Source organism: Paenalicyclobacillus macrosporangiidus, assembly GCF_900116805.1.
Taxonomy (GTDB): Bacteria; Bacillota; Bacilli; order Alicyclobacillales; family Alicyclobacillaceae; genus Alicyclobacillus_H; species Alicyclobacillus_H macrosporangiidus.
Genome location: NZ_FPBV01000003.1, coordinates 56,997 through 114,667, shown reverse-complemented (window position 1 = coordinate 114,667; position 57,671 = coordinate 56,997). Strand labels below are relative to the sequence as shown.

General features: G+C 67.1%; 54 protein-coding genes (2 of these 54 cut by a window edge). 43 read left to right on the top strand and 11 right to left on the bottom strand.

From position 1 onward, the window contains the following. Together BM357_RS04160 and BM357_RS04155 are read right to left on the bottom strand one after the other, a co-directional pair. A protein-coding gene (locus BM357_RS04160) for a sensor histidine kinase (RefSeq protein WP_074949953.1) crosses the window boundary here: on the bottom strand, nucleotides 1-706 show its 5' portion. 527 nt of this gene lie to the left of the window's left edge; only the first 706 of its 1,233 coding nucleotides appear in the window; its start codon is at nucleotides 704-706; the stop codon falls past the left edge of the window. 9 nt (nucleotides 707-715) lie between these two features. Then, on the bottom strand, nucleotides 716-1,408 hold the full coding sequence (locus BM357_RS04155) for a response regulator transcription factor (RefSeq protein ID WP_074949951.1): 693 nt from the start codon (nucleotides 1,406-1,408) through the stop codon (nucleotides 716-718). A 204-nt stretch (nucleotides 1,409-1,612) separates the two neighbouring features. Here BM357_RS04155 and BM357_RS04150 point away from each other — a divergent pair, with 204 nt between their 5' ends. The 15 genes from BM357_RS04150 (at nucleotide 1,613) to BM357_RS04080 (ending at nucleotide 20,341) form a co-directional block, all read left to right on the top strand. Then, nucleotides 1,613-2,917, top strand: coding sequence for an MFS transporter (locus BM357_RS04150; RefSeq protein WP_074949949.1), 1,305 nt, complete (start codon nucleotides 1,613-1,615; stop codon nucleotides 2,915-2,917). A gap of 505 nt (nucleotides 2,918-3,422) precedes the next feature. Continuing rightward, nucleotides 3,423-4,388 (top strand): ABC transporter ATP-binding protein, encoded by a 966-nt coding sequence (locus BM357_RS04145; RefSeq protein WP_074949947.1) that lies wholly within the window; start codon nucleotides 3,423-3,425, stop codon nucleotides 4,386-4,388. 13 nt (nucleotides 4,389-4,401) lie between these two features. Continuing rightward, on the top strand, nucleotides 4,402-5,367 hold the full coding sequence (locus BM357_RS04140) for an ABC transporter ATP-binding protein (protein WP_074949944.1): 966 nt from the start codon (nucleotides 4,402-4,404) through the stop codon (nucleotides 5,365-5,367). 94 nt (nucleotides 5,368-5,461) lie between these two features. Continuing rightward, nucleotides 5,462-6,421 carry an ABC transporter permease gene (locus BM357_RS04135; RefSeq protein WP_074949942.1) on the top strand — a complete coding sequence of 320 codons (960 nt, stop codon included), beginning with the start codon at nucleotides 5,462-5,464 and terminating at the stop codon, nucleotides 6,419-6,421. Between the two features lie 13 nt (nucleotides 6,422-6,434). Further along, entirely contained in the window at nucleotides 6,435-7,346 is a 912-nt protein-coding gene (gene opp4C / locus BM357_RS04130) for an oligopeptide ABC transporter permease (RefSeq protein ID WP_074949940.1), read from the top strand. Nucleotides 7,347-7,570: 224 nt separating this feature from the next. Then, the gene (locus tag BM357_RS04125; protein ID WP_139234553.1) at nucleotides 7,571-8,068 is read left to right on the top strand and encodes a hypothetical protein; all 498 of its coding nucleotides are present in this window, start codon (nucleotides 7,571-7,573) and stop codon (nucleotides 8,066-8,068) included. A gap of 61 nt (nucleotides 8,069-8,129) precedes the next feature. Next, nucleotides 8,130-8,858, top strand: a complete 729-nt coding sequence (locus tag BM357_RS04120; RefSeq protein WP_074949936.1) for an HAD family hydrolase — start codon at nucleotides 8,130-8,132, stop codon at nucleotides 8,856-8,858. A 120-nt stretch (nucleotides 8,859-8,978) separates the two neighbouring features. Next, nucleotides 8,979-10,640, top strand: a complete 1,662-nt coding sequence (locus BM357_RS18905) for a Na+/H+ antiporter NhaC family protein (protein ID WP_245783828.1) — start codon at nucleotides 8,979-8,981, stop codon at nucleotides 10,638-10,640. Nucleotides 10,641-10,663: 23 nt separating this feature from the next. Further along, nucleotides 10,664-12,019, top strand: coding sequence for a glucose-6-phosphate isomerase (locus BM357_RS04110; protein ID WP_074949934.1), 1,356 nt, complete (start codon nucleotides 10,664-10,666; stop codon nucleotides 12,017-12,019). A 108-nt stretch (nucleotides 12,020-12,127) separates the two neighbouring features. Further along, nucleotides 12,128-13,876, top strand: coding sequence for an ABC transporter ATP-binding protein (locus BM357_RS04105; RefSeq protein WP_245783827.1), 1,749 nt, complete (start codon nucleotides 12,128-12,130; stop codon nucleotides 13,874-13,876). Further along, complete coding sequence (locus BM357_RS04100; RefSeq protein WP_245783826.1) at nucleotides 13,873-15,645, top strand: ABC transporter ATP-binding protein; 1,773 nt, start codon at nucleotides 13,873-13,875, stop codon at nucleotides 15,643-15,645. The genes BM357_RS04105 and BM357_RS04100 overlap by 4 nt, the downstream gene beginning before the upstream one ends. 137 nt (nucleotides 15,646-15,782) lie before the next feature. After that, nucleotides 15,783-16,214 carry a cupredoxin domain-containing protein gene (locus BM357_RS04095; RefSeq protein WP_083430162.1) on the top strand — a complete coding sequence of 144 codons (432 nt, stop codon included), beginning with the start codon at nucleotides 15,783-15,785 and terminating at the stop codon, nucleotides 16,212-16,214. 105 nt (nucleotides 16,215-16,319) lie between these two features. Continuing rightward, complete coding sequence (locus tag BM357_RS04090) at nucleotides 16,320-17,378, top strand: zinc-binding alcohol dehydrogenase family protein (RefSeq protein WP_074949927.1); 1,059 nt, start codon at nucleotides 16,320-16,322, stop codon at nucleotides 17,376-17,378. A gap of 93 nt (nucleotides 17,379-17,471) precedes the next feature. After that, complete coding sequence (locus BM357_RS04085; protein WP_074949924.1) at nucleotides 17,472-18,935, top strand: hypothetical protein; 1,464 nt, start codon at nucleotides 17,472-17,474, stop codon at nucleotides 18,933-18,935. Between the two features lie 113 nt (nucleotides 18,936-19,048). Next, on the top strand, nucleotides 19,049-20,341 hold the full coding sequence (locus BM357_RS04080; protein ID WP_074949921.1) for a glycosyl hydrolase family 18 protein: 1,293 nt from the start codon (nucleotides 19,049-19,051) through the stop codon (nucleotides 20,339-20,341). A gap of 58 nt (nucleotides 20,342-20,399) precedes the next feature. Here BM357_RS04080 and BM357_RS04075 read toward each other — a convergent pair whose 3' ends face one another. From BM357_RS04075 to aceA, 3 genes are all read right to left on the bottom strand, one after another. Beyond that, nucleotides 20,400-20,690, bottom strand: a complete 291-nt coding sequence (locus tag BM357_RS04075) for a hypothetical protein (RefSeq protein WP_139234551.1) — start codon at nucleotides 20,688-20,690, stop codon at nucleotides 20,400-20,402. Nucleotides 20,691-20,819: 129 nt separating this feature from the next. Beyond that, nucleotides 20,820-21,050, bottom strand: a complete 231-nt coding sequence (locus tag BM357_RS04070; RefSeq protein WP_074949917.1) for a hypothetical protein — start codon at nucleotides 21,048-21,050, stop codon at nucleotides 20,820-20,822. 87 nt (nucleotides 21,051-21,137) lie between these two features. Continuing rightward, nucleotides 21,138-22,427, bottom strand: coding sequence for an isocitrate lyase (gene aceA / locus BM357_RS04065; protein ID WP_175511436.1), 1,290 nt, complete (start codon nucleotides 22,425-22,427; stop codon nucleotides 21,138-21,140). 219 nt (nucleotides 22,428-22,646) lie between these two features. Between aceA and BM357_RS04060 the strand changes: the two genes are divergently transcribed. The 22 genes from BM357_RS04060 to BM357_RS03955 all read left to right on the top strand — a co-directional run bounded on the left by BM357_RS04060 (nucleotide 22,647) and on the right by BM357_RS03955 (nucleotide 45,786). Beyond that, entirely contained in the window at nucleotides 22,647-22,874 is a 228-nt protein-coding gene (locus tag BM357_RS04060; RefSeq protein WP_074949913.1) for a hypothetical protein, read from the top strand. An 85-nt stretch (nucleotides 22,875-22,959) separates the two neighbouring features. Further along, complete coding sequence (locus tag BM357_RS04055) at nucleotides 22,960-23,727, top strand: SDR family NAD(P)-dependent oxidoreductase (RefSeq protein WP_074950099.1); 768 nt, start codon at nucleotides 22,960-22,962, stop codon at nucleotides 23,725-23,727. After that, nucleotides 23,724-25,442: a long-chain-fatty-acid--CoA ligase gene (locus BM357_RS04050; RefSeq protein ID WP_074949911.1), complete on the top strand. Its 1,719-nt coding sequence runs from the start codon at nucleotides 23,724-23,726 to the stop codon at nucleotides 25,440-25,442. The genes BM357_RS04055 and BM357_RS04050 overlap by 4 nt, the downstream gene beginning before the upstream one ends. Nucleotides 25,443-25,497: 55 nt before the next feature. Further along, entirely contained in the window at nucleotides 25,498-26,079 is a 582-nt protein-coding gene (locus BM357_RS04045) for a GNAT family N-acetyltransferase (protein ID WP_074949909.1), read from the top strand. A gap of 48 nt (nucleotides 26,080-26,127) precedes the next feature. Continuing rightward, nucleotides 26,128-26,790, top strand: a complete 663-nt coding sequence (locus BM357_RS04040; protein ID WP_074949907.1) for a CoA transferase subunit A — start codon at nucleotides 26,128-26,130, stop codon at nucleotides 26,788-26,790. After that, the gene (locus BM357_RS04035; protein ID WP_074950097.1) at nucleotides 26,790-27,425 is read left to right on the top strand and encodes a 3-oxoacid CoA-transferase subunit B; all 636 of its coding nucleotides are present in this window, start codon (nucleotides 26,790-26,792) and stop codon (nucleotides 27,423-27,425) included. The genes BM357_RS04040 and BM357_RS04035 overlap by 1 nt, the downstream gene beginning before the upstream one ends. A 76-nt stretch (nucleotides 27,426-27,501) precedes the next feature. Then, nucleotides 27,502-28,194 carry a cyclase family protein gene (locus tag BM357_RS04030; RefSeq protein WP_074949905.1) on the top strand — a complete coding sequence of 231 codons (693 nt, stop codon included), beginning with the start codon at nucleotides 27,502-27,504 and terminating at the stop codon, nucleotides 28,192-28,194. Nucleotides 28,195-28,473: 279 nt separating this feature from the next. Beyond that, on the top strand, nucleotides 28,474-29,673 hold the full coding sequence (locus BM357_RS04025) for a thiolase family protein (RefSeq protein WP_074949903.1): 1,200 nt from the start codon (nucleotides 28,474-28,476) through the stop codon (nucleotides 29,671-29,673). Between the two features lie 455 nt (nucleotides 29,674-30,128). After that, complete coding sequence (locus BM357_RS04020; protein WP_281245564.1) at nucleotides 30,129-31,442, top strand: ammonium transporter; 1,314 nt, start codon at nucleotides 30,129-30,131, stop codon at nucleotides 31,440-31,442. A gap of 147 nt (nucleotides 31,443-31,589) precedes the next feature. Beyond that, the gene (locus BM357_RS04015) at nucleotides 31,590-33,290 is read left to right on the top strand and encodes a S8 family serine peptidase (protein ID WP_083430160.1); all 1,701 of its coding nucleotides are present in this window, start codon (nucleotides 31,590-31,592) and stop codon (nucleotides 33,288-33,290) included. Between the two features lie 242 nt (nucleotides 33,291-33,532). Continuing rightward, entirely contained in the window at nucleotides 33,533-34,699 is a 1,167-nt protein-coding gene (locus BM357_RS04010; RefSeq protein ID WP_074949899.1) for a pyridoxal-phosphate-dependent aminotransferase family protein, read from the top strand. A 7-nt stretch (nucleotides 34,700-34,706) separates the two neighbouring features. After that, the gene (locus BM357_RS04005; RefSeq protein ID WP_342741594.1) at nucleotides 34,707-35,204 is read left to right on the top strand and encodes a CHY zinc finger protein; all 498 of its coding nucleotides are present in this window, start codon (nucleotides 34,707-34,709) and stop codon (nucleotides 35,202-35,204) included. Between the two features lie 34 nt (nucleotides 35,205-35,238). Next, nucleotides 35,239-35,691, top strand: coding sequence for an SRPBCC family protein (locus tag BM357_RS04000; protein WP_074949897.1), 453 nt, complete (start codon nucleotides 35,239-35,241; stop codon nucleotides 35,689-35,691). Further along, nucleotides 35,688-36,557 (top strand): AAA family ATPase, encoded by an 870-nt coding sequence (locus BM357_RS03995; protein WP_083430159.1) that lies wholly within the window; start codon nucleotides 35,688-35,690, stop codon nucleotides 36,555-36,557. Before BM357_RS04000 ends, BM357_RS03995 begins: the two co-directional genes overlap by 4 nt. Before the next feature lie 33 nt (nucleotides 36,558-36,590). Further along, nucleotides 36,591-37,433, top strand: coding sequence for a VWA domain-containing protein (locus tag BM357_RS03990; RefSeq protein ID WP_074949895.1), 843 nt, complete (start codon nucleotides 36,591-36,593; stop codon nucleotides 37,431-37,433). A gap of 40 nt (nucleotides 37,434-37,473) precedes the next feature. Beyond that, nucleotides 37,474-38,289 carry an FAD binding domain-containing protein gene (locus BM357_RS03985; protein ID WP_074949892.1) on the top strand — a complete coding sequence of 272 codons (816 nt, stop codon included), beginning with the start codon at nucleotides 37,474-37,476 and terminating at the stop codon, nucleotides 38,287-38,289. Continuing rightward, complete coding sequence (locus BM357_RS03980) at nucleotides 38,289-38,780, top strand: (2Fe-2S)-binding protein (RefSeq protein ID WP_074949891.1); 492 nt, start codon at nucleotides 38,289-38,291, stop codon at nucleotides 38,778-38,780. The genes BM357_RS03985 and BM357_RS03980 overlap by 1 nt, the downstream gene beginning before the upstream one ends. Further along, nucleotides 38,777-41,095: a xanthine dehydrogenase family protein molybdopterin-binding subunit gene (locus BM357_RS03975; RefSeq protein ID WP_074949889.1), complete on the top strand. Its 2,319-nt coding sequence runs from the start codon at nucleotides 38,777-38,779 to the stop codon at nucleotides 41,093-41,095. Before BM357_RS03980 ends, BM357_RS03975 begins: the two co-directional genes overlap by 4 nt. Nucleotides 41,096-41,406: 311 nt before the next feature. Beyond that, nucleotides 41,407-41,670, top strand: a complete 264-nt coding sequence (gene acpP / locus BM357_RS03970) for an acyl carrier protein (RefSeq protein ID WP_342741593.1) — start codon at nucleotides 41,407-41,409, stop codon at nucleotides 41,668-41,670. A gap of 12 nt (nucleotides 41,671-41,682) precedes the next feature. After that, nucleotides 41,683-43,341 (top strand): class I adenylate-forming enzyme family protein, encoded by a 1,659-nt coding sequence (locus tag BM357_RS03965; protein ID WP_139234550.1) that lies wholly within the window; start codon nucleotides 41,683-41,685, stop codon nucleotides 43,339-43,341. Next, nucleotides 43,319-44,083: an enoyl-[acyl-carrier-protein] reductase FabL gene (gene fabL / locus BM357_RS03960; protein WP_074949887.1), complete on the top strand. Its 765-nt coding sequence runs from the start codon at nucleotides 43,319-43,321 to the stop codon at nucleotides 44,081-44,083. Before BM357_RS03965 ends, fabL begins: the two co-directional genes overlap by 23 nt. Before the next feature lie 41 nt (nucleotides 44,084-44,124). Next, nucleotides 44,125-45,786, top strand: coding sequence for an AMP-binding protein (locus tag BM357_RS03955; RefSeq protein ID WP_074949885.1), 1,662 nt, complete (start codon nucleotides 44,125-44,127; stop codon nucleotides 45,784-45,786). Nucleotides 45,787-46,273: 487 nt separating this feature from the next. On the opposite strand, the gene BM357_RS03950 is transcribed toward BM357_RS03955, so the two are convergent. From BM357_RS03950 to BM357_RS03925, 6 genes are all read right to left on the bottom strand, one after another. Continuing rightward, entirely contained in the window at nucleotides 46,274-47,554 is a 1,281-nt protein-coding gene (locus BM357_RS03950) for a beta-ketoacyl-[acyl-carrier-protein] synthase family protein (protein WP_074949883.1), read from the bottom strand. Between the two features lie 65 nt (nucleotides 47,555-47,619). Further along, nucleotides 47,620-48,111 carry a CBS domain-containing protein gene (locus BM357_RS03945; RefSeq protein ID WP_083430158.1) on the bottom strand — a complete coding sequence of 164 codons (492 nt, stop codon included), beginning with the start codon at nucleotides 48,109-48,111 and terminating at the stop codon, nucleotides 47,620-47,622. Nucleotides 48,112-48,236: 125 nt separating this feature from the next. Beyond that, nucleotides 48,237-48,812: a GNAT family N-acetyltransferase gene (locus BM357_RS03940; RefSeq protein WP_074949881.1), complete on the bottom strand. Its 576-nt coding sequence runs from the start codon at nucleotides 48,810-48,812 to the stop codon at nucleotides 48,237-48,239. Between the two features lie 40 nt (nucleotides 48,813-48,852). Next, nucleotides 48,853-49,815 (bottom strand): permease prefix domain 1-containing protein, encoded by a 963-nt coding sequence (locus BM357_RS03935; protein ID WP_074949879.1) that lies wholly within the window; start codon nucleotides 49,813-49,815, stop codon nucleotides 48,853-48,855. Continuing rightward, nucleotides 49,812-50,141 carry a PadR family transcriptional regulator gene (locus BM357_RS03930; RefSeq protein ID WP_083430157.1) on the bottom strand — a complete coding sequence of 110 codons (330 nt, stop codon included), beginning with the start codon at nucleotides 50,139-50,141 and terminating at the stop codon, nucleotides 49,812-49,814. Before BM357_RS03930 ends, BM357_RS03935 begins: the two co-directional genes overlap by 4 nt. Nucleotides 50,142-50,277: 136 nt before the next feature. Further along, on the bottom strand, nucleotides 50,278-51,927 hold the full coding sequence (locus BM357_RS03925) for a DHA2 family efflux MFS transporter permease subunit (protein WP_074949875.1): 1,650 nt from the start codon (nucleotides 51,925-51,927) through the stop codon (nucleotides 50,278-50,280). A gap of 273 nt (nucleotides 51,928-52,200) precedes the next feature. Between BM357_RS03925 and BM357_RS03920 the strand changes: the two genes are divergently transcribed. From BM357_RS03920 to BM357_RS03895, 6 genes are all read left to right on the top strand, one after another. Further along, the gene (locus tag BM357_RS03920) at nucleotides 52,201-53,652 is read left to right on the top strand and encodes an aldehyde dehydrogenase family protein (RefSeq protein ID WP_074949873.1); all 1,452 of its coding nucleotides are present in this window, start codon (nucleotides 52,201-52,203) and stop codon (nucleotides 53,650-53,652) included. Between the two features lie 47 nt (nucleotides 53,653-53,699). Continuing rightward, entirely contained in the window at nucleotides 53,700-54,458 is a 759-nt protein-coding gene (locus BM357_RS03915; RefSeq protein WP_074949871.1) for a glucose 1-dehydrogenase, read from the top strand. Further along, a complete protein-coding gene (locus tag BM357_RS03910) occupies nucleotides 54,455-55,315 on the top strand; it encodes an energy-coupling factor transporter ATPase (RefSeq protein ID WP_074949869.1) in 861 nt (286 codons plus the stop codon). Before BM357_RS03915 ends, BM357_RS03910 begins: the two co-directional genes overlap by 4 nt. 4 nt (nucleotides 55,316-55,319) lie before the next feature. Beyond that, entirely contained in the window at nucleotides 55,320-56,210 is an 891-nt protein-coding gene (locus BM357_RS03905; RefSeq protein WP_074949867.1) for an energy-coupling factor transporter ATPase, read from the top strand. Between the two features lie 13 nt (nucleotides 56,211-56,223). Beyond that, nucleotides 56,224-57,030: an energy-coupling factor transporter transmembrane component T family protein gene (locus tag BM357_RS03900; RefSeq protein WP_245783834.1), complete on the top strand. Its 807-nt coding sequence runs from the start codon at nucleotides 56,224-56,226 to the stop codon at nucleotides 57,028-57,030. Nucleotides 57,031-57,114: 84 nt separating this feature from the next. After that, nucleotides 57,115-57,671, top strand: the 5' portion of a protein-coding gene (locus tag BM357_RS03895; protein WP_074949863.1) for an ECF transporter S component. Its footprint extends 19 nt past the window's final position; the window shows 557 of its 576 coding nt (coding positions 1-557); its start codon is at nucleotides 57,115-57,117; its stop codon lies beyond the right edge, outside the window.

Below are 57,671 nucleotides of genomic sequence, written 5' to 3'. Positions count from 1 at the left end.
GGCGGCGCGCTTCACTGTGGGCGTTGTGGATCCACTCCAGGTTGTCGGCGACCGATTCGTGGGTGTGCTCCAGGACGACGCCGAGATTCGACTGGATGACCGCGAGCGGGGTGCGCAGCTCGTGCGAGGCGTCGGCGACAAACTCCAATTGGCGCCGCCAGGCTTCGCGGATGGGACGCAGGACGCGCTCGGCCAGGTAGAAGCCGGCGATCCCGCCGGCAATCAGTCCCCCGACGCCGACGAGCAACAGGACGTCGCGGAGCCGCTCGAGGACCTCCATCTCGCGCTCGATGTCGATGGCGATGACGACGTAGCCGGCGTCGCGCCTCGGATCGCGCGGGCCCAATGGCAGGTACAGGACGCGCAGAATCGTCCCGGCCTGCGGGCGCCAGGTCGCTTGCCACGCGCGGTTCGAAGGGTGGCGGGCCACCCACTGGTCGAGCGCGGTTTCGAGGTCGGGGGTGAGGTTGGTGACATCGCCCAAGGCGGTGTGGACCTCCATCCACGTCCCCTGCGGCAAGGTGGTCACGATGCGGCCGGCGTTGCCCGGGCCGGCGGCGTGGACGGTGGACAGCAGGCGGGCGTCCACGTTGCGCAGGACCGCCTGACGGACGATGCTGTACACCGCGATGGAAGAGACGGCGTACAGACACACCACGATGGCGAGCGTGAGCAGGGTGATGCGGATGCGGACGCGGCGGAACAAGGGGGCGGGTCACCTCTCCTCCTGGCTGTCCCGGACGCGGAACACGTAGCCGACGCCGCGGACCGTCTCGATGTAGGACGGCCGCCCGGGGACGTCGATCTTCTTGCGCAGGAAATGGACATAATTCTCGACGGCGTTGCCGATGACCTCGGCGTCCGGGCCCCATACGCGATCGAGGATCAGTTCCTTGGACATCACCTTGCCGTGGTTCCGCATCAACAGCTCCAGCAGTTGAAATTCCTTCGCGGTCAGGGACAATGGCTGTCCGTCGCGAAAGATGGTCCGCTCGGCGAGGTGCATGGAGAACGGCCCCACGGTCAGGGTGTCCGGGCCGCTGACGTTGCCGGTGCGGCGGGTGAGCGCCCGGATGCGCGCCAGGAGTTCCTTGGTGGCGAACGGTTTGACCAAGTAGTCGTCGGCGCCCGCGTCGAGGCCGGTGACCCGGTCGTCGACCGTGTCCTTGGCCGTCAGCAGGAGGATGGGCACGTCGAGCCCTGCCTGCCGAACCTGCCGGACGATGTCCAGGCCGCTTTGGCCCGGCAGCATGACGTCGAGGACCAGGAGATCGTAACAGTCCGTCAGGGCGAGATCGAGCCCCGTGTTGCCGTCGTGCGCGACGTCGACCGCATACTGGCGCTCCTTGAGCAGTTGCGCCAGCGCCGCGGCCAGCCGCTGTTCGTCTTCCACGATGAGGATCCGCACCTCGTTCTCCCTCCTGCTCCCATTGTACACCACCGGTGGAGAACACCGACGTGCGAACCCGAGATGCAGGGCCAGTCTATCCGCCGGTCCCTGAATCTCCCTTGAAAGTCCGGTCAGCGGATGTGTACATTGAATGAAGCGGTCGCCAAACGGCCCGGGAGCCGGGGGGAGCGACTCGCATCGTGGTGGAATGGAGAGAGTGGTATGGGCACTGTCTGGGCGCGCGGACGGACCTGGGTGAAGGCCGTCCCGTCGCTGGTGTGGCTCCTGATGACCTGCAGCTTTCTCAACATCACGGGCCTGTCGCTGCTGTGGCCGGTCAATGCCATCTACATCCACGAGGTCCTGGGCCAGCCGATGACCATCGCCGGGACGGTGCTCCTGGTGTATTCGGCCGCGGGGTTGGCGGGCAGCTTTCTGGCCGGCGCAGGTTATGACCGGTTTGGCGCCCTGCCGGTGCTCACCGCCGGGTTCGCGGTGTGCGCGGCGAGTATCCTCGTCCCCCTCCGGATCGGCGGGTGGGTGCCATACATGGGAGTCATGGCCGTGTTCGGGCTCGCGTGCGCGGTCCCGTTTCCTGTCTTCAACGCCCTCGTCGGCCACGCCTGGCCGGATGGCGGACGGCGGGCGTACAACTTCATGTACGTGGCCAACAACATCGGCGTCGCCGCGGGCACCGCGCTCGGAGGCGTGATGGCACAGCGCTCGTTCGCGTCGGTGTTCTGGGGCATCGCCCTGGTCAACGCGATCCTGCTGATCCTCCTGTGGACGGTCCTCCGGACCGCGCTCCGGCAGTTGCGCAGCGGCAGGGCCCAGCAGGCGCGGCGGACGCAGGAGGCGCCCGACCGTGCATCGGCGCCCGACCGGCGGGCGGCGGCACCGTCAGCGGCGGCACCGGGGACCGTGGCATCAGGGGGCGTGCCGTGGCGGCCCGTCACGCTCGTCCTCGTCGGTTTTACCGCGGGATGGGCCATTTACGTGCAGTGGCAGACCGCCATCTCCGTCTACATGCAGGACCTGGGCTACCCGCTCGCCGCCTACAGCGCGTTGTGGACGCTGAACGGGGTGCTCATCTTCGTGCTCCAGCCGGCGGTGGCCGCCGTCGTCCGGCGCGTGCCCTACCTCGCCTGGCACATGGCCATGGGCATGGTCCTGTACGCGGCCGCATACGCGCTGGTCGCCCTTTGGCACACCTACCCAGCCTTCGTGGCGGCCATGACGGTGATGACCTTGGGCGAGGTCCTGGCGTGGCCCAGCGTACCGGCCGCCATCGGGCAGTTGGCCCCGCTTCACCGGTTGGGCTACCTCCAAGGGCTGGTGGGCAGCACCGCCACACTCGGCCGGATGGTGGGTCCCATCGCGGGGGGATGGCTGTTCGATCACGCGGGCGTCCAGGCGCTCCTGTGGAGCGCGTCCGCTGCGTGCGTGCTGCCGGCCCTGTGTTTCACCGGGTTTCACGCCGCGCAGCGGCGAAACGCGCCCGAGACCGGTCGTTCGTCGGCCTTCTGACAGAGAGGCGAATGGAGAGGCGAGCGTGCCTGCCGGGGGGCGAAGGGGACTGCCGTTGGTGGGTGCCTGCGTGAAATGCCAATGGTCACCGATTGTGAACCGGCCATAAATTTCATAGAATAGGTGTACCGACAGGTGCGACAAATCCCGTGACGCACCTGTCATGGGCGTCGATCAGCCGGGAGACTGAATATTTCGCCTACAATCAAGACCGTGAAAACCGTTGTCTCCAGGCCGTCGCATGGCGGCGTCGGCGTGTAAACTGACAACACTACCAATTCTCTCAGTCTGCTTTACAACTTGCGAGGCACAACGCTACAATGAGAGCCGTATGTCACGTGTCGAATCAGGTCGACGGTCGACGACGGTTCGGCCCCGCGGATCTGCTGGAGATTCGCCATCGATAGATTGGAGACGGCACTTTTCGTGTACGCCGGGCAGTGCGTCGCGAGTCCCGACGGCCGAAACGGAGAGCGGAAACTTGTGAGTAGGGGGAGGTTTTGCGGTGGCTGAACCACTCTTGGCCATTAAAAACCTAAAGACGTATTTCATCAGCAAGGACGCTGAGGTCCGGGCCGTTGACGGCATCGACATCGAGGTGCAACCGCGGCAGGTCGTGTGCATTGTGGGCGAATCCGGATGCGGCAAGAGCATGACGTCGCTGTCCATCATGCGCCTGGTGCCGAAGCCGAAAGGCAAGATCGTGGACGGCGAGATCTGGTTCAACGGCCGGGACTTGCTCAAGCTCTCCGAGGACGAGATGACGGACGTGCGCGGCAATGAGATCTCGATGATCTTCCAGGAGCCGATGACGGCGCTCAACCCGGTGCTGACCATCGGCGAACAGATCACCGAGGTGCTGTTGCGCCACCGCAAGTTGACGAAGCGACAGGCGCTCGCGAAAGCCATCGAGATGCTGCAGTTCGTCGGGGTGCCGCGGGCCAGCGAGATCGTCCATGAGTATCCTCACCAACTGTCCGGCGGCATGCGGCAGCGCGTGATGATCGCGATGGCGATGGTGTGCGAGCCGAAGCTGTTGATTGCGGACGAGCCCACCACCGCCTTGGACGTGACCATCCAGGCGCAGGTGTTGGAATTGATGAAGAAGATGCGGGAGGATTTCGACACGTCCATCATCCTCATCACCCACGACCTCGGGGTGGTGGCGGACATGGCGGACCACGTGGTGGTGATGTACGCCGGCCAGGTGGTGGAATCCACCGACGCGGACAGCCTGTTCGCGGAACCGACGCATCCGTACACGAAGGGGCTGTTGGCGTCCATCCCGTCGCTGGAGGAGGAGAAGGACGTGTTGTACTCCATCCCCGGCACGGTCCCGGACGCGGCCGCGTTCCCGCAGGGGTGCCGGTTTGCGGATCGCTGTCCGATTGCGCAACCGAGCTGCCGGGAGAAGATGCCGGAGCTGCGCGAAGTGAAACCCGGTCACTTCGTCCGCTGCGATCTCGTATGAAGGGACGGTTGAGATGAGCGAGAACTTGCTGGAAGTGCGCAACCTGAAGAAATACTTCCCCATCACGGCGGGACTGTTGCGCCGGACGGTTGGCCATGTGAAGGCGGTCGACGACGTCTCCTTCACGGTCAAGGCGGGCGAGACGCTCGGCATCGTGGGCGAGTCGGGATGCGGCAAGTCGACCACAGGGCGCATGATCATGCGGGTGCTTGAGCCCACCTCCGGCCAGATTGTGTTCGACGGTCAGGACATCACGAAGCTGCACGGCAAAGAGCTGCGGGCGGTGCGGCCGAAGTTCCAGATGGTGTTCCAGGACCCGTACGCGTCGCTCAACCCGAAGATGGGGATTGAGGAGATCATCGCGGAGCCGCTCATTGTCAACGGGGTGAGCCGCAAGCAGGCCACCGAGCGGGTCGTCCACCTGCTCGAGCGCGTGGGCCTGCGGGCGGAGGACCGCCACCGCTATCCGCACGAGTTTTCCGGGGGCCAGCGCCAGCGCATCGGGATCGCGCGCGCTCTGGCGTTGAACCCGAAGCTGATTGTGGCCGACGAGGCCGTGTCGGCGTTGGACGTGTCCATCCAGTCCCAGATCTTGAATCTGATGATGGACCTGAAGAAGGAATTCAATCTCTCCTATATCTTTATCTCCCACAACCTGGCGGTGGTCCGCCACATCAGCGATCGCGTCGGTGTCATGTACCTCGGACACATGGTCGAGCTGGCGGACAAACGTTCACTGTACGCGAATCCCCGGCATCCGTACACGGAGGCGCTGCTGTCGGCAGCGCCGGAACCGAAGCGGCAAGGGCGGCGTGAGCGCATCATCCTGCAGGGGGATGTGCCGAGCCCGGCCAATCCGCCGAAGGGTTGCCCGTTCCACACGCGCTGCCCGAAGGTGATGGACGTGTGCAAGGTGGAGCGGCCGGCGCTCAAAGAGGTGGCGCCGAACCATTTGGTGGCCTGCCACCTGTATTCGTGATCCCGGACAGACACACACCCCGCAGGGGGAGTCGGACACCATGCGCGCCCGGGGCGGCCGGCAGGCCGCCCTGGCATCAAGAGGAGGGGGTTTCATGGGGACCTACGTTGTCCGCCGCGTGCTCGGCATGATTCCGATGGTGTTTCTCATCACGGTCTTCGTGTTCCTCATCATGCACGCGGCGCCAGGAAACGCGTTTGACGCGATTATGAATCCGGCCATCAAGGACATCGAGCAGTTGAAAGAGCAACTTGAACACAATGCCGGCTTGGATCAGCCGTTGTGGTGGCAATATGTGCATTGGCTCGGGCTGTTCGTGACGGGCAACTGGGGGTTCAGCTTCACCCACCACGTGCCGGTGACGGATCTGGTCGGTCCGGCCATCCGCAACACCTTGATCCTCGGGATTCTCGCCGAGGTGCTGACCATCGCGGTCGGCGTGCCGTTTGGCATCCTGCAGGCGCGCAACCCGTACGGGAAGTTCGACTACACGTCGAACATCGTGCTGTTCTGCCTTTACTCGGTGCCGTTTTTCGTGTTCGCGATCTTCATGATCTACTTCTTCGCCATCGACCTGCAGTGGTTTCCGGCGCAGGGTTCCACCGGGACGGGCCCGAATGCGGGGACCTTGGGCGACCACCTGTACCACGCCCTGTTGCCCGCCCTGTCCTTGGCCGTCGTGAACAGCACGGTGTACAGCCGGTACACCCGCGGATCCATGCTCGACGTCGCGCGCAAGGACTACGTCCGCACCGCCCGCGCCAAGGGCTTGGAGGAAGGGCGCGTGTTCACGAAGCACGTGTTCCGCAACGGCATGATCCCGATTGTGACGCAGTTCGGCCTGGATTTTGGCAACATGGTCGGCGGCCTCATCATCACCGAAGGCATCTTCCAGTACCAGGGGATGGGGCAGTTGGTGATTGACGCCGTCAACGGCCGCGACTACAACGTGATCATGGCGACGACGGTGCTCATCGCCATCGGCGTCCTGATTGGCAACCTGCTGGCAGACATCCTGTATGCCGTGGTCGACCCACGCATCCGTTACGACTGAGGGAGGTGATCCGATGTCTGCGAGCCCTGCAACCGCTCCGGAGAAGACGCAGGCCCAGCCGCGCGGCCGGGTCAGCAAGAGCCCGACGCGCCTGGCTTTCGAACGGTTCATGTACAACAAGGCGGCGGTCGTCAGCGTGATCGTGCTGCTGGTGATCATCTTCATCTCCATCGGCGCGCCGCTGTTCACGCATCTGGATCCCACCCATCAGTACTTGACGGAGACGGATGCGCCGCCGGGCGGCGTCCATGTGCTCGGCACGGACAAGAACGGGTTCGACCTGTTCTCCCGCGACCTGTACGGGGGCCGCAACGACCTGTTGATTGGCTTTGTGGACACCCTGATTGTGATGGGGATCGGCATCCTGCTGGGGGGCCTGGCAGGCTATTACGGCGGATGGGTGGACAGCGTGATCATGCGCTTCTGCGACTTCATGCTGAACTTCCCGTTCTTGCTCTTGATCATCGTGCTGACGTCGATCTTCAATTCATCCGGCGTGTGGCTGCTGATTGGCGTAATCGCCATCGTGTTCTGGCCGCCGACCACTCGCATGGTGCGCGGGCTGTTCCTGAACCTGCGCGAGGCGGAGTTCGTGTTGGCCGCCAAGATGGCCGGGGCGGGCCCGTGGCGCATCATGTTCCGGCACATGCTGCCGAACATCATGGGCACCATCGTGGTGAACGCGACGTTCACGATGGCCAACCTGATTGCGGCCGAGGCGGCGTTGGCCGTCATCGGGTTCGGTGTGCAACCGCCCAATCCGTCGTGGGGGAATGTCCTGTACGACGCGCTCGACTACTTCACCCTGAAGGGTGAGCCGTGGGTGTGGTTGCCGCCGGCTGGTTTGCTGACCATCACCATCCTGTGCATCAACTTCATCGGCGACGGTCTGCGCGACGCATTCGACCCGAGCTTCGAGAAATGAGTGTCGGGTGTGCACCCGGACCCGTGCGGCCGGCGTGGCACACCGGCGGCTCCAGTCGGGGGAACTCCGTTTCGGGGTTCCCCCTTTGATTTGCCGTGCACCGGGTCGCCCTGGTTCCCTTTTGACGATTGGAAGAAGCTTCGGTAACGTAGGAGACACCGGGGACGGTCCAATCGCTGCCAGATGTCCGCCCCGCCCCTGGCTCCGGAAGTGAGGTGAACCATGTGTCAGATACGGGACCATTGCCCGCCCCCGCCGCGCGTGTGCGCCGCAACCGCCTCTGGTTCCTGTTCGGCGCCGCTGTCGTGTTGGCGCTCGCCGGCTTGTTCGCCCACCTGACGCTCCGGGCGTTGACGGTGCGCGCCACGACCAGCACGGAGTTCGGGCAGTACGTATCGGATCACGGCATCGGACAGGTGGAGCTCATGCACGACGCCTCCGGCTTCGACGAAGATTTCATGGTGCTGCACCTGAATCAAGCGGTTCCCGAGGATCGCCTGCAGAGCCAAGTGACCGAATGGATGCAGACCTACTACCAGCTCGACGGGGGAACGACCCTGACCATCGACTATGCCGATCCCGCCACAGGCCGGCGCGTCGTGCAGGCGGACGCGGTGCTGGATCCGGCGAGACACATTCTCACGCTGACGCTGAACCAGGGCGGGGAGCGCCGGGTGGTGCGCACGTCGGTCTCGTGGCAGCGGGGCGCCGGCGGAAGCTGACAGGCGTGGCTTGTTCGCATGGAGAGCGGCCCGGCGGGATCATGAGACGCGAGGTGTCGGCATGCGCGCATATGACGTGATTTTCTTCGATCTCGATCACACCCTGGTGGACACGCGCCAACAGTACCATCTCGGTGTCCCGAAGGCGATGCGGGCCCTGTACGGCGACGCGTGGCCGGACACGTTCCTGGAGCGGTTCTTGCACCACCATGAACAGCTCTGGCCCCACTACGACCGGCGGACGATGACGATGGAAGAGTTGCGGCGGGAGCGGTTTCTGCGGGCTTGGCGGGACTTCGGGATCGAAAAGGATGAGGAAGAAGCCCGACGGTTCCACGAGGCGTACATGGCCGCCTTTCCGGAGACCCTTCGTCCCTATCCGGAGACCCGCCGGTTGCTCGAGGCGTTGTCTCCGGGACACCGGTTGGCCATCATCACGAACGGATCGCCCGACATGCAGTGGGCGAAGGTGTGCCTATGCGGGCTCGACCGGTACTTCTCGGAGGATGCGCTGTTCATCTCGGAGCGCATCGGGCGCGCGAAGCCCCATCCGAGCGTCTACCAGGCGGCCATGGCGGGCATGGGTGTGACGGCGCGCGATGCCTTGATGATTGGGGATAACTACCAGGCCGACATCGAGGGCGCGCGGGCCTGCGGCATGGACGCGGTGTGGTACGTGCCGGATCCGGAGGGATTCCGGGCACTGTGCGCGCAAGCGCCCGATTCACCGCTGCACCGGGCGGATGACGTGGTCGCGCGGGTGCGGGCGCTGGAAGCGGCGCGGGCGTAACACAGGGCGCACAGGGCGGCGCAAGGGTTGCATGACGGAACGGCGCCCGGTGACATCCTAGGACCGGCAGCGGTTGCCTGGGGATCTCTTCCCAGGCGTGACGCGCCGGGAGGTGAGCGCGTGAGCGCAGGGATTTGGTCGCTGGTTCCGTTCTTGGTGGTGATTCCGATTGCGATGTGGACGCGCCAGGTGCTGCCGGGCCTGTTGGCGGGGCTGCTGGTGGGGGCGTACATGCAAAATCCGACGCCGCTCGGCGGGATTGACGGGGCCTTGGCGTACATCGCGAAGGAGTTGGCCATCCCGGACAACCTGCGGCTGGTCGTATTCCTGTACGGATTCGGCGCGTTTGTCGGGCTCGTGCGCGTGACGGGTGGCGTGTCCGGGTTCGCGCACTGGATGGCGGACCGCGTCAAGTCGGTGCGCGGGGCGTTCGCTGTCACCTGGGTGTCGTCGCTCGTGACTTTCATGGCGCCCGACTTTCGCATCATCACGGTGGCGCCGGTGATGCGCCGCATCTTCGAGCGCTTGCGTGTTCCGGCCGAGCGGGTGGCGTTCACCATCGATGCCACCTCGACCCCGGTGTGCGCCCTGGTGCCGGTTGGAACGGCGTTCGTCGGATACATGGTGGGGCTCATCGCCACTTCGGCTCGCCATCAGACTTTGCCCGGATCGCCCTATCACCTGTACCTGATGAGCATTCCCCTCAATTTTTTCTCCTGGATCATCCTGGCGTACACCCTGGTCCTCTCGTTTCGCGCCTCGCCGAGCGCGGAACGCCGGGAGGCCGCGCAGCGACGGGCCGAGGACGAGCGGCGCGCCGCCGACCGAGGCACCGTGCGAGGGGTTCCCCGGCCTGCCCGGTTGAACGCAGAGACGCGCCTCAAAATGGCCTCCCAGTTCGCGCGGGCGGAGTTCGGGGCGGAACTGCCGCCCGACCTGCCTCCTCGCGGGCGTCCCGCCAACGTGGGACCGTCCGGGACGACAGCCGTCGCGCGGACTGCGACCAGCGGCGGCCAATCCGAGCGACGGCACACCGCGGGGCCTGCGGCGGCCGACGGGTTGAATCCGCCCGATCCGGTGGAGTTCGTGTCGGAACGCATCCCGCCGCGGCTGGTGAACCTCGCGGTGCCGCTCCTGCTTCTGCTCGGGTTGACGCTGTTTCTCACCTGGTGGGACGGGCGCGGCAAGGCGCCCACCGTCTGGGGGGCGCTGGCGCAGGCGAACGCGGCCAAGGCCATGCTGGAGGCGCTGCTCATCACCCTGCTGGCGACGTTCGCGTGGTACACGGTGCAGCGGGTTCCTGTGGAGCGCACCGTGTTCGGCATTTTGGCCGGCGGCAACGAGATGATGGGGGTCATCGTGTTGCTGGCGTTGGTCTGGGCCGTGTCGGCCGTGTCCACGGACCTGGGGTTCGCGGACTACGTCGAGAGCACCATCGGGCGAACGGTCCCGGCGGCCTTTGTGGCCCCGGCCCTGTTTCTCTTCGGGTGTGCCATCTCCTATGTGATCGGCTCATCCTTCGGCACCTGGGGCATGCTCCTGCCGCTCGGCTTCTCCCTGGCGGCGAGCACCCACACGCCGCTGCCGCTCATCGCCGGGGCTGTGTTCGCGAGCGGCACCTTCGGCGGCTTTGCCTCTCCGCTCAGCGACAACACCGTGGCGATGGCGACGGTCATGAAACTCCCGGTCATGGACTACGCCCGCCACAAGCTCAAACCCGCGCTGTGGGCGGCGGGAGGCAGCGCGTTGCTGTACGCGGCCGCGGGTTGGGTGGTATCCTAGGCCGTGGAAACGGAGGGGTCGAGATGGTCGAATTGGATCTGCGTTTTGCCGAAGGGGCCGTGAGCGAATCGGAATGGCGCCAATTGCAGCCGTTTGTCTCCGACATCCACCGCCGCCTGCACGCCGGAGACGTGCCAGGGGCGGATTTTCTCGGGTGGCTGCATCTGCCGAGTGAGACGTTGCGCGACGGGATAGAACCGCTGCTCACCGCGGCGACCGCCATCCAGGAGCAGGCGGACGCGCTGGTGGTGGTGGGCATCGGGGGATCGTACCTGGGCGCCCGCGCGGCCCTGGAGTGGTGTCTGCCGGAGTATTTCAATCAACTGCCGCGCGCGGTGCGGGGCGGGCCGGAGGTGTACTTCGCGGGCAACCACCTGAGCGCTCCGGCCCTCGCCGATCTGCTACGGGTCCTCGCGGGCAAACGCGTCTGCATCAACGTGATCTCGAAGTCGGGCACCACCACGGAGCCGGCCGTGGCGTTCCGCGTCCTGCGGGCTTGGCTGGAAGAGCAGGTGGGCCCGGAGGAGGCGCGCCGCCGCATCTATGTCACGACGGACCGGGTGCGCGGGGCCCTGCGCCGGTTCGCGGAGGCGGAGGGGCTGAAGACGTTCGTCATCCCAGACGACGTGGGCGGCCGCTACTCGGTCCTGACGCCCGTCGGCCTGCTGCCGCTCGCGGCAGCCGGGGTGCCGGTTGCGGAACTGTTGGAGGGGGCCCGAGCGGCGGAGGAGGCCCTCGCGACGGACCGGCTGGACGACAACCCGGCGTACCGCTACGCGGCCGTCCGCAACGCCCTGCACCGCAAGGGCAAAGCGCTGGAGGTGCTGGCCTTTTACGAGCCGGCGCTGCGCAGCTTTGCGGAATGGTGGAAACAGTTGTTCGGCGAGAGCGAGGGCAAGGACCACAAGGGCCTGTTCCCGGCCTCGGTGGCGTACACCACGGACCTGCACTCGCTCGGCCAGTTCATCCAGGAAGGCGCGCGGAACCTGTTCGAGACGGTGATCACGCTGGATCATCCGGGAGAATCCGTCTCCCTCCCCGCCGTGGCGGGTGTGGAAGATGGCCTGGCGTACCTGGCAGGCAGGGACCTGTCGTGGATCAATGATCAGGCGCGCATCGCCACGCAATTGGCGCACGCCGACGGCGGGGTGCCGAACCTGCGCATCCGGGTCGCCGACCGCAGCGCGCGGTCGCTGGGCGAGCTCTTCTATTTCTTCGAGTTGGCGTGCGCGGTGAGCGGGCTCTTGCTGGGCGTCAACCCGTTCGATCAGCCGGGGGTGGAGGCCTACAAGACCAACATGTTCGCCCTGCTCGGCAAGCCGGGGTACGAGTCGGCGCAGGCGGCGCTGCGGGCGCGGTTGGAAGAGGGCGTTCGGTGACCGCCCCCTTCCTTTCGCCTTTCCCGGAGATGTTTCCGCTGTTAAAATACATAGGGTGACGAAATGCCGTCCCGAACGCCCGTGGCGGCGCAGGGAGGGGGCATCCGATTGGACAACCCGCGTCAACTCCTCAAACAGTATTTGGTTCGGCATCGCTGGGCGTACCTCGTCTCCATCCTGTCCATCATCCTGTCCGAAATCGTGATGGTGCAGTTTCCGCATCTGCTGGGCGAGTTTACGGATGCGCTTCAGGCCGGGCGCGTGGACGGCCGCACGCTGTGGCACGACACCGCCCTGTTGGCCGTCGTCGGGATTGGCTACGTGGTCCTGTACGGATTCGGGCAGATGCGAAACGGCATGCTCGGGCGGCAGTTCGAGTACGAGCTGCGCCGAAAGCTGTTCCTGCACTGGGAGACCCTGTCGACGGCCTACTTCCGGCAGCGCAGCATCGGTGATCTCCTCAACCACGCCTTGAACGACGTCCGATCCGTCCGGGACGCCCTCTCGGGCGGCCTGAACATCCTGACGAATGCCGTCTTCCTGTTGGCGTCGACGCTGGTGATGACGTTTCGTACGGTGAGCGTCAAGCTGACGCTGGTGAGCATGATCCCGATTGTGTTCGTGCCGTTCCTCGTCGGGTGGCTCGGGCCGCGCATCCGCAACGCGACGCGGCAGGCCCAGGAGGCGCTGTCCGACATGGCCGACCTGACGGAGGAGAGCCTGACCGCCATTCGCCTCATCAAGGCCACCGCCAACGAGGAGGTGGAGCAGCGGCGGTTCACGGAGCGCGTCGACGCCATCGTCCGCCGCCAGATGGGCGTCTTCCGGCGCAGCGCCTTGATGCAGTCGCTCATCCCGTTCATGGGGTCGCTCGCGTTCGTGATCGCCCTGTTGTACGGGGGCTTCCTGACGATCACCCGGGAAATCCCGCTCGGGTCGTTCGTCGCGTTCACCCTGTACCTGGCGATGCTCATCACGCCCCTGCAGGAGATGGGCTATGTCTTCAACTATTTTCAGCGGGCCTCCGCGTCGCTGCAGCGTTTGGAGGTGCTGCTGACCGAGGTGCCGGACATCCGCGACGAACCCGGGGCCGCGCCGTTGGGGCGGGTGCAGGGAGAGGTGGTGATCCATCTCGATGCGTTCACCTACCCGGACGGCACCCACCCGGCCCTGCACGACGTGCGGATCCGGGTGCGTCCCGGACAGACGCTCGGCATCGTCGGGCGGACCGCTTCCGGCAAGACCACCCTGGTCAACCTGTTGCCGCGCATCTTCGATCCCCCGCCGGGATCGGTGTTCATCGACGGACACGACGTGCGGACCGTCACCCTGCGGAGCCTGCGCGAGGCCATCTCGTACGTGCCGCAGGACGGCTTCCTGTTCTCGACGACCATCGGCGAGAACATCGCCTTTTCGAAAGCGGACGCCACCCGGGAGGAGATCCTGGAGGCGGTGCGGAACGCCGCCTTCACGGAGGTGCTGGAGACGTTCCCGGACGGGCTCGACACCCTCGTCGGCGAGCGGGGCGTGACCCTCTCCGGCGGACAGCGCCAGCGGGCGGCCATCGCCCGGGCCTTGCTGAAGGACGCCCCAATTCTCATCCTCGACGACAGCCTGTCCGCCGTGGACATGAACACGGAGAAGCAGATCATCGCCAACATCCGGCGGGTGCGCCGCGGCAGGACGACCCTCATCATCGCGCATCGGCTCTCGGCGGTGCGCCATGCGGACTGGATTGTCGTCCTGGAGGGCGGGACCGTCGCCGAGCAGGGGACCCATGAGGACCTGCTGCGCCAAGGCGGCATCTATGCGGACATGTACCGTCTGCAGGAGACGGAACAGGGGGTGACCGCGTGAACAGCCTGATGCGCCTCTTGCCCTACGCCCGGGGATATGTGTGGCACTTCGTCGGCGTCATCCTGCTTGTCCTGGTGTACAACGGAACGTCGGTGCTGCAGCCGTATCTGGTGAAGATCGCCATCGATCAGGACATCACCGGTCCCGCCCCGAACCTGCACGGGTTGATGGACATCGCGGGGCTGTACCTGTTGGTGGCGGTGGCGGGCCTGGCGGCCAACTACACCCAGGTGCAATTGCTGCAGTACGCGGGGCAGAGCGTGGTCCGCAAGATTCGCATCGCCCTGTTCTCGCACATCGAGCGGCAGTCGATGCGCTTTTTCGACACCAACGCCGTCGGCCGGCTGGTGACCAACGTGTCGAGCGACACGGAGACGGTGAGCCAGTTTTTCACCAACTTCTTCTTGAGCATGGTGCGTGACGGCCTGTCCCTGGTGTTGATTGTCGTAGCCATGTACCAGCTCGACGTGCGCATCGCCACCTACTGCATGGGGCTCATCCCCGTTCTGTTCGCCATCTCGCTGGCGTTTCGCCGCCGTCTGCGCGAACGCTATCAGACCACCCGCACCCGGCTGTCGAACATCATCGCCTTTCTCGCCGAAAACCTGGCCGGGATGCGGATCATCCAGATCTTCCACCAGGAGGAGCGGCAGGCGGGCGCCTTCGCACAGCTCAACGGGCTGCATCGCCGCGCGAGCATCGCCGAGTACCGGCTGTCGGTGCTGTTCAACCGCACCTTCGAGCTGCTCGGCAACGTGGCGGTGGCCGCGGTGGTGTGGGTCGGGGGATGGGCCGTGCTTCAGCACGCCATCCCCTTCGGCACCCTGTATGCGTTCATCACCTACATCCGGCAGTTCTTCCAACCCATCAACAGCATCACGCAGCAGTGGAACACTCTGCAGTCGACCATCGTCGCGGCGGATCGTATCGGCAAGGTGCTGGCCGTCCAGCCGGACGTGGCGGAGCCCGTCCATCCCGTCGCGCTGGAGGCGTTGCCGCCCATCCGCGGCGAGGTCCGCTTCGAGGACATCACCTTCGCCTACACGCCCGGACGGCCCGTGCTGCACGGCGTGTCCTTCACCGTACCGGCCGGGGCGTTCGTCGGCTTCGTCGGGGCCACCGGCGCCGGCAAGAGTTCCCTGATGAGCCTCTTGACGCGGTTTTACGATCCGCAGGAAGGGCGCATCACCATCGACGGGATCGACATCCGCCGTCTGCGGCTGGCGGATTTGCACCGCATCGTCGGCCTGGTGCAGCAGGAGGTGCATCTGTTCACCGGCACGGTTGCGGACAACATCCGCCTGTTCCGCTCGGACATCTCCGATGAGGCGGTGGTGGCGGCCGCCAAGGCGGTCGGGGCACACGAGGTGATTGAACGGCTGCCCGACGGCTACCAGACGCGCCTGTTCGCCAAAGGGGCCAACCTGTCGATGGGCGAGCGGCAGTTGATCTCCTTCGCCCGCATCGTCGCGCTCAATCCGCCCATCCTCATCCTCGACGAAGCGACGGCCAACCTGGACAGTCAGACGGAGGCCCTGGTTCAGACGGGGCTGGAGGCGGTCGCGAAGAACCGCACCACGCTCGTCATCGCGCACCGGCTGTCGACCATCCGGCACGCGGACCGCATCGTCGTCCTCCATCAGGGCCGCATCGTGGAAGAAGGCACCCACGAGGCGCTCCTGGCCCGGGGTGGCCTGTACGCCGAACTGCATCGGAAATCCGCCGTCGACGCGGTGGGGACGGGGGCCGCGGGCGGCGCCGCCCGCTGAACCCGGGCCGCGCTCACCGATGGCGGCGCATCCCGCCGTGCATGGAATCGATCTGGAAAGTGCATCCTGTACAGGAAGGGCCCCGACCGGGGCGACCAAACCCGCTCCTCGCGGGCGGGACAGGGTGAGGGATGCACATGTTTCAACGGCAAGCCAGAACGTGGCCGCGCCTCGCCGCGGCCGCTGCCGCCGTCTGGTTGGGCGCCGCGATGGCCCCCCAGGCCGCCGCGCATGCCGCGACCGTGTCCTACCGGGTGGTGACCAACGAGATCACGGCGAAGCAGGCCGACGGATCGGAAAAACAGGTGTACCGGTTCGATCCTGCGGTGTACGTGGCCACCGAAGGGGACGACGTCGAGTTGCACCTGTTCGGCCTCAAGGGTCACGATCACCCGTTTGTCCTGGAAGGCTACAACCTGAAGGGCGTCGTCCATCGGAACGAGGAGACGGTGCTGCGCTTCCAGGCGGACAAGCCGGGCTTCTTCCGCCTGCTGTGCACCGCTCACGCGGACGCGGCCCACGAGGGGCCGATGGAGGCGTATCTCGTCGTGGTGCCGAAGCGAGGGTGAGGGGAGCCCGTACGGGGTTCCCCGGCTCCTGCTTCTTTCTTTCATCCCCGCCAACGTTGTCGAATGGGTTAGAATGTTCGACAGAGACGGAGAGGGGGATGGATCATGAAGCGCATCACATGCCAAGCACCCGGGCGTTTCGTCGCCGACGATGTACCGGAACCGGCGCGACGGACGGGCGAGGTCCTCGTCCGCATCCGCCGCGTCGGCATCTGCGGGACGGACATCCACGCGTTTCACGGCCGGCAGCCGTACTTCACGTACCCGCGCGTGCTGGGGCACGAGTTGGCCGGGACCATCGCCGACATCGGCGATGCGGAAGCCCGCGCCACCGGGCTGCGGACCGGGGATGCGGTGTCGGTGATCCCGTATCTGCACTGCGGCGAGTGCGCGGCCTGCCGGAGCGGCCGGACGAACTGCTGCGCGCGGTTGCAGGTGCTCGGTGTGCACACCGACGGCGGGATGGTGGAGGTCCTGGCGGTGCCCGCGACGCACGTGTTTCCGGCGGCGGGGTTGACGCTCGACCAGGCGGCGGTGCTCGAGCCCCTCGCCATCGGCGCCCACGCCGTCCGCCGATCCGGCATCGGGTCTGGGCAGACCGCCCTCGTCGTCGGTGCGGGGCCCATCGGCCTCGGCGTGATGGCGTTCGCCAAGCGGCGGGGCGCCCGCGTGATCGCGATGGACATCAGCGGCGACCGATTGGCCGCCGCGCGGACGTTTGCCCACGCCGACGAGACGGTGGACGCGGGCGCGCTGACGAATAGGGCCGGGGGTGGCTCGCAGACGGCCGGCGTCCAGGCGGCGCTGGCGGACCTCACGGAAGGGGCCTTCCCGGAGGTGGTCTTCGATGCCACCGGCAATGCCCGATCCATGGCGGACGCCGTACAATATGCCGCCCACGGCGGGACCCTGGTGTACGTGGGCCTGGTCAACGGCGACGTGCCGCTGTCCGATCCCGAGTTTCACAAGCGGGAGCTGACGATCCTGAGCAGCCGCAACGCCACCCGGGAGGACTTCGAGACCGTGCACGGCGCCGTCCGGGACGGCTTCGTCGACGTGTCCCGGTACGTGACGCATCACATCGCCTTCGACGACGTGCCCGAGGCCTTTCCGGCCATCACCCGGCCGGAGGCGGGGGCCATCAAGGCGTTGATTGAGGTGTGAGGCGGCCCCGCCGCCCGCGCCGTATGGTATGATGATCCTGCTTTGTCCTCATCCGCACTCCGGCGGGGTGCGCACTGGCTGAGGGGGATGATCATGCGACGCGGGCAGCGTTGGTTCGCCACCGAGCGCCTCGCGCTGTGGATGTGGCTCGTCGGTTTCGCCGTCTACCAGATGCATCCGTACAACGATCCCGATACCCCATGGCACCTGGGCGCGGGGCGCTACATGCTGCAGCATCACGTGGTGCCGACCACCGATCCGTTCTCCTGGACGGCCCATGGCCAGCCGTGGGTGACCCAGGAGTGGCTGTTCGAGGTCGTCTTCGCCTGGCTCGCGAATCATTTCGGATTCGCGGGCCCGTGGGTAATGCAGGTGGCCATTCATACCGTCACCGTGCTGGTGTTGTACCGCATCGGCACCCGGGTGAGCCACGGCCACCGGGTGATGGCGGCCCTCGCGGCCATCGCCGCCACCCTCGTGCCGCTCATCTTCTGGACGATGCGTCCGCAGATGGTCTCCTACATGATGTTCTCTGTCTTCCTGTGGATCCTGCAGCGGGTGCGCGAGGGCGCGACGCGGGTGCTGTGGCTGGTGCCGCCCCTGATGCTCGTGTGGGCGAATGCGCACGGGTCGTCGAGCATCGGGATCGTCATGCTTCTCCTCGAGGTCCTGCTCAGCTTCCTCCCGCCCATTGGCCGCTTCACCGGATTCACCCTGCCGCGCGGTGCGCGCTGGAAGCTGCTGCTCGCGGCCGCCGCAGGCCTGTTGGCCGGACTCATCAACCCCAACGGGATCAAGGCGTACACGTACGCCCTGTTGTCCACCAACACCCTGATGACCGACAACATCATGGAGTGGCACTCCCCGAACTTCCACATCGATTCGTTCAAATACGGTGTTCTGCCGTTTCTCATCGTGTGCTTCCTGATCCTGCTCGGCCGATCCCGCACCATCCCCTGGCGAGAGACCCTGTACTTCGGGGGCTGCTTCGCGGTGGCGCTGGTGTACCAGCGGTTCATCCCGTACCTGTGCATCTCCGCCGCTCCCCTGATGGCGCGGCTCCTCGCCGACTGGTGGCGCGTGCTGCTCAACCCGTCACGGTGGCTGCGGGCCTTCAACGGGATCGTCATGGCGGGCACCCTGGGCTATCTCCTCTGGTTCCTGCCCGACGTGCGGGGCGACGTCGACCAACACATGGACGCGGGCGCCTATCCGGTGGCGGCGGTCAATTGGATGCTCGAGCACGGCCTGAACGGCAAGCTGGTGAATGGCTACGAGTACGGCGGCTACCTGATCTACCGCGGTGTGCCGACCTTCGTCGACGGGCGCACCGACATTTACCTGCAGAACTCGGTGTTCTCCGATTACCTGGCCATCCGTAACGTGTGGTGGAACTGTCCCGACCTGCTGAACCAGTACGGATTCCAGGTGGCCCTCTTCCCGAGCGGATTCCCCATTGTGACCTACCTGGAGCACGATCCCGATTGGCACGTCGCGTTCCGCGGAGACGGCGCAGAGGTCCTGGTGCGGAACGACTTCCGGCCGGCAGGCGGCTGAGGACTGTCACCCTCCGCCCCCGGCGCGCGTACCCTAGCGCAGGTACAAATGCCACGGGTCCGCGCATCGCCCTGTGCCGTGCGCGACCGGCCTGCGGCGAAGGGGGGATCCGCATGCGCGTATACACCGTGGTGGCGGGCGACGAACTGCGCGGGATCGCCGACCGGGTCGAAACCACCACGCGCGATCTCATTCGCTGGAACGAGCTCTCTGGGGAAGACGTGTTGGTGCCGGGGTTGCACCTGTTGGTGCCGGGACCGGCGACCCTGGCGCAGACCTACCGGGTCCGCCGCGGCGAGGGCCTCGAGCAGGCCGCGCGGCGCCTCGGCGTGACGCTAGAGGAGTTGGAAAGTTACAGCCAGTTTCGCCCGGCGGGGCCCCAGTGGCAGGCGGGGCAGACGGTGCTCGTGCCGCGCCGCGTCACGCGGAAGCGGACCATCGAGGTCAATGGATACCTGCTTCCGGAGGGCACGCCGACGGACGCCGGTATCCTGCAGGATGTGGGCCGCTGGCTGAGCTATCTGAGCATCTTCAGTTACCAGGCGCGCGCCGACGGAACGTTGGCGGAAGCCAAGGACGACATCGCCCTCGAGGTGGCCAAGCGGTACGGCATCGCGCCCTTGATGACGGTGACCAACTTCGACGGCAACACGTTCAACACCGAACTGGCGCACACCATTCTGGCCAACGGCAGCATCCGGCGCCGCCTGTTGGATCACATCATGCGCCTCGCGCGATCGCAGGGGTTCCGCGGGATCAACGTGGACTTCGAGCACATGCGGCCGTCCGACCGTCCCCTGTACAACCAGTTCATCCGCGAACTGGGCCGCATCGTCCGGCCCGCCGGGATGTCGTTGTCCATCGCCCTCGGCCCCAAGACCCGTGACGAGCCGACGGCCCAGTGGATGGGCGCCTTCGACTACCGGACGCTCGGCGCCGAGGTGGACTTCCTGATGCTGATGACGTACGAGTGGGGCTGGGTCGGAGGACCTCCGATGGCGGTGGCGCCGCTCGACCAGGTGCGGGCGGTGCTCGACTACGCGACGTCCGTCATCCCGCCGCAGAAGATCCTGATGGGCATCTCCCTCTACGGGTACGACTGGCCATTGCCGTATCCGGCCGGCGGGCGCGCCTCCGGGATCGCCAACAACACCGCGCAGAACCTGGCCATCCGTGAGCAGGTGCCGATCCAGTGGCATCACCCGTCCGCGTCGCCCTTCTTTCGTTACCGCACGCGTGCTCTGGAGGAGCGGGTGGTGTGGTTCGACGACGCATTGAGCGTCTCGGCAAAGCTGAACCTCGTCTACGAATATAACCTGCGCGGGGTGAGCTACTGGGTGCTGGGGAACTCTTTTCCTCAGAATTGGTACCTACTGGATGATAGCTTCGAGGTCCGGAAAGTGTGAAAGATGGGGCACGCCACGCTTCCACGGATTCTCGGCGGCAGGGGGCGTGGTGGCACCTTTACAACTGGTCGGCCTGGCGCTTGAGCGCCGCCAACAACTCGGCAACGCCTTGCTCGGGCTTCGCTTCTTGCTCCAAATAGGTGAAGTCGATGTCGTTCCAGCGCGTCTTGAGCAGCAGCAGGGCCCACTCCTCGTCGGATGTGGACTTCCAATGGACCGCGGCGCGCAATCGGTCCAGGATGAGGTCCTCGATGCCGATGACGTACAGGTGATACCCGTCCCCGACGTCGACCCGCAGGACGCGCTCCAGCGATCCGTCCAACCAGCTATCGGGGATCTCGATGGGCAACTGCAGTCCCGGATGGTACCAGTGGCGGGTACCCAGCGGTTTGGGTTCGCCTTCAGACTCCGGGTCAGCCCGTCGGACGAGTCCCGCTCCAGCGCAGCCAGTAGATCCCGAACCTTCTGAATGTCCGCTTCAGAGATGGAGCTTCCAATGCCGGCCATGGCGTTCCGTGATCCCTTCCTCGTCCCATTGTTTGATCCGGTCGGAAATCGCCTGCGCGAGCAGCGAGAGCTCCGCTTGGCTTCGCCGGCGGCGGATGCGCCGCTTCATGCCCGGCGACTCCGCGCGAATCCGCAGTTGGATCTCCCGATTCTGCCGGCGGCGTTCGGGATTGAGGAACTCGTCCAGCGATTTGCCGGTCACACCTTTCGCCTCCGTCCGTTTTGCGTCGTCCCTTTCATTATAGTCCGAGGGCGGGCCGCCGAGACAGGGAGGCGGCCCGCCCACCGCTCACAGAAACTGCGCGGCCTCCGTCGAGTCCTCCAACGCCGTGGTCGACGACAGTCCGCCTGAGACCACCCGCGACACCTCGTCGAAGTAGCCCGTGCCGACCTCGCGCTGGTGCTTGGTCGCGGTGTAGCCGTCCCGCTCGCTGGCGAACTCCGCCTCCTGAAGTTCCGCGTAGGCGGCCATGCCGCGTTCCCGGTACTCCCGGGCGAGGGTGAACATGCTGTGGTTCAGGGTGTGGAAACCGGCCAGGGTGACGAACTGGAACCGGTAGCCCATGTCCGCCAACTCCTCTTGGAACCGGGCGATGGTCCGTTCGTCGAGTTTGCGCTTCCAGTTGAAGGAGGGCGAGCAGTTGTATGCGAGCGGTTTACCGGGGTACGCGGCGTGGATGGCCTCCGCGAACGCGCGCGCCTGATCCAGGTCCGGTTCCGACGTCTCGCACCAGATGAGGTCGGCGTAAGGGGCATACGCGAGGCCGCGCGCGATGGCCATGTCCAGCCCGCCGCGGATGCGGAAGAACCCTTCCACCGTGCGTTCGCCGGTGAGGAAAGGTCGATCGCGATTGTCCACATCGCTCGTCAACAACTTGGCGGAAAGGGCGTCGGTGCGGGCGATGAGGACGGTCGGCACTCCGCACACGTCCGCCGCCAGACGGGCGGCGACCAGGTGGCGCACGGCGTGCGACGCGGGAATGAGCACCTTCCCGCCCATATGGCCGCACTTTTTCTCCGACGACAACTGGTCCTCCAGATGGACTCCGCTGGCTCCGGCCTCAATCATCCACCGTGTCACCTCGAAGACGTTGAGCGGCCCGCCGAACCCCGCCTCCGCGTCCGCGACGATGGGTACGAACCAGTCGATTCCGCCCCCGCCTTCGCTCGACTGGATCTGATCCGCCCGCCGCAGGGCGCGATTGATGCGCGCCACCACGTCCGGGACGCTGTTGGACGGGTACAGGCTCTGGTCGGGATACATGCTGCCGGCCAGGTTGGCGTCCGCCGCCACCTGCCAGCCGCTCACGTAGATGGCCTTCAGTCCCGCTTTGACCTGCTGCACAGCCTGGTTCCCCGTCAGGGCGCCGAGGGCCCGGACGAACGGCTCCTCCTGAAGGAGGCGCCACAGTTTCTCCGCCCCCTGCCGCGCGAGGGTGTGCTCCACGTGCAGCGACCCGCGCAGCCGCAGCACGTCCTCCGGGCTGTACGGGCGCTCGATCCCGCGCCAACGCGCATCCTCCCGCCACGACCGCGCCATCTGTTCCGCTTCTGCTTGCATCCGCCCTGTCGCCGTCATGTCCATCATCCTCTCCACAGAATGGAATTGAAGGTTGACGCACGCTCGATGCTTGGACCCGGTGTTTCACCGCGTGCTCTGTATGTATATTCTGATATAGCACGATGTGTTATATAACACAAGAGAAAAATTTATCTCTGTTGTGTTGACGCAGAACGAGATGGACAGTACATTGTTGTATAACAATCCGCGGCATGGCGGGAGAGGAGGACGAGGCCGATGTCGACGTGGCGCCTGACGAACCTGGGGACGGAGACGGCGGAGACGTGTGCGGACGGGTGCATCAGCCGACGGATGGAGAACGGCGGTGAAAGTGACAACCAGGTCTGGACGGACGCGCGGCGGGGCGAATGGTCCTCCCGGTGCGTCGAGTGCGGGGCGGACATTCGGACGCAGCGGCCGGGGGCGGTGTACACCTGTGACCGTTGCCATGGACAGTCCGAGTGAAACAGGGGTTTTCCTGCGCCCATGAATCCGCTACCATGGAAGGAGAATTTCGAATGTTGCCATGAGTTTGATGCGGGGTGGGCGAATGTCGGAGTTTCCAACGTTCTCTCTGGACGGCCGGCTGGCGCTGGTGACAGGAGGGACGCGCGGCATCGGGTTGGCGATGGCGCGCGGCCTGGCGCACGCCGGGAGCGATGTGGCGGTGCTCGGGCGCGATCCGGAGAGCGGCCGGCTGGCGGTCGCGGAGATTGAGCGCCTGGGCCGGCGGGGCGTGTTCGTGCAGGCGGATGTGACGAAGGAAGACCAGGTGGTGGAGGCCGTCGAGCGGATCGAACGCGAGGTGGGACCGATTGACATCCTCGTCAACAACGCGGGCAAGAACATCCGCAAGCCGCTGACCGAGTACGGAGCGGATGACTGGGACGATGTGCTTGACACCAACCTGCGCGGCATCTTCCTCGTCGGGCGCGAGGTCATCCGGCGCATGGCCGGGCGCGGGCGCGGCAAGGTGATCAACATCGCGTCCATCTTCGGCGGGGTCGGAATGCCGTACCAGACCGCGTACGCGGCGTCCAAGGGCGGCATCGTGCAATTGACGAAGGTGTGGGCGACCGAGTACGCGAGCAGCGGGATCAACGTCAACTGCCTGGCGCCAGCGTACATCCGCACGCCGATGACGGCCGCTTGGCTGGAGGATCCGGAACGCCTGCGGGACATTCTGTCGCGCACGCCGGCGGGGCGGCTGGGCGAGCCGAAGGACGTGATGGGGGCGGCGGTATTCCTGGCGTCGGACGCGTCGGATTTCATCCACGGCCACGTGCTGTACGTCGACGGGGGGTGGCTGGCGCAATGACCGGGGAGCGGCCGTGGACGGCGCTGTACACCGCGGGGATCGGGGCGGACTTGGGCGTCGGGGAGGAGAGCGTGATCGATCTCTTTGAAGACACCGCCCGCCGCATGCCGGACGCCCCCGCGGTGCTGTATTTCGATCAGGCGATTTCCTTTGGCGAGCTGAACGCGTGGGCGGATCGGCTGGCGGCGCGGTTTGCGGCGTGGGGGGTCGGTCCCGGTGAGCGGGTGGGGCTGTACCTGCAGAACGATCCGGAGTTCCTCGCGGCCCAGTACGCGGCCTGGAAGCGCGGGGCCATCGTGGTGCCGCTCAATCCGATGTTCAAGGAAAAGGAACTGGCCTACCACCTTCAGGACGCGGGCGTGCGGGTGCTGGTGAGCTTGGCCTCCCTCTACACCGACGCGGCGCACCGGGTGGCGGCGGAGGCCGGGGTGCAGCAGGTGGTGCTGGCGAAGGGGCGTGTCGCTCCGCTTCTGCGCTCACGCGAGCCGCTTCGCGACACGCCCACCCCCAGCTTGGGGACCGGGGCGTCCGACACGGTGGCCCGGGACTCGGCCGCTGGGGAGCCTGGCGGTGCGGGGCCGGTGGTGGTGTGGCTGCGCGACGTGCTGCGGGAGGAGGAGCCGCGGCCGGACGTGCGGGTGCACGTCCGGCCGGACGACGTGGCGTACCTCATCTACACCTCGGGCACCACGGGACAGCCCAAGGGCGCCATGAACCTGCACAGGAACGTCGCGTACAACGCGCGCGTGTACCAGGCGTGGATGGAGATGGGGAGTGGCGACGTGATCCTCGGGATCGCGCCCTTGTTTCACGTGACGGGCATCGTGGGGCACATCGCGCTGTCCGCTTGTACGGGGGCGCCGTTGGTCCTCTTTCACCGGTTCGATCCGGGGGTCGCCCTCGACATGATGCGCCGTTGGCGGCCGACGATGACGGTTGGCGCCATCACGGCGTACATCGCGCTGCTCAACCACCCGGACAGCCGCCGCCAGGATTTCGCGTCGCTGCGCCGGTGCTACAGCGGCGGGGCGCCCATCCCAGAGCGCGTGGTGGCGCAGTTTGAGGAGGCCTTCGGGGTGTACATCCACAACATCTACGGGCTGACGGAGACCAACTCACCGACGCACGCGGTCCCGTACGGACGGCGCGCCCCTGTGGACGGCGAGAGCGGCGCCCTCGCCATCGGGGTGCCGGTGCCGGGCTGCGACGCGCGGGTGGTGTCCCTGGACGATCCGCGCGTGGAACTGCCTCCGGGTGAGCTGGGGGAGTTGGCCGTGCGCGGGCCGATGGTGTTCTCCGGGTACTGGGGGCGTCCGGAGGCGACCACCCAGGCGTTCTGCGACGGGTACTTCCTGACGGGCGACGTCGTCCGGCGCGACGAGGACGGGTGGTTCTACGTGGTCGACCGGAAGAAGGACGTCATCATCGCGTCCGGGTTCAAGGTCTGGCCGCGCGAGGTGGAGGACGTGCTGTACCAGCACCCGGCGGTGCGGGAGGCGGCGGTGGTGGGTGTCCCGGACGCGTACCGGGGCGAGACGGTCAAGGCTTTCGTCGCCCTGAAAGCGGAGTACGAGGGACGGGTGTCGCCGGACGAGTTGGTGGCATTCTGCCGCCATCGGATGGCGGCGTACAAGTACCCGCGGCAGGTGGAGATTTTGCCGGAGCTGCCGAAGACGGCGACAGGGAAGTTCTTGCGGCGGGCGCTGCGGGGGTAGGAGCGCGGCACGGCAGGCTGGTTCAAGTGGAGGGATGATGGGGGGAGGGGTGGTCATGGATCTCACTATCAAGCCGCTGACGCCCGCGCTCGTCGACGATTATTTACGTTTCTTCGATCACGACGCATTCCCGAAAGGAGACGAGTGGGCCGGCTGCTACTGCGATTATTACCATTGCGTTGTTTCCGACAGCGAGTGGGCCGGCCGCTCCGGAGACGTGAACCGCCGAGCGGTCACGGAACGGATCCTCAGTGGCCGACACCATGGCTTTCTCGCCTATGACTCGGACAGCGTGGTCGGCTGGTGTCATGCAGCGCCTCGTCATACGCTTCCCCGACTGGTGGAGATGCTGAACGCCCGCGATGACACCGATACGATGCTGGGGAGCATTGTGTGTTTTTTGGTCGCGCCGGCGTATCGTGGACGAGGAATTGCGCGGCAGCTTTTGACGGCGTGCTGTGAATTCATGGGCCATCAGGGCATGACCGTGGTGGAAGCTTATCCGCCGAAGCACCACCCGCGGACGGCTCACTACCACGGCTCACAATCCATGTACCTGCACGCGGGCTTCACGCCCGTCGCAGAACTGGAACATTACGTCGTGGTTCAAAAGCGCTTGCGGACGGGTTCGCGCTGACGGAGGGTACTTCGATCGTGGCTTGAGGAGGAGTGTGGGGAAGGCGGCATGAAGCAGAAGATCCTCTCAAAGTCGGACGCCATCGCTCGCATCCGCGACGGCATGTCCATCATGGTCGGCGGGTTCGGCCTGGTGGGGGCGCCGCTGGAGCTGATCGACGAACTGTACCGCCAGGGGCAGAAGGACCTGACGGTCATCAGCAACAACGTCGGGGAGCCTGGCAAGGGCCTGAGCCGACTGCTGGAGGCGGGGCGGATCCGGAAGGCCATCGGATCTTACTTCACCAGCAACCCGGTGGTCGGGGAGCACGTACTCGCCGGAAAACTCGAAGTGGAGTTGATGCCGCAGGGGACATTCGTCGAGGCCATCCGCGCGGGCGGCGCTGGAATCGGCGGCTTTTACACGCGTGCCTCGGCCGGGACCCTGCTCGCTGAGGGCAAGGAGACGAGGGTCATCGGCGGCCAGACGTACGTGTTGGAGTACGCCCTCACCGCCGACGTGGCCTTGATTCGGGCGCACAAAGCGGATCGGCTGGGCAATCTGGTCTACCGCAAGACCGCGCGCAACTTCAACCCGGTGATGGCGACCGCAGCAAAGCTGGTGATCGCCGAGGTGGATGAGATTGTCGAGGTGGGCCAGATGGATCCTGAGGTCATCGTGACCCCCCACCTGTACGTCGACATCATCGTGCAGCGGGAGGGAGCCACGTGATGGACAGGAAACACCGCATCGCCGCGCGAGCGGCCCAGGAGCTCCGGGATGGCGACGTGGTCAACCTCGGCGTCGGGATTCCGACACGGGTGGCCGATCATCTGCCACCTGGAGTGGACGTGTACTTGCACACCGAGAACGGGCTGCTCGGGGTCGGGCCGGCCCCGAAACCGGGCGAGGTGGATCCCGACGTGGTCAACGCCAGCAAACTGCCCGTCACCCAGACCCCCGGCTGCAGCTTTTTCGCGAGCGACCTGTCGTTTTCGATGATCCGCGGCGGACATGTGGACGTGGCCATCCTCGGGGCGCTGCAGGTGGACGCCCAAGGGAGGGTGGCGAACTGGTCGGTGCCGGGCGCCACGGTGCTCGGCGTGGGCGGTGCGATGGACCTGTTGGTCGGGGCGGGCCGCGTGATCGTCACGATGAGCCACACCACCCGCGACGGGCAGCCGAAGATTGTACAGAACGCCTCGTTGCCATTGACCGCCGACCGCCCCGTGGACCTGGTGATCACCGAGTTGGCCGTCTTTCAGGTGACGGAGACGGGGCTGGTGCTGACGGAGCTGATGCCGGGCGCGACGTTGGAGGAAGTCCGGCGCCGGACGGCAGCCGAGTTCAGGGTGCAGCTGGCCTGAGGCCCGGCCTGTGCCGGTCTCGGCTAACGGGCCACGCGATGACATCGGATACAGATGGTGAAAGGAGACGGGTGAGATGGAGATCATCGATCTGACGCTTCAGCTGCAGGACGGGCTCAAAACGTTCGCGTCCCATCCCAGATTCAACCTGCTCGACCAGGTGACCTACGAGTTCTCGGCGCCTCGGTATCAACCGCCGTGCGAGGGGTTCGCGTCGAAGCTGCTGATCGCGTCCGATCACGGCGGCACCCACGTCGATGCCCCGTCCCACTTCATCAAGGGCGGGAAGGACATCCACGAGGTCCCGCTCCAGCAGTTGATGGGGCCGGCCGTGTGCATCGACGTGTCGGACAAGGCGCCGGATGCGGTCATCGACAGCGCCATGCTGGCGCGCCGGTGCGAGGAGCGCGCCATCGAGATCCGGCCGGGGGACATCGTGCTGTTGCGGGCGTTTCCCGGGCGATGGGGTGACCCGGGTTTCTACGAGTGGCAGGGGATCAACGACGACGGCGCGGCGTGGCTGCAAGAGAAGGGCATCAAGGCACTGGGCATGGACCTCGCCATGGTCGATGAGGTCGGCAATCCGAAACGGCCTGTCCACATGCGGATGCTCGGGGCCGACATCCTCCTGATTGAAAACCTCGTCCACCTGGATCGGATAGCTAACCGGCGGTTCCTCTTCATCGGGCTGCCGCTCAACGTCAAGGGGGCGACCGCATCGCCCATCCGCGCCATCGCCATCCCGGGGAAGGAGAACGCCCTTTCATGAACCACCCGACGGTCGAGCACCCATTCGATGGGACGGACCAGAACGGGATCATCGCAGACGGCGGGGCGGACATCTGAGAGGGTAGAGGCGAACCATGAAGGACCACGCGCTCAGCAAGGAAGGGTGCAAGGTGGTGTTGAAACCCTGAGAGGGGATGGCGGAGCTGCACCCGGGCGGCGCTCGAGATCAACCCGATGAAGAATATCCTGATGCGGGTGGAGTTTACTTTTGTGACGGACCTGGTGAAGGCACCGTGGCGGCAGGAAAGGAGAGAGGCGGATGGCAGAGAACGTGTGGCTGGTGGCGTACGTGCGCACGCCCATCGGGCGGCAGGGGGGCGCGCTCAAGCGGGTGCGGCCGGATGATCTGGCGGCGCACGTGATTCGCGGCGTGATAGAACGGGCAGGCGTCGACGCGGCCGAGGTGGAGGACGTGTTCATGGGCTGCGCAAACCAGGCGGGCGAGGACAACCGCAACGTGGCCCGGATGGGGCTTCTGTTGGCCGGGCTGCCGGAGCACGTGCCGGGTGTGACGGTCAACCGACTGTGCGCGTCGGGGCTGGAGGCGGTGAACCAGGCGGCGAGGGCCATCGCGCTCGGGGAGATGGAGATGGCGGTGGCGGGCGGCGTGGAGAGCATGACGCGGGCGCCGCTGGTGCTGCCGAAACCGGAGATGGAGTACGTGCGCGGCAACCAGACCTTGTGGGACACGACGCTGGGGTGGCGGATGCCGAACCCGAACTTCCCGTATCCCATCGAGAGCATGGGCGAGACAGCGGAGAACGTCGCCGAGCAGTACGACATCTCGCGCGAAGACCAAGACATGTTCGCGCTGATGAGCCAGCGGAAAGCGGCACGGGCGAAGGCGGAAGGGGTGTTGGCGGAGGAGATTTTGCCGGTGACGGTGCGGGATCGAACGGGCGAGACGGTGGTCTCGGAAGACGAGCATCCGCGGCCCGAGACGACGCTGGAGGGGTTGGCCAAGCTCAAGCCGGTCTTCCGCGCGGGCGGGACGGTGACCGCGGGCAACTCGTCGGGAATCAACGACGGCGCGGCGGCGCTGTTGTTGGTGTCGGAACGGAAGGGGCGCGCCCTGGGGCTGCGGCCGCTGGCGCGCTGGGTGGCGTCGGCGGCGGCCGGGGTGAACCCGCGTGTGATGGGCATCGGGCCCGTATACGCGACGCGCAAGGTCCTGGAGAAGACGGGGCTGACGGTGGCGGACATCGACTGGGTGGAGCTGAACGAGGCGTTCGCGGCACAGTCGTTGGCGTGCATCCGGGAACTGGGCCTCGATCCGGCGCGGGTCAACCCGAACGGCGGTGCGATCGCCCTTGGCCATCCCCTGGGCTGCTCGGGTGCGCGTTTGGCGGGGACGCTGGCGCTGCAGTTGCGGCGCACGGGCGCCCGGTACGGCCTGGCGACGCTGTGCATCGGCGTCGGCCAGGGGTTGGCGACGATTCTGGAGCGGGTGGAGGCGTAGTTCGGGCGTCAGGAGGGCGCGGGCGTGGCGCGGGGGCCCCGCCCGGTGCGTTCAGGCGGCACGCCCGGGATGAGAAGTGGTAAACAAAGAATGTTCGTTATGCACACGCGACGTGGTGACGATACACGCAGTTTTGGGGTTACCCCGTTTCAGGCTACGGCCCGTCAGGAGCGATTTGATTACATGTCATGTTAGATATATTTACATAAACCATTGATCCCTTCCGTCGGACTTTGTATGTTGAGATCAACACGACACGGGAGGGAGTGGAGACGACCATGTTGGAGGAGACATGGGATGCGCGGGAACCGCAGAATGCGGGGCGTGCGCAGGCCCCGGTGAGGACGCCCGATCCACGGCGTGCGCGAATTGCGCGCGGCAGGTCGCTGGCCGCGCTGACGGCCGGGTTGTCGATGGTGCTGGTCCCTGGAGTTACGTTTGCTGACACTGGTGCGGTGGACCCGGGGGATACCTCCTGGATCCTGGTGGCCACGGCGCTGGTTCTGCTCATGACGCCGGGGGTGGCCCTCTTCTACGGGGGGCTGGTGCGCAAGAAAAATGTCATCACGACCATGTTCCAAGTGTTCGCGGTGATGCTGATTGTCTCCGTGCAGTGGGTGCTGTTCGGATACAGCCTTGCCTTCGGGCCGGATGTGCATCATCTCATCGGCGGGCTGCAGTGGAGCCTGTTCCACGGCGTCGACGGCGATCCGAACCCGGACTACGCCGGCACCATTCCGGCCATGCTGTTCGCCCTGTTCCAGATGATGTTCGCCATCATCACGCCGGCGCTGTTGATTGGCGGGCTGGCGGAGCGCGTGAAATTTTCTTCCTTCCTCGTCTTCATCACCCTGTGGGCGACGTTGATCTACGATCCGCTGGCGCACTGGGTCTGGGGAATCGACGGCTGGCTGCGCAACCTCGGGGTGTTGGACTTTGCGGGCGGCACGGTGGTGCACATCAGCTCCGGGGTGGCCGGATTGGTCGCCGCCATCTACCTCGGGAAGCGGGCGGAACTCGGATCGAAGCGGATCCAGGCGCACAACGTCCCGTTCGTGCTCCTCGGGACGTCGCTGCTGTGGTTCGGCTGGTTCGGCTTCAACGCAGGCAGCGCCCTCGCGGCCAACGGGCTGTCTGCCGAGGCGTTCCTGACGACCAACACCGCCACCGCGGCGGCGGCGCTGGGGTGGATGCTGGTGGAGCGCCTGCGCACTGGCCACGTGACCCTCGTCGGCGCCTGCGCGGGGGCCGTCGCCGGACTTGTGGCCATCACGCCGGCGGCAGGGTTTGTGACGCCGGCGGGATCGATCCTCATCGGCTTCATCGGCGGCATCCTGTGCTACCTGGCCTCCACCTTCATGAAAGGCAAGCTCGGCTACGACGACGCGCTCGACGCGTTCGGCGGACACGGCATCGGCGGCACGTGGGGCGCGCTGGCCACGGGGCTGTTCGCCACCACGGTGGTCAACCCCGCGGGTGCCGACGGGGTGATCCACGGGAATCCGCATCAGCTCCTGGTGCAACTGGCGGGGGTGGCGGCGACGTGGGTGTTCTCCGGACTGGGTACGCTCATTCTCATCAAGGTCGTGGACGCGGTCATGGGCTTCCGCGTGACGCGCGAGGAGGAACTGCTCGGCCTGGACGCCGTCCTGCACAATGAGAGCGCGTATCCAGAGCAGTTGTCGGCCGACGAATTGGAACGCCTGGTGGGACCAGGGATGAGTTTGGCCGCGGCGCGAAGCGAGATCGGCGCCTCCGGAGATCGTTGACGGGGGACGCGCATATGGGGCCCTGGGCGGGGATCGCCCGGGGCCCTTTGAAGTTGTGGACGGATTTGGACATGACAGAGAGATATCGGAGTAGTATGAATACAGATAAGGAGTCCGCGAGATGGACCCAACGAGGAGGCGAGCCAGGTGCGCACAAGACGAGTGGTGTTCGCGACCGGCCACGTGACCCCGAACCATGGGCAGGGATACTTTCCCGAGGACATTCGCCGGTTGTACCATTTTCCGGCCGATCTCGACGGGACCGGCCAGACCATCGGGCTGCTCGAGTTCTCCAACGGGTACAACCTCCGCGACGCGCGGCAGTTCTGGACGTCGCATGGCATCACTCCGCCGCGGGTGACGTTCGTGTCGGTGGACGGGACGCCGAACGACGGGGGGCGCAGTCCGGACGACGAGGAGGCCACGTTGGACCTCCAGTGGGCGGGGGCCTTGGCGCCCGGCGCGGATATCGTGGTGTACGAGGCGAATGCGGGCGACACGTATGCGTCGTTTGCGCAATCCATGACGAGGACGCTGCAATACATCCTGCACGACACCCAGCACCGCCCGACGGTGCTGTCGATCTCTTACGGGGACGGGGAGATCTCCTTCGATCCCGCTGACCTCCGCCAATGGGCGGATCTCATCCGGCAGTTGGACGCGCGCGGCATCACGGTGTGCATCGCTTCGGGCGATCAGGGGGCGTACGGCCTGCATGATCCCAACGGCCCGAAGGCCCGCCACGCCGACGCCCCGGCGTCGGCGCCCTTCGCCGTCGCGGTGGGCGGCACGTCACTGCAGCCCGACGGGACGGAGACGGCCTGGACCTACCGGGGGCCGGAAAACGGCGGCGCCACGGGCGGCGGATTCAGCGCGGTGTTCGCAAAGCCGTCCTACCAGAGCGCGATTCACGGGACCGGCCGTGGCGTGCCGGATGTCGCGTGCAACGCGGACCCGGCGACGGGGTATCAGATCATCTTCCAGGGCCAGTCCGCGGTGGTGGGGGGCACGTCGGTGTCCTGTCCGGTGTTCGCGGCGGCGGTGGCCCTGGCCAACCAACGGCGGGCGCAGCGCGGGCTGCCGCCGTTGTCGGGGCTGGCGGCGCTGTTGTACGGCGCACAGATGACCGGTGTTTACCGGGACATCACGGCGGGGGACAACACGTACGATGGCGTGGCCGGGTATGCGGCCGGTCCGGGCTGGGACGCGTGCACCGGCTTCGGATCCTTTGACGTGTCCGCGTTGGTGGAGCGGTTGAGCCAGGCCGAATCGACCGCCTCTGAGGCGGCGGTACTCGAGCTGGCGCCTGCGGCGCATGCACCTGAGCCGGCGGCTGATGCGGAACCGGTGTCGCACCCGACGCCTGAACGTGAACCGGTGCCGGTGCCCGAGTCGGCGTCTCCAGCGCCCGAGGCTGAGCCGGTGCCCGACCCGACGCCAGTGCCTGAACCCCAGCCGGTGTTTCGGCGTCAGCCATCGCTGCCGCGGACGGACCACGAGTTCATCGTCCGGGTGAAGGCACGCATCCGCAGCGTGGAGCCGGACGCGCAGGCGCACGGGGCGCATCACCACCGGCTGCTGGTGGACGGCATCCAGGTCCTCAAGGTCTGGCACGGATTTTCGGACGAGGTCGAGGATCGCGCATTGGTCGCCATCCGGTACGGCGACGCCTTGGGGCTTCCGGGTCCCATTCCCGGGTTGGCGGCGGGGCGCGAGATCGAACTGCAGGGCCGGTACATCCCTGCCGCGCTGGCGCGCTCGGGAGACGACGGCGCGTCGGAGGCGGTGTTGGACGAGACGCATCATCCGTTCGGGTTCGTGGTGTACGAGGGGCGCCTGTACCGCTGACCGGCAGGTGTCCGGGCAGAGGGCGGTCCTTCCGCGACAAATCGGATGATTTGACCTTGGCCTGTGCCCCGCCCCCCAGTGGGCGGGGATTTTTGCCAGGTCAGGGCGGTTGTGAACGAATCGTGCTTATCCGAACAGGCTCGGCAGGGGATAGGAACGACAGCCCAGTGTCCATAGACGGCCTCCGGCGGGTGCGCGATAATGAGAAGGGTTGGACTTGTCGCAAAGGGGGCCTGTTTACGTTGCGGAACAAGGAGATGCTGCTCATCCCAGGGCCGACGCCGGTGGCAGACGAGATCTACGACGCCTTGGCGAGCGAGACCTGGGCCCACACCGACCCGCGCTTCGTCAAAATCTTTGAGCGCGGCATCGCGCTGACCAAGGAGATGTTCCACACCGACGGCGAGGTGTACATCTTTGCCGGGTCCGGGACGCTGGCGATGGAGATGGCCGTCGTGAACACCGTTGCGCCCGGAGAGAAGCTGCTGGTGGTCAGCCACGGCTACTTCGGCGACCGGTTCACGCAGCTCGGGCGCGCGTACGGAATTCAGGTGGAGACGGTGCAGGCGGAGTGGGGCCGCCATGTCGATCCCGATGCCGTCCGCCACGCCCTCGCCCAGGGCGGATTCAAGGCCGTCACCGTCACGCACGTGGACACGTCCACCGGTGTCGCCGCCAATTTGGACGCACTCGTCCCAGTGGTCAAGGAGGCGGGAGCGCTCTTCATCCTCGACGGCGTGTGCGCCACGGCGGCTCTGGAGGAGGACATGCAGAAGACGTACGGGGCGCCCGGATACACCATCGACGTGGTGCTGACCGGATCGCAGAAGGCCATCGGCGTGCCGCCGGGGCTCGGCATCGTCGCCTTCGGGCCGCGAGCCCTCAAGGCGCGGGCGGAGATGGCGCGCGTGCCCGCCTACTTCCTCGACATCGACAACTGGCGGCCCGTCATGGAGAATCCTGGCCGCTACTTCGCGACGCCGCCGGTCAACATGATCTACGCCTACCGCCAGGGCATGGAGATGGTGATGGCCGAGGGCTTGCCTGCGCGCTACCGGCGCCACGAGGCGTTGGGCAGGGCGGTCCGGGCCGGCCTCGCCGTGTACGGGATGCGGGCGCTTGCGGGAGAGGACGTCGCCGCGCCGACCCTGTCCTGCATCCTCTATCCCGACGGTGTGGACGATGCCGCGTTCCGCGCGAAACTCGCGAGCAAGGGCGTGGTCGTCGCGGGCGCGCTCGCGCACCTGGCCGGCAAGGCCTTCCGCATCGGGCACATGGGCAACGTGACCGGGGCCATGTTCGCGGAGGCGATCCGCCGGATCGGCGAGACCTTGCAGGAGCTCGGCCACCCCGTGGACGTGTCCTCCGCCGTCGCTCGCTTCGAAGCCGTCTACGGCGAGGGGCGGTGAAGGGGCCGTGGCGCATCCGGACCATCCGGAACCCGTCCGCCCGCCAACGGTGAGCGCCGGTGGTGCAGCAGGCACGGCCCCGGGCGGGGCGGGATCGCACGAATCCCGGAACCCGGTGGTGACCGTCCTGGTGCATGGGGTCCCCGTCCGTGGCGTCGGGGTGGACCCGCAGACGCGGTGTGCGCATTATGCCACCGAGGTTGACGTAATTGCCCTCCGTTTTGCTTGCTGCGACACCTACTACCCGTGCCACCTGTGCCACGACGCGGCGGCCGAACACGCGCCGCGTCGCTGGCCCCGCCGCCGCTTCGGCGAGCCCGCGGTGCTGTGCGGCGTGTGCGGGCACCAGATGACGGTCCCCGAGTACCTCACCTGCGCGTATCGCTGTCCGCGCTGCGGCGCGGCGTTCAATCCCGGTTGCAAACAAACACCAGCATCTCTACTTCGAGCCCTCGTCCTGAGGGCTCGTCCAGCAGGATTTTTCGTATTTCGTGAGGAATTATGAATAGGATGTTGGAGTGTGGTGAGGAGGTGGCCCAGTGCAGATCGCGGGGACGAAGGACTTCCCGACCGGTCCCATCCAGACATTTCAGCTGCTGACCAATCCCGACGTCATCGTCAAGGCGATGCCCGGGATGAAATCGCTGCAGGCGAAGTCGGACAGCCTCTACGAGGCGGAGATGGAAGTCGGCGTCGCCGGCATCAAAGGCAGCTACCAGGGGACGCTGGAGATGCTCGATGTGGTGCCGGGCGAGCGGTACCGGCTGAAGGTCAACGGGGAGGGTGCCATGGGTTTCATGGAAGCCGACGTGACGGTCCGTTTGAACGAGCTGCCGACGGGCGGCACACAGGTGGCGTATGACGGCGAGGCGAAGGTGGGCGGCGTCGTCGCGGGCGTCGGGCAACGCGTGCTCTCGGGCGTGGCGCGCTTTCTCATCAACCAATTTTTCAACGGGCTCGTGAAAGAGTCGCAGCGGGTCGTGGGCGGATGACCGAGCGGGTGCAGACGGCGGCGCCGCCGGACGGCCGCCCATGGGCCGAGCGCCTGGAGGCGCTGCGCTACGTGGCGGGGCCGGAGCTGTGCACCATGGTGGAGTTGGCCCTCGCCTTGGAGCGGCCCCTGTTGCTGGAAGGGCCCGCGGGCTCCGGCAAGACCTCCCTCGCCCGCGCCTTGGCGGAGGCGCTTGGGCGGGAACTGGTGCGCCTGCAGTGCTTCGAGGGGATGGATGCCTCCCACGCCCTGTACGACTGGAACTACCACAAGCAGTTGGCCGAACTCACCCGGCGCGAGGACGCCGACGTGTTCAGCGAACCGTATCTCCTGCCGCGCCCCTTGATGCGGGCGCTGCAATCGGAGGCCGGGGCGGTGCTGCTCATCGACGAGGTGGACCGGGCGGACGAGGCGTTTGAGGCGCTGTTGCTCGAGTTTTTGGCAGAGTACCAAATCACGGTGCCCGAGTGGGGGACCGTCCGGGCGGCGCGGCCGCCGCTGGTCGTGCTGACCTCCAACCGGACGCGGCCGCTCGGGGACGCGCTGCGCCGGAGATGCTTGTATTGCCATGTGGACTGGCCGGAGCTTGAGGAGGAGCTGCGCATTGTCTCGCTGCACGTCCCGGACCTGCCCGCCGAACGGGCGGAGCCGCTGGTGCGGGCGGTGCGGACCCTGCGCACCTGGGGGCTGATGAAACCTCCGGGTGTCGCGGAGACCATCGACTGGGCGCGGGCGTTCGCGCGCTCGCCCGGCGCCGAGTGGGGCGAGGCGTGGGCCGGCCGGACCCTCGGCTGCGTCGTCAAGGACGCGTACGATCTCGAAACCGTGCGGCGGCGGTTGTCCGACTTGGTAAGCGGATCGACTTGACTGACCAGGGAGGAGGCGGCCGGGGTCTCCCGGGTGGAGGCCCGCTGGCGGCCGAACGCCAGGGCGGCGGACGGCGCGCCGGAGGACGGGCCCGCGGACCGGCGCACGCGCGAGCGGGGCATGGCGGCGAGCCGAAAGCCCGGCCAGCGGTTGGACGAGGCATTCGGCCTGGGCGCGGCGGAATGGGCGGGGCAGGTGAAGGGCCGGTTGGCGTTCGTGCCGTGGGTGCCGAGCCGCCGGCCCATCCAGCCGCTGGGCACCGGGGGCTTGGACGCCCGGCGTACCGCCCGCCTGTGGGCGCGCTGGGGCCGGCCGGGCCCGCGCTTTGCGGCCCGGCCGAGGTTCGTGCAACCCGGCCGTCTGGTGGTGCTGTGGGACGTATCGGGATCGATGTCCGCGTATGTGCCGCTGTATCTGCCCTGGCTGCACCGCCTGGTGCAGTCCTCGACGCGGACCGGGGTATTCCCGTTCGGGACGGAACTGTTGGACGCGACGCCGGTGCTTCGTCAACCCCTGCCACGAGCGCTGCAGGCCCTGGCGGGGCTGGAGGGCCCCTGGGCGGGGGGCACGAGCATCGGGGAAGCCCTGCACCAGTGGCTGAAGGTGTACGGTCCCCGGTGGCTCGGCGGGGGTACGACCGTGATGGTCATCAGCGACGGCTGGGACAGCGGCCAGCCGGAGGCGGTGGCCGAAGGGCTGCGCCGGATGCGGCAGAGCGGGGCTGTCGTGTACTGGGTGAATCCGCTCGCGGCCACGCCTGGATTCGAGCCGCGCACGCGCGCCCTGCGCGCCGCGCTGCCATATGTGGAGCGCCTGGTGGCGGGCGATTCGCCGGAGGCCCTCCTGCGCTTCGCGCGGGAAGGCGCGGCCCGCTAGCGCGCATCCCAAGAAACGCGTGATGGAAAGAGGGGGAGCCATGAAACCCGTTGCCTTTGCGTATCACCGGCCGCGAACCCTGCAGGAGGCGCTGGAGCGTTTGCACAGCGAGCCGGACTGCAAGGTCCTGGCGGGCGGGCAGAGCCTCGTCCCGCTGATGAACTTTCGCTTGAGCCGGCCAGGGGCGTTGGTGGACATCAATGATGTCGAAGGGTTGGACCGGGTGGAGACGACGGATGCCGGTATCCGCATCGGCGCCCTGGTGCGGCACCAGGTGCTGAGCGATCATCCCCTGATCCGCGAGGTCCACCCGGTGCTGGCGGAGGCGGCGAGCCACGTGGGGCACTGGGCCATCCGCAACCGCGGCACCCTCGGCGGATCGCTCGCACACGCCGATCCGGCGGCCGAGCTGCCGGCGGCGATGGTCGCCCTCGACGCCACTTTCGAGTTGGCGAGCGTGCACGGGGTGCGGGAGGTCCCGGCGCGATCCTTCTTCCTCGGCTACCTGATGACCGACCTGCAGCCGGACGAGCTGCTGGTGGCCGTGCACGTGCCGAGAAGCGAAGGACGGGCGTTCGGATTCGCCGAGTTCGCCCGGAGGCGGGGGGATTTCGCGCTGGCCGGCGCCTTCGCCGAGGTGAGCGAGGGCGGGGCGGGCGCCGTCACTTGGTTTGGCGTCAGCGGCGGCCCGGAGCGTTGCGAGCTGACCTTCCCGGAGGACGCCGCGGCGCGCGAGGCGGCCTTCACGGCCCTGGTCGAAGCGTTCGATCCCGGTGAGGACGCCCCCTACCGCAGGCACCTGGCGGTCCTGGCGGCGGAGCGGGCGTATCAACAGGCTGTGGGGAGGCGGGGATGATGAGCGAGGTGCAGACGAAGACGACGGTGCGCGTGCGGTTGAACGTCAACGGCGCGGTGCACGAGCTGGACGTGGAGCCGCGGTGGCTGCTCTCGGACGTGCTGCGCCACCAGTTGGGGTTGACCGGCACCCACGTGGGCTGCGAGCAGGGGGTGTGCGGCGCCTGCACCGTGCTCGTCGACGGCAAACCGGAGCGCAGCTGCCTGATGTTCGCGGTGCAGGCCGAAGGGCATGAGGTGACCACCATCGAGGGATTGACCCCGGCGGACGGGCTGAGCCCGCTGCAGGAAGCGTTCCAGGAACATCACGCCCTGCAGTGCGGGTTCTGCACGCCGGGCATGGTGGTGACGGCGGCGGCGCTGTTGCGGGATCGCCCGAATCCGACGGAAGAAGAGGTGCGCGAGGCCCTCTCCGGGAACGTGTGCCGCTGCACCGGGTACCAGTTCATCGTCGACGCGGTCCTGGCGGCCGCGAAGGAGGGACGGTCATGACGGCGGAGATGCTCAAACCGAGGTTCACCGGGGCGCGCGTCACGCGCATCGAGGACGCCCGGCTGCTGCGCGGGCAGGCGCGGTATCTCGATGACATCGCGGCTCCCGGCATGCTCGAGATGGCGTTCGTCCGGTCCAACCGGGCGGCGGCGCGGATTCTCTCCATCGACACCTCGGCGGCCCTGCGGGTGCCGGGCGTCAAGGCGGTGTGGACGTTCGCGGATATTCCCATCACCCTCGTCAATTCGGCGTATCCGGTGCAGCAGCCGGTCCTTGCCAGGGACGAGGTGCGCCACGTCGGGGAGCTGGTGGTGGCCGTTATCGCCGAGGACCGGTACACCGCGGAGGACGCGGCCGAGCTCGTCCAGGTGAAGTACGATCCGCTGCCGCCCGTCCTCGACACGCGCGCCGCGATGACGGACGAGCCACGGCGGGTGCACGCCGATCGGCCCAACCGGTTCTACCACAAGGTGCAGGAGACGGACGGTTTTCAGCAGGCGTTTGCGGGTGCGCCGCGCAAGTTGAAGTTGACCTTCACCACCCACCGCCAGACGGGCGTGCCGCTCGAAACCCGCGGGTGCGCCGCCATGCCGGATCCGGCCTCGGGGCGCCTGACGGTGTACGCCACGCACCAGTCCCCACACAACTTCCGCGCGCAACTGGCCCGGGTGCTCGGCCTGCCGGAGAACCTTGTGCGCGTCGTCGTGCCGGAGGTGGGCGGCGGATTCGGCATCAAGGCGATGTTCTATCCGGAGTACGTCGTCGTCGCGGAGGCGGCCCGGAGGCTGGGACGGCCCGTGAAGTGGGTCAGCGACCGGACGGAGTGCCTGCTGACGGACGCCCATGCGCGCGACGCGGTGCATGAGGTCGAGGTGGCGTTCACGGAGGACGGGCGCATCGTAGCCCTGCGCGATCACGTCCTCGGCGACACCGGTGCGTACCCGTTCCTCGGCTTCGCGGGGGCGGTCGGCGAGGCCGGCTGGGCCACGGACATGTTGACCGGCCCGTATAAGATCCCGTATGTGTCCATCACCATCGACTGCGTGTTTTCCAACAAGGCGCCCACCGGTCCGTACCGGGGCGTCGGGGGGCCCATCGGGGCGCAGGTGCACGAGGGCGTCGTCGACGCCATCGCGCGCGAGCTGCAGATGGACCCGGCGGACGTGCGGCGGGTGAACTTCATTGGCCCGGATGACTTCCCGTACGAGACGCCGACCGGCAACGTGTACGATCCGGGATCGTACCGGGAATCTCTGGAACGTGCGTTGGCCCTGGTCGACTACGAGCGCTTGCGGCGCCAGCAAGCCGAGTGGCGCAAGCAGGGCCGCTACGTGGGCATCGGGTTGTGCAGCTTTGTCGAACCCTCCGCCTTCGCCGAGTCGGAGGCCGGGTCCATCCCGTACGAGGCGGCGAGCGTCCGCATCGAGCCCAACGGCACGGTGACCGCGTCGTTCGGCCTAGGGCCCACTGGGCAGGGCCACGAGACTACGATGGCGCAGTTGATTGCCGATCAACTGGGCGTCGACGTCAAGGACGTGGTGGTGCTGCACGGGGATACGGACAGCGCGCCCTTTGGCGGGGGCACCGGCGGCAGCCGGTCGGGCACCATCGGCGGCGGTGCCGCCGTGCGCGCCGGGCAGGAGCTGCGGACGAAGCTGGTCAAGCTGGCGGCGCATCTGCTCGAGGCGTCGGAGGAGGACATCGAGCTCACGGAGGGGAAGGCACAGGTGGCCGGCGTGCCGGCGAGGGGGCTGTCCATCCGCGAATTGGCGCGCATCGCCTACACGGATGTCGGGCGGCTGCCGGAGGGGATGACCCCCGGGCTCGAGGTGTTGGTGCGCTACCGCCCGCCGATGGCGGCGACCTACTCCAACGGAATCCACCTGGCGGTGGTCGAGGTGGACGTGAAGACGGGCTTCGTCCGCGTCCTCGACTACGTCGTGGTCAACGACTGCGGCAAGCTCATCAACCCGATGATTGTCGAAGGGCAGATCCACGGCGGCGTCGCCCAGGGCATCGGCAGCGCCCTGTTGGAGGAACTGCGTTACGACGGGAACGGCCAATTGGTCACCACCTCTCTGATGGACTATCTCCTGCCGTCGAGCACGGACGTCCCGCGCATGCGGATTGAGCACCTGGAGACGCCGTCGGCCGCCGAGGGCGGGTTCAAGGGGATGGGCGAGGGCTCGCTCATCGGCGCGCCGGGCGCCATCGCCAACGCGGTTTCGGACGCCTTGGCGCCCTTTGGGGTGTTCGTGACGGACCTGCCCATCCGGCCGGAGCAGATTGTGCGCTGGGTCCGGCAGGGGGCCTGACCCGTTGCAGCGGCCCCGCCGGGCAAGCCGCTTCCGGAGGGCTGGCGTGTACGCCAGGTCGTGCGCAGGGGTACGCGAGGTCGTGTGCAGGGGGGGCGCCAGAGCGTGCGCAGGGGTGCGCGTCAACCGCTGTGTGGCCCGCTCCGTAACGGGGGCGGGCCACTGCACGTCGGTGTCCACCTCCATCCAGGCCGCAGCAGAAGGCATTCCTCGATGTTTCGGGAGTCGGAATCTTTGCTTCCTCATAGGACACCGTGATAATCTTTTGTCCGGGAGGCACAGACTTCAGAGAGAAGAGAGGAGAGACAACCGTGGGCAATCTGCCGACCCTCGACGAATCCGAAATTCTGAATCGTGTCTACAAACTGGTGGCCGACCAGTTGCCCGAGCACTGGGACAAGCTCTCTCCGGATGCCCGGTTCGCCGAGGATCTCGGCGCGGACTCGCTGGACATCACGGAGCTGGTGGTCGCGTTCGAGGACGAGTTCGGCGTGGAGATCCCGGACGAGGAACTGGCAGGGTTGACGACCATCCGCGCCGTCGTGGACTACATCGTGCGGGCGACCCGCGGCTGAGGGGGGAGGACGGTGCAACGGTTTCCGGGCATGGTGCTGACGCCCGAACGGGCCCAGGCGTACCTGGACCAGGGGATCTGGAGGCAGGAAGCCTTTCCCGACGTCCTGGAGCGGCAGGCTGAGCTTCAGCCGGACCTGGTGCACCGGGACGATCGGCGCCGGGCCACGCAGGTGCAATTGTGGCAGGAGGCGGAGTCGGTCGCAGCGGGTCTGCGGGCGCTCGGCGTCGGCAAGGGGGACGTGGTCGCCCTGCAGATGGGCAGCTCCCTCGACTACCTCGTGGCACTGTGGGGCATCACCCGCATCGGGGCCGTCGCGGCGCTGCTGCAGGCCGATCTCGGACGCGAAGCGCTCCGCCAGAGCCTCCTGCAGGCGGGCGCGTCGGTGTGGCTGGTGGCGGCAACCCACCTGGGCCAGCCGCTGGCGGAGACGGCGGTGGCGTTGCGGCGCGAACTGCCGGACCTGCAGCACGTGGTGGTGTCCGCGGAAGACCCCGCTGCCGTCCCCGCCGGCTGCGCGTCGTTTGCCGCGCTGCGGGACGCGGGGGGCCGGCTCGGCGAGGAGGCGCAGGCGCTTCGGCCGGGGCCGCTCGATCCGTTCATCATGGTGTTCTCGGCTGGCACGACGGGGGCCCCGCGCGGCATTGTCCACCTGCACGCCAACTACTTGTGGGCGGTGCGCACCTACGCGGAGCTGTTCGGCCTTCGTCCGGGCGACGGCATGCTGACGCTGGCGCCGGTGTACCACCAGACCGGGATGCTCCTCGGGGTGGTGATGCCGCTGGTCAGCGGCGGCCGCGTCCTCCTCATGGACCGCTTTTCGGCCGCCCGGGCGTTGCGCTGGGTGGCGGAGGAGCGGCCCCGTTTTCTCGTCGGGGCGCCGCCGCATCTGGTGCACGTCGCCCAAGCTCCTGGCCTGCGGGATGCCGACATCTCTTCGGTGGCGATGTTCTTCTACGCGGGTGCGCCCGTGTCGAACGATATCTTGCGCCAACTGCAGCAGGACACCGGGTGGAAGGTCGGTGCCCTGTTCGGCTGGAGCGAGGGGCTCTTGGCGTGCGCGACGCGGCCGGACGATCCGATTGAAGCCGCCAGCACCACGGTCGGCCGCGTCATCCCGGGGATCGAGGTGGTTTTGGTCGACGAGGACGGTCGGCCGGTCCAACCGGGAGAGGTCGGCGAAATGTGGAGCCGGGGGCCGAGCTTCTGCGCCGGCTACTACCGCCAGCCGGAAGTGGCCGCCGAGCGTTGGGACGCACAGGGGTGGTTCCACTCGGGGGACCTTTTTCGCCAGGACGCCGAGGGCCGGTTCGTCTACTGCGGCCGGGCGGACGACATCATCAACCGGGGCGGGACCAAGATCGATCCGAAGGTCGTCGAATCCGCCCTCTTGCAGCACCCGGCGGTCGTGGAGGCGGGGGTCGTCGGGATTCCGGACCGCGTCCTCGGCCGGCGCACGGTGGCGTGCGTGGTGACGCGTGAAGGGGCGTCCCTGTCCCTGGCGGAACTGCGCGACTTTCTGGCGAATCAGGGGCTCGCCAAGTATGAACTGCCCGACGGCCTGCGGTTGTTTGAGGCGCTGCCGAAGACGGCGGCGGGGACCGTCAAGCGGCGGGAACTGAGTGCTTGGTGCGAGAGGGGGGACGGCGATGAACCGGAACCGGCGGTATGAGGGCAAGGTGGTGCTCGTCACCGGCAGTTCCCGCGGCATCGGGCGGCAGATGGCGCTGCGCTTCGCGGAGGAAGGCGCGGACGTGGTGATCCACTACTTCCGCAACGGCGAACAGGCGCGGGAGACGGCGCAGGCGGCGCGCGCCCTGGGGGCGGACGCGCTGGTCGTCAAGGCGAATCTGGCCGAGGCGGAGAAGGTGCACCAGCTCTTCGACGAGATTGAACAGCATTTCGGCCGCCTGGACGTGTACGTCCACAACGCCGCATCGGGCCGCAACCGGAAGGCCATGGATCTGGACCTCAAGGGTTGGGAGTGGACGGTCAACGTCAACGCCCGCGCCTTCCTGCTGGGCGCGCAGCGCGCCGCCCGCCTGATGCCGGAGGGCGGTGCGATGCTGGCATTGTCCTCCCTCGGCGCCGACCGGGTGTTCCCCTACTATACCTCGGTCGGTGCGACCAAGGCGGCCATCGAGTCGATGGTCCGCTACTTCGCGGTGGAACTGGCGCCGCAGCGCATCAACGTCAACGCCATCTCGGCGGGCGGCGTACAGACCGGGGCGTTGGAGCACTTTCCGGAGATCGACAAGACGTGGCGGCAGATGGAGGAGCGCCTTCCGTACCACCGGATGGTGACGGCGGATGACGTCGCGAATCTGGCGCTGTTCCTGTGCTCTCCCGAGGCCGAGATGATCCGCGGCCAGACCATCCGGGTGGATGGCGGGTTGACGCTGATCACCCCCTGACCGAGGGCGCGCGCCACACATTGGGAAGGAGGTCGATGGACATGGGTTTGGAGACGATGCTGACGCCGGAGTACGTGGAGAAGTACCGCGACGTTTGGCCGAACAAGACCATCCTCGACTATCTCCGGGCGTGTGTGGACAGGGTGCCGGACAAGGTGGCGATTGAGGACCGAAAGGGGCGCTACACGTTTCGGGAGCTGGCGGCGGCGGTGGACCGCGTCGCCCTCGGCCTGATGGCGTACGGCGTCGGGCCGGGGGATGTGGTGTCGTTCCAGCTGCCCAACTGGAACGAGTTCGTGATTCTGCACTTCGCGGTCACCCGGCTCGGGGCCATCAGCAACCCGCTGATCCCCATCTACCGGGATCGCGAGATTGCGTACATGGTCCGCATGGCGGAGGCGAAGGTGCTCGTGATCCCGGACGAATTCGCGGGCTTCGACTACCCGGCGATGGTGGAGCGGCTGCGGCCCGAGTGGCCGGCGCTGGAGACGGTGTTCGTCGTCGGCGACCGCGTGCCTGCGGGCATGCGGCCCTTCGCGGAGTTGCTCGGGAAGCCGTGGGAACAGATGCGGGATCCGAGGGTTTTGGACGACATCGTGATCGATCCGAACGACGTCACGGAAATCGTCTTCACCTCGGGCACCACGGGCGAACCGAAGGGGGTCATGCACACGCACAACTCGCTCTGCACCTCGACGGAGTACTTCGTTGAGCGGCTGAAGATGACGCCGGACGACGTGGTGTTCATGGCGTCGACGTTTGCCCACCAGACGGGCTTTCTGTACGGTGCCCGCATCCAGGTGCACGTGGGCTGCACGGCCATCTACCAGGACGTCTGGAACCCGATAGAGTTCCTCGACGCCATCGAGCACAAAGGGGTATCCATCACGATGGCCGCCACCCCCTACCTGTACGACGCCGTGCACGTGGAGGGAATGGAAAAGCGGGATCTCAGCGCCTTCCGGGCGTTCGTCACGGCGGGCGCGCCGGTGCCCCCGGCGCTCGTCAAGGAGGCGGCAGGGCGGCTGCCGGGCAGCATTTTGGCCGGCTGGGGCCAGTCGGAGAACGGGCTGGTGACGCTGACGTCCTTGAACGACACGGAGGAGAAGCTGACGCAGACCTCCGGCTACCCGTTCCCGGGGATGGAGTTGTTGGTGGTGGACGACGCGGGGCGGCCGTGCCCGCCGGGGGTCGAGGGCGATCTGTGGTGCCGCGGGCCGGCGATGTTCGTCGGCTACCTGAAGAACATCGACATGACGCGCAACCAGTTTGTCGGCGACTGGTTCAAGACGGGGGATCGCGCCATTCTCGACGAGGACGGCTACATCAAGCTGGCCGGCCGCAGCAGCGACATCATCCGCCGGCGCGGCGAGCAGGTGCCGGTGACGCTGCTGGAGGACGTGCTGCACGAGCATCCGGACATCGCGGTGGCCCAGGTGGTGGCGATGCCCTCTCCCGATCCGGACGAGGGCGAGCGCGGTTGCGCCTTCGTCAGCCTGCGGCCGGGGGCGAAGCCGTTCACCATCGACCGGATGCGCGAATTCCTGCGCGAACGGGGGATCCGCCAGCAGGACTGGCCGGAGCGCCTGGAGGTGGTGCGGGAGTTCCCGCGTACCCCGAGCGGCAAGATCCAGAAGTACGTGCTGCGGCGGATGATTCAGGAGAAGCTGGCGGCGGAGGGCGTGCTGCCGCAAAAGCGGTGATGCGGCCCGCCGCGGTACGGCGCCGCCCGGTGCGCCGGGGTGCGGGGGCGTGCGGCGGACGGAGCGGGGGCCGTGCGGTGCGTGGGACGTGCGGTCCGGTGCGGTGGGCTGTGCGGTCCGGTGCGGTGGGCTGTGCGGTGATAACGACAAATTTTATCGTATCGCATGGTCGGCACAGGACCATACAAATCATTTCGGCCTTAACTTGAACGAGGCCGATGGATTAGGGTAAAAAACTTGATTTATCAAGGCCGCCGGAGGTCAACGGCGGCCTTGATCTGCCTTGATAAATCAAAAACCGTCGCTACAATGGCACGGCGTCAAAGGCATAAATACAAACCTGTCGCTATCCGTTCATGAGTCCGGCGGCAGAAGAACAATTTGTTCGTTATCGCAAGGATGCCGGACCGGGACCGGGCCTGAGCACCAGAGCACCCGGGCATCGGATGGCCGTCCACCCAGGCGTCCAGCCTGGGTGGATTCCGCCTCACTCTGCCTCCGCAGCCTGCCACACCAACACCCCGTTCTGGCCGCCGAAGCCGAAGGAGTTGCTGAGGACGCGCCTCACGCGCTGCGCGCGGGCGTGGTTGGGGATGACGTCGGGCGGCGCGACCGGATCGCGCTCGTCGCAGTTCAACGTCGGCGGCAGCCAGCCGGTCCGCAGCGCTTCGATGCAGGCGATGCTCTCGATGGCCCCCGCGGTGCCGAGCAGGTGGCCGACCGCGCCTTTGATGGAGCTGACCGGGATGCGGTCCAGGTGCTCGCCGAACACCTCCCGCAAGGCGCGCGACTCCGCGGCGTCCCCCGCGACGGTGGCCGTGGCGTGGGCGTTGATGTAGTCGATGTCCGTGGGCGCCAGCCCGGCCGATCGCAGCGCGCGCCGCATCGCCAGGGCGGCGCCGCTGCCCTCCGGGTGCGGCGCGGTCTCGTGGTAGGCGTCGTTGGACGCCCCGTAGCCGATGAGCTCCGCCAGGATGGGCGCGTTGCGGCGGACGGCGTGATCGCGCGTCTCGAGCACGAGGAAGGCAGCGCCTTCGCCCATCACCATGCCGGCTCGGTTGACGTCGAACGGGCGGGACCAGGCGGCTGGATCGTCCGGACCGGTGGTCGCGACCGCTCCGGCGGCGCGCAGTCCGGCGACCAGGGTCGGGGTGAACAGGCACTCGGTGCCGCCGGCGATCACGACGTCGCACTCGCCCAACTGCAGCCAATGCCATGCCTCGCCGATGGCGTTGGCGGACGAGGCGCAGGCGGTGACGTACGTCATGACGGGGCCACGCACCCCGTAGCGCATGGCGATGGCGGCCGCCGCCGCGTTCGGAATCGACTTCGGGACCACGCGCGGACTGAGGCGGGTGGCGCCGGAGGCCAGGCGCCGGGCGCCCTGTTCCAGCGATTGCACCCCGCCGAAGGCGGTGCCGACCGCGATACCGGTGCGATCACGGTCCAATCCCGGCCACAGTCCGCCGCCCTCACCGCCTGGGCCGGCGCCTTCCAGGCCAGCGTGCCGGAGGGCTTCCGCGACGGCCACCAGGGCCAGTTGGGTGAATCGATCGGTGTCGTTGACGAGCTTCTTCGGGAGATGGTCGGCGGGGTTGAACTCCCGCACCATGGCCGCGACGGGCAGCCACTGGCGGAGGGTTTCGTCCTCGGTCGTCCGGACGGCGGACCGGCCGTCCATCAGCGCCTTCCAAAACGGTTCGACGCCGGCGCCAAACGGCGTGACGGCGCCGTAGCCGGTGACGACAACGGGGGTTCTGACGGTCATCTAGGGGCTCTCCATCCTTTCTGCGGTAAGAGGAGGTTGGGTCCGGCCGGGTTTCCGCACGCGCTTCAGTGCTCCATGAAGCGATGCACGACCTGGCGGATCACGTCGCCTCGGCTGATGATGCCGACGAGCGTGCCGTCGCGGATCACCGGCACCTTTTTGATCTTTCGCTCGCTCAAAATCCTCGCCACGGTCTCGAGCCCGTCGTCTTCCTGGACGCAGATGGCTTTGCGCACCCCGGCATCGATGGCCTTCTTGCGGCAGAACTCCTGGAAGTGCGCCCGGAAGTCGGCGTCTTCCTCGTCGCTCTCCGCCTCGATCCCGACGAAAAACGAGACGACGTAATACCCGGTGTCGATAGTGCGGAAGCGGCTGTAATGGCGGCTAAAGGCGCGCATCACGTCGCCGTCGCTGATGTAGCCGACGACACGGTTGGCGTCGTCGACAATCGGCATCCCACCGATGCCGTGCTCGACAAACTTGCGCAGGACCGACTTCACGTCATCGTCGACGTGCGCCTTGATGACGGAGTGGATCATGATGTCCCTGGCCTTCACAGGATACGCCTTCTTTCGCAAGCGCTTGATTCCATTCCCTATTGTAACCTACATTTCGCACCTGGTGCTTACCGGCGAATGGAAATCGCCCCTCGTTCCTGGGCGCGTCGTGGCGGACGCAGGGGTCAGGCATGTGGCAGACGGCTCTCCGTGAGGTTTTTGCGGAACAGCAGGGAGTCGTACCGTTTTCCCGGCCAGTGGGTGCGGCCGTACACCTGGTAGCCTTCCCGGAGGTAGAACGAGACCAACCACGGATGAGTCTCCGGGGTGTCGAGCAGCAGCGTCGTCACGCCGATGGCCCGCGCGGTCTCTTCCGCCCGCCGCATCGTCAGGCGCCCGATGCCCTGGCCCTGGAGGCGGGGATCGACCGCGTAGAAATTCAGATGCCAACCTTCCTCATCGTGACGCAGGGTGAATGTGGCGCACAGGCGGCCGTCATGTTCTCCGCCGTACACCTGGTGATGGTTCAAACAGGACAGCGCCTCGGCGATGGTCAGGGTGGCCGCCGAGAAGTTGAAGCCGGCGGCCAGGTTGGCGGCGTACGCCCGGTGAAGCAGGTCTACCCAGGCCTCCGCGTCCTGTGCGTGGAGCCGCCGCCATACCAAAGGCCAATTCGGTTGTGGATCCGTCCGATGGACCGGCACGCCCGCGACACCCCTTGCAAACCGGGATCCTTCCGCCAATCCGTATTCGAAATCCATCCCGGAATTCCTGCCCAGCCGGCTGGACCGTCCGCCCGGCTCACGTCTGTTGACGATCCCGCTGTCCCCACCGACCGATGCGGTCCACCCACCGGCTGCCGCCCAACACCAGGACGGCGACCAAGAGCCGCGCGGCCACGGTCAGCGCGAACTGGATCCCGCCGACCCCGGAGAACGGGTTGTGCTTGCCCCACAGTGCGGGATCGCCCGTCCACTGCCAAAGGGCCGACTGGACCAGGTCGCGCAGCGGCGCCCAACTGCCCAGCGCGAGAGACAGGGCGGCGGGGAAGACCGCGAGCCAACGGTTGCGGGTGGTGGCGTACACCGCGAGGCTCATGACGAGAAGCAGGAGGCACCCCGCCGCGAACGCGGGCTCCGCTAACGTCACCGGCCGCACGCCGTAGAAGGTGAGCATGGCGCCCACGCCCCAGCGGTGCGTGGCGCGCTGCATCAGCCACAGGGCCGCGAAGGTGGCGATGACCAGGCCGATGGCCATCCTATCCCGCCGGCTTCGGGTCTTCAAGCACCACAGGCAGGCGACGCACAGCGACAGCATGAGCGAGGGTGACAGCAGGATCAGGAACCGCCGCCCCCACATCCCCGCGCCCATGCCGGGCGGGGTGTCCGGCCCCGCCGTGGCGGCGTCGCCCCCAAAGACTGTGGCGAGTCCTGCCCCCGTGCCGGCGGCCGCGCCTGTGTGCAGCATCCAGAGGCTGGCCAGGAAGAGGAGGAAGAAACTAGCCGCCCCCGCGAACAGGGTGGCCCGGGTGGCGCCGAACGTCTCGCGGGCGATCCGCCGGCGGAGCCGCTTGGCCGGCCCGAACGACCGAAGGGCGGCCGCGAGCGCCTCCTCGTAGGCGGCCCCCGTCTCCATGCGGGTGTGGATGTCCTCTTCCAGGTGCGTGCGCATCTCCGCCACCCAATCCAACTGCTCACGCCGGCTCAGGCCGGCGCCACGAACCAACCGCCGCAAGTATGCATCCATCTCGCCGCCAGGGTTCATCCTCCCTGCACCTCCCCCAGAAAGCGCCCAATCACCCGCGTGTTCTCCCGCCACCGCTCCCGCATCCGCGCCAACGCCGCGCGTCCGCGCGGGGTGATGCGGTAGTAGCGGCGGCGCGGCCCGTCGCCCTCGCGGCCCCATCCGCTCTCCAGCCATCCCGACGCCTCCAGACGCCGGAGCGCCGGATACAACGTCCCCTCCTTCAACCGCAGGGCACCGCCGGTGCGTTCATCCACCACTCGGGCGATCTCGTAGCCGTACGACTCCCGCTCGGCGATGACCGACAGCAGGATGGCGTCGATGTAGCCTTTCATCATCTCGTTCATCCCGGTCCCCATCCTCCACCAGCTCAATACGTAGATTTTCTATGTAGATAGAAACACAAAAATCTGGGCGCGTCAATCCGCCCCCAAGATGGCGAAGAGGCGGGGGATATCCCCCGCCTCTCTGTTGCGACGCCCATTACTCGGCCGGGGCCGGTTCGGGTTTGCGCGGCGATCCCGCCGGCACTGGCGGACGCGCGCCCGAACGCGCCGCCGGTTGGCCGGCCGCGGAGTCCGCCGGGCGGACCCGGCGGATGAAGAACGACAGCACCAGTGCGAGCACGGTGATGGCCGTGGCGACCAGGAACGCGTCGTTGGTGGCGTCGATGGTCGACTGCTGCATGACGAGCCCGTACATCATCTGTGACACGAGGGCCTGCCCAGCCTGCGCGGTTTGGCCGAGCTGGCTGGCGAGCGCGCTGCCGAACTGCTGCAAGGTCGCGCTCAACGCGGGGTCCGTGATGTTCATGCGGTCCGCGTACATGCCGTAGTGCACGTGCGTCCGCGTGCTCATGACGGTGACCAGGATGGCCGTGCCGAGAGAGCCCGCCACGGTCCGGGCGGTGTTGGCCGCCGCCGTGCCGTGGGCGTTGAACTGGCGCGGCAACTGGTTGAGTCCGGCCGTCATGATGGTCATCATAATGAACGACATGCCGAACATGCGCGCCGTGTACAGCCACATCAGATGCGTGTACGACGTGCTGCCCGTCAGATGCGCGAAATCGTACGTCGTCACGACGGTGATGATCAGGCCGAAGAGGACGAGCGGGCGGGCGCCGATGCGATCGAACAATTTCCCCGTGATGGGCGACATGATGCCCATGACGATGGCCCCCGGCATCAGCAGCAAGCCGGATTGGAGCGGCGTGAAGCCGCGGATGTTCTGGACGTAGATGGGCAGCAGGATCATCGCGCCGAACATGGCGATGTTGACCACGCACGACACGACGGTCGTCAGGGAGAACATGTCGTATTTGAATACGCGCAGCTCGAGCATCGGCTCTTCCGCCGTCCACTCCCGCCAGATGAACAGAACGAGCGCAACGGCGCCGGCGATGAGGGATGTGCGCACCGCCGGATCTCCCCAGCCCTTGTTGCCAGCGTCGCTGAACCCGTACAGCAGGGCGCCGAAGGCGATGGTCGAGGTGATGAATCCCAACCAATCGAACCGCGGGCGCGACCGCTCCGTCACGTTGCGCAGCAGCAAGGCGGCCAGGATGATGTCGAGGACGGCGAACGGAATGACCACCCAGAACAACAGCCGCCACGACCAGTTCTCGATGAGCCAACCGGAGAGCGTCGGTCCCACCGCGGGTGCGAAGATCATCGCGATGCCGATGGTCCCCATCGCACCGCCACGCCGCTCCGGCGGGAACAGATTGAGCACCACCGTCATCAGCAAGGGCATGATGACGCCCGCGCCGAAGGCCTGGATGATGCGCCCGATCAGCATCACCGCGAAGTTCGGCGCGAGGGAACAGATCACCGATCCGGCCGTGAACGCCGCCATCGCGCTGATGAACAGCTGGCGCGTGGTGAATGTGGCGATGAGGAAGGCCGAAACGGGGATGAGGATGCCGTTGGTCATCATGTACGCGGTCGACAACCATTGCACCGTGCTGGCGCTCTCGTTGAAGTCAATCATCAGGCGCGGGATTGCAACGTTGAGCAGGGTCTGATTGAGAATGGTCACGAACGCCCCCAGGAGGAGGGTCGCCAACACCGGCCCCACGTGTTGGGGTGCAGCCGATTGCCCCGTGCGCGATGGAGTTGGGGTATGCTCCGCCATCCGTGTGCCTCCCGTCCTCGGATCGTATCATTTTAACCTCTAAACATTTTCAACACATGAATTCTAATCTCCCCGTCACGGAAAGTCAATGCGCACGCCATTGACACGCGGGGCGCCTGTGTGTGGCGCCGGTGGGGTGACCTCACGGTGACGCTGTGCCCGGGGGTCAGGCGAGCCGACCGAACAGTATCTGAAGATTGGGATGGGCCTGTTATAATGGGGACAGACGACGCCCTGGGGCGCCGTCGCACGGCCAGAGGAGGGAGTGGCGCTTTGGAAGCGACGACACATGAACAGACGCCCGTCCGCTGGACGAGGCCGTCGACGTTCATCGACGGGCGCTGGCGGGAAGGCGGGGCGACCGTGGTGTACGACAAGTACACCGGCGCGGCGATGGGGGTCATCCGGGAGGCGACCGCGGCGGAGGTCGACCTAGCCGTGGCGGCGGCGGAGCGGTCGTTTCGCCAGCGGCAGCTGTCGCCATTCGAACGCTACGAGATTTTGCACCGGTTCAGCGAGTGGGTGAAGGCCCGCGAGGCGGAGATCATCCGGTTGCTCATCGCGGAGGTCGGCAAGACCTACCAGGACACGAAAGTCGAGGTGGCGCGCGCGTACCAGGCGTGCCTGCTGAGCGCCGAGGAGGCCAAGCGCATCGGCGGCGAGGTCCTGCCCGTGTCGTCCATCCCGGGCGCGGAGGGCAAGATGGGCTTCGCGATGCGCGTCCCGAAGGGCGTCATCGGGGCCATCACACCGTTCAACTATCCGTTTTTGCTGGCGATGCACAAGATTGCTCCGGCCATCGCGGCGGGCAACACCATCGTCATCAAGCCGGCGCCGAACACGCCGTTCAGCACCGCGCTGCTCGTGGAGGGATTGCAGGCCTGCGGACTGCCGCAGGATCACGTCCAGCTCGTCCAGGGCGGCGCGGAGACCGGCAACGCCCTGCTGCACCATCCCGGCATCCGGATGTACACCTTCACCGGCAGCGCCGCCGTCGGCGAGCGGGTGAAGACCGGGACCGGGCTGCGGCCGGTGTTGCTGGAACTCGGCAATACCTCGCCGAACATCGTCTGCGCCGACGCGGATCTCGACCGGGCCGCCCGGTTGTGCGGGCAGCGCGCCTTCACGGCGGCGGGGCAGGCGTGCATCTCGGTCCAGCGGATCCTCGTCGAGCGGGCGTGTTGGGATGACTTTGTGCCACGCCTGCTCCAGGTCGTGGAACGCCTCAAAGTGGGCGATCCGCGCGATCCAGAGACAGACGTCGGCCCGATGATCAGCGAGCGCGAAGCGTTGCGCGCCATGGCCTGGATCGACGAGGCCGTCCAGGCCGGGGCCCGGGTGCTGTGCGGCCACCGGCGGGAGGGGGCGTTCGTGTATCCCACCCTGCTGACCGACGTGGACCCGGGTCTTCGGGTGTACTGTCAGGAGGTGTTCGCCCCCGTGGCGGTACTCGTCCCCTTCGACACGCTGGACGAGGCCATCACCCTGGCCAACGGGACGCCGTACGGACTGCACGCCGCCATCTTCACCCGGTCGCTGGAGCGGGCCATGAAGGCGTGGCGGGAGCTGGAGTTCGGCGGCGTGATTGTCAATGACACGTCCACCTTCCGGTCCGATCTGGCTCCGTACGGCGGTGTCAAGGCGAGCGGCCTCGGCAAGGAGGGGCCGCGCTACGCCATCGAGGAGATGACCGACCTGCGCGTCATGATTGTGGATCTGACTTGATTCGGCCGGGCGGACGTGATATGCACACACAGGAAGGAGCGTGCCGCATGCGTTTGAAGGACAAAGTGGCCATCATCACGGGAGCCGCATCGGGCATCGGCAAGGGGACGGCGGAGCTGTTCGCACAGGAGGGCGCCGCCGTGGTGGTGGCCGATCTGCCGGCGTCGCCCGGCGAAGAGGTGGCGGCGGCCATCCGGGCGGCCGGCGGCCGGGCCGAGTTCGCGCCGGTCGACGTGACGGACGCGGCGCAGGTACAGGCGATGGTTGACGGGGTGGCGGCGCGGTACGGGCGGATCGACGTGATCTACAACAACGCTGGCCTGCCCCAGGCGTTCACACCGATTGAAGAGGTGACCGACGAATACTTCGAGCGGTTGATGGCCGTCAACGTCAAGGGTGTGTTCCTCGGCTCGCGGGCGGTGGTCCCGCACATGAAGCGGCAGGGATCGGGCGTCATTCTGGCGACCGCCTCCACGGCGGGGGTGCGGCCGCGGCCGGGGCTGAACGTGTATTCGGCGACCAAGGGCGCGGTCATCGCCTTCACGAAGGCGCTGGCGCTGGAGCTCGCTCCGTTCGGCATCCGGGTCAACGCCATCAATCCGGTGGCGACGGACACCCCGATGCTGCCCGGGTTCATCGGCGGCGGTGATGCGGAGGCGGGCCGCCAGAACTTCCTGAAGACCATCCCCCTCGGCCGCCTGGCGCAGCCGCTGGACATCGCCCGCGCGGCGCTGTTCCTGGCTTCCGAAGAGGCATCGCTCATCACCGGGGTCGACCTGGAGGTGGACGGAGGCCGCTGCGTATGAACCGTGCGGGCGATCCGCTGATCCGGGTCCAGCGCGTCTCGTTCTCGTACCGGGTGCGCGAGGGGAAGTCCATCCCGGTGCTGCACGACGTGTCCTTCGAGGTCCGTGCGGGGGAGCACGTGGCCGTCATCGGCCACAACGGCTCGGGCAAATCGACGCTTGCCAAGCACCTCAACGGCCTGCTCGTCCCCGACGCGGGAGACGTCCTCGTCGACGGCATGAACACCCGGGACAGGCGGCTGCTGCGGGAGATCCGCAAGCGGGTCGGGATGGTCTTCCAGCATCCGGACAATCAGATGGTGGCCACCATCGTCGAGGACGACGTGGCGTTCGGGCTGGAGAACCTGGGGGTGCCGGAGGAGGAGATGCACCGGCGCGTGGATGAGGCGCTGCGGATGGTGGGCATGGAGGCGTACCGCCACCGGCCGCCCCATCAACTCTCCGGCGGGCAGAAACAGCGGGTGGCCATCGCCGGCGTCCTCGCCATGCGGCCGCGCTGCATCGTGCTCGACGAGGCGACGAGCATGCTGGACAGCTATGGACGCCAAGAGTTGATGGAGGTCATCCGGCGGCTGCACGGAGAGGGGATCGCCATCGTATCCATCACGCACCACATGCAGGAGGTGGCCTTGGCCGACCGCGTCCTGGTGATGGAGGCGGGCCGGGTGGTGATGGAGGGGACGCCGCGGGAGGTGTTCCGGCAGCGGGATCGGCTGCTGGAATTGCAGCTCGATGTGCCGGGCGCCGCCCGCGTCGCGGCCCTGGTGCATGCGGCGCGGCCGGACTTTCGGGAGGACCGGATTCTGGCGTCGGAAGTGGTGGAGGAAGTGCAGCGGCTGGCGCCGCGAAGGGGGTGAGGCGGTGGCGACGCCACTGTTGACGGTGGAGGGCCTGCAGCACGTGTACATGCGCGGCACGCCGTTCGAGCACCAAGCGCTCGCCGGGGTCGACCTGGAGGTCGCGGAGGGCGAGTGCGTGGCCGTCATCGGACGGACCGGATCGGGCAAATCGACGCTCATTCAGCACTTCAACGGCCTGCTGCGCCCTCAGGCCGGGCGCGTGGTGGTCGCCGGCCAGGACCTGTCCGATCCCAAATTGGACGTGCGGGCGCTCCGGCGCACGGTGGGGCTCGTGTTTCAAAATCCGGAAGATCAGATCTTCGAGAAGCTGGTCGGGGACGACATCGCCTACGGACCGTTGAAGCAGGGTTTGTCCATTCAGGAGGTCAGGCGGCGGGCCCGGTGGGCGATGGAGATGGTGGGACTGCCCTTCGCCGAATTCAAGGACCGCGAGACCTTCGCCTTGAGCGGCGGTGAGAAGCGCAAGGTGGCCCTGGCGGGGATCCTGGTGCTGCAGCCGAAGGTCCTGGTGCTCGACGAGCCGACGGCCGGGCTTGATCCGCGCTCCCGGCACGACCTGCTCGCGCGCATCCGGCATCTGAACCGGCAAGAGGGGCTGACGGTGGTGTTCGTCTCCCACAACATGGACGAGGTGGCGCTCCTGGCGGACCGGGTGTACGTGATGGCCGAGGGGCGGGTGGTGCTGTCCGGGTCGCCGCGCGACATCTTCGCGGATGCCGACCGCCTGGCGGAGCACCGCATCGGCACCCCGGAGACGGTGGAGATCCTGCATCGCCTGCGCGCGCTCGGTTACGCGGTCGACACCAGGGCGTTCGAGCCGGATGCGGCGGCGCGGGAAATCCTCGGCGTGGTCGGGGCGAAGAGGGGGGAGACCGCCCGTGGCGGAGTTTGAGTTGACCCGCAACATGACCATCGGCCAGTACCTGCCCACCGGATCCGTCGTGCACCGGTTCGATCCGCGCCTGAAACTGGTGGCCTTTTCCGCACTGGTGCTGTCCATCTGCTTTCTCGGCGGCTATCTGGCGAACGTGGTGGCGCTCGTCTTCTGCACACTCCTCTTCTCCGTGGCGCGCATCCCGCTGCGCTACGGACTGTCGGGTGTCAAGCCCGCCATCCCGTTCATCATCCTGCTGGCGGTGCTGCAACTGCTGTTCTATGGCGCCGGGTTCGGCGCAGGCGGGCGGGTATACCTGCACTGGGGGTTCATCTGGGTGACCAGCGACAGTGTGCGCCTGGTGGTGGTCTCGGCGATGCGGTTCGTCGAGGTGATCTTCCTGTCGTCCGTGCTGACGCTGTCAACGTCCATCACGGAGCTGACCCACGGGCTCGAGCGGTTGCTGATGCCGCTGCGGCACGTGCGCTTCCCGGTGCACGCGTTCGCCCTGATGATCACCATCGCGGTGCGGTTCGTGCCCACCTTCGCGCTGGAGATGGAGAAAATGATGAAGGCGCAGGCATCGCGCGGCGCGGAGTTCGGGACGGGGCAGTGGTGGCGCATCGTGCAGCGGACAAAGGACACGTTCCCCATCATCATTCCGCTGTTCAACATCGCGCTGGCGCGGGCGGAGGACCTGGTGCTGGCCATGGAGTCGCGCTGCTACACGCCGACGGAAGACCGCACCTCCTTCAAACGCTACCGCGCGAAGCCGCGGGACTGGGCGATGCTCGCGGCGAGCCTGGCGATCTCGGCCTTGTTTTTGTGGATTCGCTGACGGTGCGGCGCAGCCTGTGCAGTTCATCCGTCACGGTGTAGGCCGTTTTGAACCGGCCATCGCCAACCCAAGGAGGGGTTGCCTTTGGAAAAAGGGATCACGGTGAGAAAAGTCGTCATCTCCGGCGTCTTGGGCGCCATCGCTATCCTGCTCGGCGTGACGCGCCTCGGGTACATCCCCGTTCCGACCGCGGCGGGGAACGCGACCATCATGCACATTCCCGCGGTCATCGGCGGCATCATGGAGGGCTGGCCGGTCGGGATGGCCATCGGCCTGATCTTCGGTTTATCCTCGTTTCTCAACGCCACATCGGTCCTGTTCAAGGACCCGCTGGTCGCCATCCTGCCGCGCCTGTTCATCGGCGTCACGGCGTATTTCACCTACCGGGCGCTGAAGCGGGCCAACCCGTACCTGGCCATCGGTGTCGCCGGATTCGTGGGATCGGCGACGAACACCATCCTCGTGCTCCTCATGGCGGTGCTGCGCCACTACCTGGCGTTCGGTGCCGCGGTGACGGTGGCCGTCGTCAACGGGTTGCCGGAAGCCATCGTGTCGGTGATTGTCACGCTCGCGGTCGTCGGGGCCTGGATGCGCCTGGGTAGCGGGCGAAAATCGAAACTGTCGGACGACGACGCGGACGA

What these genes read in the sequence shown, in the direction of transcription:
- BM357_RS04150 (WP_074949949.1), top strand. Translation starts at nt 1,613, where the DNA reads ATGGGCACTGTCTGGGCGCGCGGACGGACCTGGGTGAAGGCCGTCCCG.
- BM357_RS04140 (WP_074949944.1), top strand. Translation starts at nt 4,402, where the DNA reads ATGAGCGAGAACTTGCTGGAAGTGCGCAACCTGAAGAAATACTTCCCC.
- BM357_RS04135 (WP_074949942.1), top strand. Translation starts at nt 5,462, where the DNA reads ATGGGGACCTACGTTGTCCGCCGCGTGCTCGGCATGATTCCGATGGTG.
- opp4C (WP_074949940.1), top strand. Translation starts at nt 6,435, where the DNA reads ATGTCTGCGAGCCCTGCAACCGCTCCGGAGAAGACGCAGGCCCAGCCG.
- BM357_RS04120 (WP_074949936.1), top strand. Translation starts at nt 8,130, where the DNA reads ATGCGCGCATATGACGTGATTTTCTTCGATCTCGATCACACCCTGGTG.
- BM357_RS04110 (WP_074949934.1), top strand. Translation starts at nt 10,664, where the DNA reads ATGGTCGAATTGGATCTGCGTTTTGCCGAAGGGGCCGTGAGCGAATCG.
- BM357_RS04095 (WP_083430162.1), top strand. Translation starts at nt 15,783, where the DNA reads ATGTTTCAACGGCAAGCCAGAACGTGGCCGCGCCTCGCCGCGGCCGCT.
- BM357_RS04090 (WP_074949927.1), top strand. Translation starts at nt 16,320, where the DNA reads ATGAAGCGCATCACATGCCAAGCACCCGGGCGTTTCGTCGCCGACGAT.
- BM357_RS04085 (WP_074949924.1), top strand. Translation starts at nt 17,472, where the DNA reads ATGCGACGCGGGCAGCGTTGGTTCGCCACCGAGCGCCTCGCGCTGTGG.
- BM357_RS04080 (WP_074949921.1), top strand. Translation starts at nt 19,049, where the DNA reads ATGCGCGTATACACCGTGGTGGCGGGCGACGAACTGCGCGGGATCGCC.
- aceA (WP_175511436.1), bottom strand. Translation starts at nt 22,427, where the DNA reads ATGACGGCGACAGGGCGGATGCAAGCAGAAGCGGAACAGATGGCGCGG.
- BM357_RS04060 (WP_074949913.1), top strand. Translation starts at nt 22,647, where the DNA reads ATGTCGACGTGGCGCCTGACGAACCTGGGGACGGAGACGGCGGAGACG.
- BM357_RS04055 (WP_074950099.1), top strand. Translation starts at nt 22,960, where the DNA reads ATGTCGGAGTTTCCAACGTTCTCTCTGGACGGCCGGCTGGCGCTGGTG.
- BM357_RS04050 (WP_074949911.1), top strand. Translation starts at nt 23,724, where the DNA reads ATGACCGGGGAGCGGCCGTGGACGGCGCTGTACACCGCGGGGATCGGG.
- BM357_RS04045 (WP_074949909.1), top strand. Translation starts at nt 25,498, where the DNA reads ATGGATCTCACTATCAAGCCGCTGACGCCCGCGCTCGTCGACGATTAT.
- BM357_RS04040 (WP_074949907.1), top strand. Translation starts at nt 26,128, where the DNA reads ATGAAGCAGAAGATCCTCTCAAAGTCGGACGCCATCGCTCGCATCCGC.
- BM357_RS04035 (WP_074950097.1), top strand. Translation starts at nt 26,790, where the DNA reads ATGGACAGGAAACACCGCATCGCCGCGCGAGCGGCCCAGGAGCTCCGG.
- BM357_RS04030 (WP_074949905.1), top strand. Translation starts at nt 27,502, where the DNA reads ATGGAGATCATCGATCTGACGCTTCAGCTGCAGGACGGGCTCAAAACG.
- BM357_RS04025 (WP_074949903.1), top strand. Translation starts at nt 28,474, where the DNA reads ATGGCAGAGAACGTGTGGCTGGTGGCGTACGTGCGCACGCCCATCGGG.
- BM357_RS03995 (WP_083430159.1), top strand. Translation starts at nt 35,688, where the DNA reads ATGACCGAGCGGGTGCAGACGGCGGCGCCGCCGGACGGCCGCCCATGG.
- BM357_RS03985 (WP_074949892.1), top strand. Translation starts at nt 37,474, where the DNA reads ATGAAACCCGTTGCCTTTGCGTATCACCGGCCGCGAACCCTGCAGGAG.
- BM357_RS03980 (WP_074949891.1), top strand. Translation starts at nt 38,289, where the DNA reads ATGAGCGAGGTGCAGACGAAGACGACGGTGCGCGTGCGGTTGAACGTC.
- BM357_RS03975 (WP_074949889.1), top strand. Translation starts at nt 38,777, where the DNA reads ATGACGGCGGAGATGCTCAAACCGAGGTTCACCGGGGCGCGCGTCACG.
- fabL (WP_074949887.1), top strand. Translation starts at nt 43,319, where the DNA reads ATGAACCGGAACCGGCGGTATGAGGGCAAGGTGGTGCTCGTCACCGGC.
- BM357_RS03955 (WP_074949885.1), top strand. Translation starts at nt 44,125, where the DNA reads ATGGGTTTGGAGACGATGCTGACGCCGGAGTACGTGGAGAAGTACCGC.
- BM357_RS03950 (WP_074949883.1), bottom strand. Translation starts at nt 47,554, where the DNA reads ATGACCGTCAGAACCCCCGTTGTCGTCACCGGCTACGGCGCCGTCACG.
- BM357_RS03940 (WP_074949881.1), bottom strand. Translation starts at nt 48,812, where the DNA reads ATGGATTTCGAATACGGATTGGCGGAAGGATCCCGGTTTGCAAGGGGT.
- BM357_RS03935 (WP_074949879.1), bottom strand. Translation starts at nt 49,815, where the DNA reads ATGAACCCTGGCGGCGAGATGGATGCATACTTGCGGCGGTTGGTTCGT.
- BM357_RS03930 (WP_083430157.1), bottom strand. Translation starts at nt 50,141, where the DNA reads ATGAACGAGATGATGAAAGGCTACATCGACGCCATCCTGCTGTCGGTC.
- BM357_RS03925 (WP_074949875.1), bottom strand. Translation starts at nt 51,927, where the DNA reads ATGGCGGAGCATACCCCAACTCCATCGCGCACGGGGCAATCGGCTGCA.
- BM357_RS03915 (WP_074949871.1), top strand. Translation starts at nt 53,700, where the DNA reads ATGCGTTTGAAGGACAAAGTGGCCATCATCACGGGAGCCGCATCGGGC.
- BM357_RS03910 (WP_074949869.1), top strand. Translation starts at nt 54,455, where the DNA reads ATGAACCGTGCGGGCGATCCGCTGATCCGGGTCCAGCGCGTCTCGTTC.
- BM357_RS03900 (WP_245783834.1), top strand. Translation starts at nt 56,224, where the DNA reads ATGACCATCGGCCAGTACCTGCCCACCGGATCCGTCGTGCACCGGTTC.